Source organism: Roseateles koreensis, from assembly GCF_028595305.1.
GTDB lineage: Bacteria > Pseudomonadota > Gammaproteobacteria > Burkholderiales > Burkholderiaceae_C > Paucibacter_A > Paucibacter_A koreensis.
Genome location: NZ_JAQQXS010000004.1, coordinates 228183 through 285853, shown reverse-complemented (window position 1 = coordinate 285853; position 57671 = coordinate 228183). Strand labels below are relative to the sequence as shown.

Here is a 57671-nt window from a genome sequence, read left to right as displayed (position 1 = left end):
CCGCCCCTTGTCGACACCCGTCAATCGGCGAGGGTCCAGGGTGGCTGGGCGAACCGTTCCACCAAGAAGTCCAGCAAGGCGCGCACCGCCGGGGACAGATGCTTGCGCGATGGGTACAGTGCATAAAGCGTCATGTCGGGCGGGTTCCAGTCCGGCAGCAGCGCTTGCAGGCTGCCATCGCGCAGACGGGGATTCGCCAGATAGGTCGGCTGCAAAGCGATGCCGCCGCCCGCCAAAGCGGCCTGCAACAGCGCCGTCGCTTCATTGGCGCTGAAATGGCTGGCCACGCGCACTTCAGCGGTCTCATCGCCGCGCTGCAGTTTCCACACGCTTTTGCCAAAGTTGGCGTAGCTCAGACAACGGTGGGCCGCCAACTCAGACGGTTGCTGCGGCACGCCGTGTGCGCGCAAGTACTCGGGCGAGGCCACCAGCACCGAGGTGCAGGGCGCCAACCCGCGGCCAATCAACGCGGGATCGGGCTCCGCGCTGATGCGCAAGGCCAGGTCAATGCGCGCCTCCACCAGGTTCAAGGCCCCCTCGCTGGCATTCAGATCAATTTTGAGTTGCGGGTGTAGCTTCAAAAAATCTGCGATGGCCCCGGCCACCTGCGCATAGGCCAATGACATGCTGCAGGTCACGCGCAATTGCCCGCGCAAGGCGCCACCGTGGTGCTGGGTTTCTTCTTCCACGCTCTCCATCAAGGCCAACATTTGCTGGCTACGGCGCAGGCAGCTTTCACCCGCGTCGGTCAACGTGACGCTGCGTGTGGTGCGTTGCAAAAGTCGTGCGCCCAACCACTGCTCCAACTCGCCCACATAGCGCGTCACCATGGCCCGCGACATCTCCAGCTTGTCGGCCGTCGCACTGAAGCTGCCACTTTGGGCCACCGCCACAAACACCTGCATGCCGGTCAATCTATCCATGATTTGATCGATTTATGAAATAGTAATGCCTATTTTAAGGGGTTTATATGTTCATATATTGAAACTAAAGTTCACTCCAACGCTGCCAAACAGGCGTTCCACACCCCCCCAGATTGGAGTTCACCATGATCCGCACCACCGTTATCGCCGCCTCATTGCTCATCGCATTCACCGCTGCCGAGGCCGCACAGCCACTGACCGTGAAGGTGTACAACGCCGGCAGCAATAGCTTCAATGTCAACGCCACCGTGATCTACGGCGCCACGCAAGCCATGGTGATTGACACGGGCTTTAGCCGCGCGGATGCGCTGCGCATCGCCGCCAATGTGCTCGACAGCGGCAAACAACTCACCACCATCTATGTGAGCCAGGCCGACCCTGATTACTACTTTGGCGCCGAAACACTGAAAGAATTCTTCCCCCAAGCCGACGTCGTGACGACCCCCGCCGTGCTGGCCAAATTAACGGCCAAGATGGCAGGCAAGGTCGCCTTCTGGGGCCCCAAGATGGGCGTCAACGCGCCCCACCAACCCGTGGTGCCCCGCGCACTGGAAGGCAACACCCTGACGCTGGACGGCCAGACGATTGAGATCCGCGGCACGCAAGGCGTTTTGGCACACCGCCCCTACGCGTGGATCCCGTCAATCAAAGCCATCGTCGGCAACATCGGGGTGTTCGGCAATATGCATGTGTGGACGGCCGACACCCAAAGCGTCGCCGAGCGTAGCGCCTGGATCACCCAGTTGGACGAAATGGCCGCGCTCAAGCCTGCCTTGGTCGTGCCCGGCCACATGAAGGCCGGCACTGCCGTCGACGCCAGCGCCATCACCTTCACCAAAGACTATTTGCTGACCTTCGAGAAGAATCTGGCTGCGAGCAAGACCAGTGCCGAGCTGATCAACGCCATGAACCAGGCCTACCCACAACTGACCGAGGGTGCAATGTCTTTGGACCTGGGCGCCAAGGTCAACAAGGGCGAAATGAAGTGGTGAGGGGATAACACCAAGGGGACCGGACTCCGCGGCACACACACACATCCAGCCCATTCATCCGCGGTCAAGCAACTTCAACGCCGTTAGCGTAAGCTTTTGCGACTTGGCACGACTCATGCCAAACCCCCTTCGCAAAGGCTGCCATGAAGACCCCCTCTTTGAACCTGATTCCCACCTCGGAAATCACCCCCCAAGCCGTTTTTGAAGCCCGCCGCGACTGGCTGCGCCGGATGGCCAGCGGCGCGGCCGGTGCAGCGCTCGCCAGCTGGGCGGGGCGCGAAGCGCTGGCGCAGGGGCAAACACAAGGGCCGGGCAAGCTGCCCAAGCTGGCAGGCGCCAAAAGTGCGGTGCCCGGCGCCATGACGCTGGACAAGCCCAGCACCTACCAAGACGCCAGCAGCTACAACAACTTCTACGAATTTGGCACCGACAAGGCCGACCCGGCACGTGCTGCGGGCACGCTGCGGCCGCGGCCCTGGAGCGTTGCCGTGGAAGGCGAAGTAGGCAAGCCCGGCACCTTTGACCTCGACAGCCTCCTCAAGCTCAGTCCCATGGAGGAGCGCATCTACCGCCTGCGCTGCGTGGAGGGCTGGTCCATGGTGATTCCGTGGGTGGGTTACTCGCTGGCCGAGTTGATCAAAAAAGTTGAGCCCACGTCCAAGGCCAAATTCATCGAGTTCATTTCTCTGGCCGACAAGGCGCAGATGCCCGGGGTGCGCTCCGGCGTGCTGGATTGGCCCTATGTAGAGGGCTTGCGCATCGACGAAGCCATGCACCCGCTCACCCTGCTAACCTTTGGCATGTACGGCGAGGTGCTGCCCAACCAGAACGGCGCGCCGGTGCGATTGGTCGTCCCCTGGAAGTACGGTTTCAAGTCGGCCAAATCCATCGTCAAGATCCGCTTCGTGGAAAAGCAACCCACCAGCAGCTGGACCAAGGCCGCCCAGCAGGAGTACGGCTTCTATTCCAACGTCAACCCGCATGTCGATCATCCGCGCTGGAGCCAGGCCACCGAACGCCGCATTGGTGAAGACGGCCTGTTCACCAAAAAGCGCCCGACACTGATGTTCAACGGCTACGAAGCACAGGTGGCTTCGCTGTACGCCGGCATGGATCTGAAGCGGAATTTCTGAACCATGAAGCCCCAAAAATCCCTCTGGCTGCACCCCGCCGCCAAGCCCCTGCTGTTCGCCCTGTGCCTGCTGCCGCTGGTCTTGCTGGTCTGGGCGGCCGCCCATGACCAGCTGGGCGCCAATCCTGCGGAAGCCCTGATCCGCCGCCTGGGCGATTGGACATTGCGCGGCCTGTGCCTGACGCTGGCAATCACCCCGCTGCGGGTGCTTGCCGGCCAGCCGACGCTGCTGCGTTTTCGGCGCATGCTTGGCGTATTCACCTTTGCCTACGGCTGCCTGCATTTGTTGGCTTACGCTTGGCTGGATATGGGACTGGAGCCGGCCGACATCGCCCACGACATTGCCAAACGCCCCTTCATCCTGATGGGCTTTGCGGCATGGGCCCTGATGCTGCCGCTGGCCGTCACCAGCTTCAACAAAGCCATCCGTTACTTGGGTGGCAAGCGCTGGCAGGCGCTGCACAAGGCGGTGTATGTGGTGGCGGTGATCGGCATGCTGCATTTCATCTGGATGCGCGCAGGCAAACACAATTTCACCGAACCGGCGATCTATGGCGCCCTCCTCGCCCTGTTGCTGGGTTGGCGAGTACGCAAATTCTGGCGCGAGCAACGCCACCGCCTCGCCATCCGGGCGCCAAGAGTCGTCTTGTAAGAACCTGCCCGCGATCACCAAGAGAGGCCAAACAGGGATAATTGCAGGTTGATCCTGCCCGCCTTGAGCCTCTCACCATGCCCGATTCACTGCCGCACTTGACCGATGTTGCCATTCTGGGCGGCGGCCCTGCGGGTTGCAGCGCAGCGTCATGGCTGTGCCAATTGGGCCTGCGGGTCGCGTTGATTGAGCGGGCGCCGCAACTGTGCGCCAACCTGCAGGGGCTCGATTTCGAGCAAGAGTGGGTGCTGGGGCACCCGGGGCAAAGCTTGGCCGCACTGGGCCGCCAGCTTGCCGCGCATGTGAGTACCTTCAATGCAGCCGATGGCGGCATTCAAACGCTGCTGGGCCAGCAACTTACGCACCTGGACTGGACGCCCGCCAAAGGCTGGCAATTGCAACTGAATGGGGGGCAGCCTCTGGAGGCGCGCGCGCTATTGCTGGCTACCGGCCTGCAGCCGTTGCGGCCCGAAGCTTTTTTCCCGAGCCCACAAGGCCATGCCCGTGTGCTGGATGCACCGGGCCTCACGGCACGGCGCACGCAGTTGCCGCCAAGCCGCATCCTGTTGCTCGGCGGCGGGGACAACGCGGTCGAGAACGCACTGTTTCTCCAGGCCCGTGGCCACCAGGTCACGCTGTGGTCGCGCAGTGATTGGCGTGCCCAGCAAGGCCTGGTCGAACGGGTTCAGGCACTGGGCGAGGCCATGACCACTCGGCCACGCTGCCCTTTGCCGACCCTGTTGCGGCCCGACGCGCAAGGGGTGACTGTGCAATCCCGCAGCCACGGCGAGGAGCGCTTCGACCATGTGGCGGTGCTGCTGGGCTACGAGGCCACGCCCGAAGCTTGGCTGATGGTGGGCGATGCCTTGCAGCGAGCGGGTGTCACAGCGCCTTCGCAACCCTTTCGCGATGAACCTCGCTTCGCCGCGCTGGGCCTGTTTGTGGCGGGCGACGCAAGCGGCCGTCAACACCCCTGCGTGCAAACGGCCCTGGGCGACGGCGTGGTGGCGGCCAAGGCGGCGGAAGGTTTTCTGCGTCCGCTGAAAGAAGGCCAGGCGCCGCTGGCCTTGCGGCGCAACAACCGCCAGATCATCCACATCAGCGGCTTGCGTTTCGGCGCCAATTTGGGCGTGCTGGACTTCGAACGCGAAGGGCCACAACCCATTCAAGTCGATGCCGAAGTCAACCTCGGCGCGCAGACCATCGTCTCTCGCGATGCCGACATCGGCCATGTGCTCGACTACCGCAAAGTGCGCTTGATCATCATCGAAGAATGCACCGCCGAGCACACCGACCTGCTGGAAGCCCTGCTCGGCAAACTCTGCACCCGTTTGATGAAATTGCCGGGCGTGGCAGGCGTGCGCATCAAGGTCACCAAGCTTGAAATTTTCCCGGACTGCCAAGTCGCCATTAGCGCCGAATGCGGCAACTGGTGACCTACCGAACGCCTGCGCAAACTGCCCTGAAGAACACCTTTTGAATTGATGACCCGATGAGTCCCTTGACGATGAACACCCCCCTGCCCGAAGACGACACCCCTCAGGACGCCAAGTTGTCGGTGGACATCAAGAAATTGTCCAAACGCCTGCACCGCCAGGTGGGCCAGGCGATCACCGACTACAACATGATCGAAGAAGGCGACAAGGTCATGGTGTGCCTGTCAGGGGGCAAAGACAGTTACTCCATGCTCGACATCTTGTTGAACCTGCAGCAGCGCGCGCCCATCAACTTCGAGATCATTGCTGTCAACCTCGATCAGAAGCAGCCGGGCTTTCCGGAACACATCCTGCCCGAGTACCTGAAAACACGCGGCGTGCCCTTCCACATCGAGGAGCAAGACACCTACTCCATCGTTAAACGCCTGGTGCCAGAAGGCAAGACCACCTGCAGCCTGTGCTCGCGCCTGCGCCGGGGCAACCTGTACCGCGTCGCTGAAGAGTTAGGCGCCACCAAGATTGCGCTGGGCCACCACCGCGACGACATCGTCGTTACGCTGCTGCTGAACATGTTCTTCGGCGCCCGCATGAAGGGCATGCCGCCCAAGCTGGTGAGCGACACGGGCAAACACGTGGTGATCCGCCCACTTGCCTATGTGGCCGAGCCTGATCTGGTGCGCTGGGCCGCTCACCGCGAGTTCCCCATCATCCCGTGCAACCTGTGCGGCAGCCAAGAGAACCTGCAACGCGTGCAAGTCAAGGCCATGATCAACGAGTGGGAAACGAAGTTCCCGGGTCGGGTGGAGAACATGTTCACCGCGATGGGCAAAGTCGTGCCCTCGCACATGATGGACCGTGAGCTGTTTCCCTTCCGCACCATCCAAGCCACCGGCGTACCGGATGCGGCAGGCGACATTGCCTTCGATGAGGATGAAAGCTGCGCACCACCGTCCACCCAAAGCGTTAGCGCGGTGATCCCCCTGAGGCGCAGCTGAGCGCAGGTAAACGCAAGTGAGCGCGCCCACAAACTGCCGCAGTCAGCGCAGGCGCGCCGTTAACACGACAGATACAGTCGCTCAATCATTCAGGCCGACAATGACGCCATCCAGACACACGAGGAGAGGCGCAACATCATGAACCGTCGTCGACTTTTCACGGCCAGCCTGGTGGGCTGGGCTGCCGTTGCCGTGCTGGGCCTCAGCGCCTGCAACGGCATCTACACCGTCAGCAGCGAAGTTTCCACCTATGGCAATTGGACGCCCGAGCGCAAGCCCGGCAGCTACGCCTTCGACCGCCTGCCCTCGCAGCAAATGCCCGGTGACGCCGCCGAGGTGCAAACCCGCATGGAAGAAGGCGCCCGCGCAGCCATGGCCAAGGCGGGCTTCACCGAGACCCCTGATACCCAAGCCGCCGACTACCTTGTGACGCTGGGCGTGCGAGTGAACGCCAGCGACCGTGCGCCCTGGGACGACCCGCTGTGGTGGCGATGGCACGGCAATTACACGGCTTGGCGCTATGGCTTCGGGTATGGCTACGCGCTGGGCCCGCGCCGTGGCGGGATCCCCTTTCCCGGCGACCCTTTGATGGATCGGCGTTTCGACCGAGCCGTGGCGGTGTTGGTGCGTGATCGCAAAACGGCTGAGCCGCTGTACGAAGCGCGTGCCAGCAATGAAGGGGTGAGCCCCGGTGACCGGGCCTTGATCGGCGCCATGTTCGATGCCGCGATGAGCGACTTCCCACAGGTTGATCCCAAACCCCGCCGGGTGACGGTGCAGGTCAACACGCAAGCACAGGTACAAGCACCAGCACAAGCGCCGGTGCCCGCCCCCGCGTCAGCACCGCACTGAAGCGTCATCCACGCCAGCCATAATCGCGGCTTCAACACTGAAGTCGCGATTTTTTATGGCGCTGAACATTGTCATCATGGCCGCGGGCAAAGGCACCCGCATGAAATCGGCCCTGCCCAAGGTCTTGCACAAGCTGGCCGGGCGTTCGCTGCTTCAGCACGTGCTCAGCATGACCGACGGCCTGCCGGCCCAGCGCCGCATCGTCATCACCGGCCACGGCGCCGAGCAAGTGGAAGCGGCGGTGGCCGCACCCGCTTTGCAATTCGTCCGCCAGATGCCGCAACTGGGCACTGGCCACGCCATTCAACAAGCCGTGCCGGCACTGGAAGGCGAAGGCTGCACCTTGATCTTGAACGGCGACGTCCCGCTGATCAAGCCCGCCACCGCCCAGCGCCTGGTGGCGGCCTGCGGGGGCCAAGCGCTCGTCTTGCTGACCATTCATCTTGAAGATCCCACCGGCTATGGCCGCATCATCCGTGAAGGCGGCGGCAGCGACGGCCCAGTGCAGGCCATCGTCGAGCATAAAGATGCCACCCCGGCACAACGGGCCATCGCCGAAGGCTACACCGGCATGATGGCCGCGCCCACTGGTGCCCTGAAGCGCTGGGTGAGCCAGCTCAGCAACAACAATGTGCAGGGTGAGTACTACCTGACCGACATCGTCGCCATGGCCGTGGCCGAAGGCGTACCCGTGCTGGGCGTTGCCGCCCCGAACGAAACCGAAGTGCTGGGCGTCAACAGCCCCGTGCAACTCGCCGACCTGGAGCGCCGCTTTCAACGCGAACAAGCCCTTGATTTGATGGAAGCCGGCGTGCGCCTGGCCGACCCCGCCCGGCTGGACATTCGCGGCCAGCTGCGCTGTGGCCAGGACGTGGAGATCGACGTCAATTGCGTGTTCGAAGGTCAGGTCAGCCTGGGCGATGGCGTGCGCATCGGTGCCAACTGCGTGATCCGCAACGCAGAAATTGCGGCCGGTGCCCGCATTCATGAGTTCACCCACATCGACGGCGAAAAACTCGGCGTGAAGGTGGGCGAAGGCGCCTTGATCGGGCCGTTTGCCCGCCTGCGGCCCGGTGCCGACCTGGGGGCCGAGGTGCACATCGGCAACTTTGTGGAAGTCAAAAATTCCACCCTGGCGCGCGGCGCCAAGGCCAATCACCTGGCTTACCTGGGAGATGCCACGGTGGGCGAGCGCGTGAACTACGGCGCGGGCTCCATCACCGCCAATTACGACGGCGCCAACAAGCACCGCACCGAAATCGGCGCCGATGTGCATGTGGGCTCCAACTGTGTGCTGATCGCGCCCATCACCATCGGCGCGGGCGCCACCATCGGCGGTGGCTCCACCATCACCAAACCGGTGGCTTCCGGTGAGCTGAGTGTGGCGCGCGGGAAACAGCTGTCGATCAGCGGCTGGACACGGCCGACCAAGAAACGCTGAAAAACGCCGCAAATCGGCCCGACGCGTGATAATTTCACACCGTCAGCCGCTTGCGGCCCCACCTCCCCCGCAAGCACGGGTCGCGGTTTCGGCCTTCAGCGCCTACGATCAAGGTTCAAGCAGTCAGGGCGAATCATGGCAATCAAATTGACACCAACGGCGCAATTCAATCACGCAGACTTCGCGGATTTTGCGGAGTTCGCGGAGTTGGGCGATGCGCCGATTGACGCCTGCCATGTTTTTCCTGAACCACTGAACGTCGACGACATCGCATTGGCCCGGGCTGAGCAAAACGCCCGCAGCGCCGCACTTGAGACCGAAGCCCTGTACCAAGCCCATTGCGACAACGCCGCACAAGCCTGCTGGTATTTGTGCCGAAGCCTGGGCCTGGCCCGCCAGATGGAGGCCGGGGGGGAGCCAACCTTGGAATTGCTGTTCCAGCTACTGGGCGCCCTCACCGATTTGCCCGCCGACATTGCCAGCCAACCCATGCCTGAACAAGTTGGGGCCGACTCCTTGGGTGTGTTTGAACTCTGCCAGCAACTGACAGCGGCCCGCGAGCAAAGCCAGGAAGCCTGGGCAGACGCCGATCTGGCGGCGCCGGCAAACGCGCTCCCGCACTGATCTCTTCCGATGTTGAGTACGGCAAACCCGCCTGCGCTCAACATCACTCCAAAAGAGTCGGCTGCCACAATTTGCAGCAAATCATTGAAACTCGTTTCATATCAATGACTTGTTGATGCAGTAGGCAGCTTACCCACGCATTTATCCACAGCCTGCGGGGACAGATCCCAGCTGCGCCCGCGCTGGGTTCAAGCCCATTGATGCTCGAACGAGGACACCAAGCGGCTGATCCGGGACACCGACACTCCCTGCATCCGCGCCAGGCACGTCATGGACAGTCCACCCTCGGTGTGTGCAAGGTACAGCGCCTGCTCGCGGGAGGCACTGCGGCGCTGACAATCGGCCCACACGGCGGATGCCGCCCGGCCGGGCTGGGCCAGGCGCGCCGATACGCTACGGCGCCCTCCGCTAGCACGCCCCACTTTGCCCAGTTGAGTCAAAGTGCGTTGAACAAAAGCCTCGTCACCAAGGAAAATCTGGCGCCGTAATTGCCCCGGCCACAGCTGCAAATCGGGTGCTGATGCCACCAGCCGCGCATAACGCGCCGCCGCATGGCGCCGATCGGCAGCGCCGGCCAGGGGTCGATCCAGCACATAAGCCCACAAACCATCGGCCTCCAGCCAGGCCGGCACAGGCGCCAGGCCCGCATGCGCGGGATAGCTCGACCACGGCCACGCGCCGGGCTCCTTGGCCAAGCCAAGGCGATATGCATTGAGCTCGACATAACGGCAAGCGTCCAGCAAATGGGCTTCGCGGTCGACCAAGATACCTTTGAAGCGGCCATGGAACAAAGCCCCCTGCCCCCCATGCCGCCGGCGGTAAGCCTGCGTGTAGACCCCGCACAAATGGCGCATCAACCGCGACAAATTGGCGCGCCGGGTGAAGAGCAGCACATGGAAATGATCCGGCAGCAGGTTGTACGCCAACACCTGCACATCAAAGCGCTGCTGGGTTTGCGCCAGAAGACTCAAAAACGTGAGCCGGTCCGCATCATCGACAAACGCATCAGCGCCCGGATCACATCGCGCGGTGATGTGATACGCAGCGCCGGCAATTTCAATGCGAAGTGGACGTGCCATGCCTGAAAGGTAGTTCAGGCCGAGGCAAAAGGCAAGACTTGACCCTGATGGATGCAGTCTAAATAACTCGCTATGTCAACATCATCACAAAGACGTAGAAATTTGCCCTGGCGTCATTGCGTGGCGTGCAGGCCTTCCAGCACCCGCAGCACAGCGTCGTCACCCATATTGCGGGCATCGGCCAATTCGCCGCCATTGGTGGCCTTCAACACGTCCCCATCGCGCCCGAGCACCGCCACAGCAGGAATGCCCTTCTTCAAGCTCACCCCCATCTGCTGCGCCAGATCAACGTTATGGTTGAAGCGGCCCACGTCCACCTTCACCACCACCCAACGCCGGGAGACAGGGGCCGCTAAGTTGCCTTCGTTCATCTTGCGGTCCAAGGCACGGCAGTCACTGCACCAGTTGGCGCCGAAAACGACCAACACGTTTTTCTTCTGCGCATTCGCCGCCGCGAGGGCCTGGTTGAGCTCACTGCGGGCGTCCGCCTGCTCGTTGTACACCGCCTTGGGCGACGCGGCAGCACCGCTCACCTGCGCCTGGGCGGGGTGCACTTGCGCACCCCAGGTTGCCACGGCCAATACCGCCGCGCCCAGCCAGGCTGTGCGGCGTTCACCGCCGAGCGTGCTGCAGCTGCATGCGATTTTCTTCTGCATGAACGTCTTCCAAAAGAGAGAATGAGCGTCAGTTTGCCACGGGCAGGCGCCTTGCGTGCATCGCTGCTCCTGGCATCCTTTGCATCTTTTGCCCCTCTTGCATCTCCTTGCTGAAAGACACTTCATGGCGGCTGCCAGCCTTCTTCTCTTGTTGGACGATATTTCCGCCGTTCTGGACGACGTGGCCACGCTGTCTAAGTTGGCCGCCAAACAAACCACCGGCGTGCTGGGCGACGATCTGGCCCTGAACGCGCAGCAAGTCAGCGGCATCGCCGCCGAGCGTGAATTGCCCGTGGTGTGGGCTGTGGCCAAAGGCTCGTTCAAGAACAAGGCCATCCTGGTTCCCGGGGCCTTGGCCGTCAGCACCTGGGCGCCCTGGGCCGTCACGCCGGCGCTGATGGTGGGCGGGGCCTACCTCTGCTTTGAAGGCTTTGAAAAACTCGTGCACAAGGCGCCGCCGCATGCCGCCGCGCCCGTGATCGCAGACACCGCGGCCGAGACGCCCCTGCCTGATTTGCATGACTTCGAAACTGAGCGGATTCGGGGTGCGGTCCGTACCGACTTCATCCTGTCGGCCGAGATCATTGCCATCACCTTGGGCACAGTGGCCAGCGCACCGTTTCTCACCCAGGTGATGGTGTTGACGGGCATTGCCATTTTGATGACAGTCGGCGTGTACGGCTTGGTGGCCGGGATTGTCAAACTGGATGACCTTGGGCTGCACTTGGCCCAGCGGCCGAGCGCATTCAGCCGCGCGCTGGGCCGCCGCCTGGTGACCGCCGCGCCCGTGCTGATGAAGATTTTGGCCGTGGCCGGCACGGTCGCCATGTTTCTGGTGGGCGGGGGCATCCTCGCCCACGGCTTACCCCTGCTGCATGAAGCGCCCGCGATGCTGGCTAGTTTCATGGGGCCTTTGGCCGTCTTGGCGCCCATGCTGGTCAATGGCTTGCTGGGCGTGGTGGCGGGTGGGTTGCTGCTGGCCGGCATGAAAATGCTGCAGGGTTTTCGTACCATTTTTAGCTGAAGGTAGGATAGAGACATGAAAGTTCACAACATCGAAATCCAAAAATTCAAAGCCGCCAGCAACAACATCCATGGCCAGATGCTGTTCAAGGTGGACGTGCTGATCACCCCGAAAACACCGGTGGAAGGCATCGAGCCCACCAGCGTGATTGCCCTGACCGAAGCCAACGCCCGGGTGTTGATGGCCTTGCTGAAAACACAGCTGGCCGAGTTCGACGGCAAAAAAGCGCGCAGCCGCTTCTGACTTCCATGGCTTGAAGCCGCCAGAGCGGCGACAATCAGGCCATGGAATATCCTCAGTACGACCCCAACTCCGACCACCAGCCGCTCTCCGACGAAGAGTTGTCCACGCTGGATGACATGCTGACCAAGCTGCCCAGCGTTGACGCCATGAACATCGAGGCGCTGGACGGCTATCTGGCCGGCCTCTTGCTGAGCCCCCAAGTGCTGCCCAAGTTGCCGGGCGCAGCCTGGTTGCCCGAAGTCTGGGGTGGCGATGGCGAGGACCTCGCCGCCGAGACCAAACCCGAAAACTACCCCTTCGTCAGCGGCAAGCAACGCAAACGCGTGATGCTGCTGGTGCTGCGCCACCTGCGCTCCATCGCTTGGCAATGGACCGCCAAACCCGAGTTGTGGGAGCCCATCTTCAGCGTCGCCGAGCAAGACGAAGGTGAAGACCTGATCGATGCCGAAGAATGGGCCCTGGGCTTTTTGACCGCCGTGGATCTTGCGCCTGACGCCTGGACCCCGCTGTTCTCCGACCCGGTCACCGGCCCGCTGCTGGCCCCCATCACCCTGCTTGGTGGTGATGAAAGCCAGCAGACCGAAGCGGAACAAGCTCGCATGGCTGACCCACAGCAACGCGACGAACTCAGCCGCGCCGTGCTCGACAACGTGCTGCAACTCTGGGCACTGCGCAAGGCCGACTGATGCAAGACCGGGCCCGATATTCCCGGGCCGCTGCAGCGGTCCTCACCCTGAGCCTGGGGCTGGGCGGCTGCGGCACGGCGGTGGTCAACCCCGTGACCGGGCGCACCGAACTCACCGTGATGGACGAGGCCAGCGAAGTGGCCGAAGGCGCCAAGGCCCATCAGCAGGTGATGCAGGAATATCAGTCCGTGGCCAACCCCAAACTCCAGGCCTATGTGAACGAGTTGGGGCAGCGCCTGGCGCAAGCCTCGCACCGGCCTCAGCTGAGCTGGCACTTCACGGTACTCGACAGCCCTGAGGTCAACGCCTTCGCCTTGCCCGGCGGTTACGTCTACGTGACCCGGGGCATCATGGCCTACCTGGACAATGAAGCCGATCTGGCTGGTGTGATGGGCCATGAAATCGGCCATGTCACGGCACGCCATGGCGCTCAGCGGGCGACACGCCAGCAGACGGCCGGCTTTGGCGTGCTGGCGGCCAGCGTGCTTGGCGCCGTGCTGGAAGCCCAGGGCCTGGGCGGTGCCTCGCAAGCGCTGGGGCAAGCCTCTCAAAGTGCTGCCGCCGGCTACATCGCCTCCTACAGCCGCGATCAAGAGCTTCAGGCCGATGAACTCGGCGCTGAATACCTCTCACGCAGCCACTACCGCCCACAAAACATGGTGGACGTGATTGGCGTGCTCAAACAGCAAGAGCGCTTTGCCGCCGATCAGGCCAAGGCCGAAGGCCGCCCGGCGCCGCAGGGCGCCAATTGGTTGGCCAGCCATCCCAGCAACGACCAGCGCCTGGCCCAGATCAGCGCCATCGCCGCCAGCTATGAGGGCGAGACTGCCCCGTACCGTGACGATGGACGAGAACGTTATCTCAAGGCCATCGACGGCATGACTTTCGGTGAAAGCCCGGCCCAGGGCCTGAGCCGAGGCCGCAATTTCTACCATGAAGGCCTAGGGCTTGCGATTACCGCACCACCGGGCTGGAAAATCCATAACGGCAGCGATGCACTGACCTTGATCAACGCGGCAGAAGACGCCGGCCTGGCGCTCAAACCCGTGCCGGCCCAGGCCGGCAGCAATCACGAAGACATCGTGCGCCGCATGCTCAATCCCGAGCAGGGGCAGTTGGAAAAACTCACCCTCAACGGCCTGCCCGCCAGCCATTTCTCCGGCGTGGTGCGTAACCCCCAAGGCGCACGGCAGAACGTTGAGCTGACGCTGATCAGCGGCCCCAATGCGCACCAGTATGTCTTGCAGTACCTGAGTCGCGATGCCTACGCGCTATCCCGGGCCATGCCCCAGATGAGGGAGGCCGAGGCCAGTTTTCGGCCCCTCACGGCGGCTGACCGCCAAGCCGCCCAGCCTTGGACCCTGCACCTACAGGCCTTTCCGGTCGGCGGTTTTGCCCAGTTGGCCAAAAGCTCACCCCTGGGCAATCGCGCCGAAGCGCAACTGCGCCTGCTCAATGGCGCGCTGGATACCGACCCCAAGCCGGGTCAACGCATCAAGGTCATCGCCAAAGGGTCTTGAGCGCCCTCCACATTGGGAATACCGCCCCTTGGCTGGATGCTTTCAGCAAAGCCCATCACAAAGCTGGATTGCTCTTGCCCTGTCCCAAATGACGCAGCCAGAAGGCCTCGTACTTGCGATGCCAGCCGGCGGCCTTCACCGCGCCGCCCATGGCGTGTTCGCCGTCCGGGTCCAGGTAGAGGTCGACCAAGGCGTCTTTGCCGGATTCCAGCAGGGCGCGATAGACGTTGACCGTGTCCTGATACAGCACGTTCGGGTCCACCATGCCATGCACCAGCAGCAAAGGTTTCTTCAAATTGCGCGCCATGGGCAGGAGCGAGTATTTGCGCAGATTAGGCTGGCTGCGCTCCGCCTTGCCGATGGTGCGCCCGGTGTACCAGCTGTTGTAGTTCTCCCATTCGGTGGGGCCGGCGCCGGCAATGCCTGCAGCGAACAGATCAGGCTTGCTGTACATCGTGTACTGGGTCTGGAAGCCGCCAAAGCTCCAACCGTTCAGGCCCACCCGCGCCGGGTCCACGCCGAGGTGCTCACTGAGGTAGCGGTGGGCGTCTTCCAGGTCTTGCGCCTGCGCCAGCCCAGCCTGCTCCCAGTTGGCGTCGGAAAAACGCCGGCCGTAATTGCTGTGGCCGCGCGTGTCCACTGCCACCATCACATAGCCGTGCTTGGCCGCCATATACATGCCAAACACATAGGCCGTGGGCTGAAAGCTGTCGGTCTCAACGATGTGGCGGTCATTCAACGGGCCGCCGTACACATACATCACGGCCGGGCGGCGGTCCGTGGCCTGCCAGCCCGCGGGCTTGAAGGCGTAGGCCGACAAGGTGTCGCCATGACGGTTTTTGAAAGTGAAGCGCTCAGGGCGCAGCACGTCCATCTGGGACCAGGCCTTGTCGTGGCTGTCGGTGAGCACCTTGGCGCCCTCGGTTGCTGAATCGGCGGTACCCATTCGATCCGCCTTCAGCAGCTTGAGTTCGGGCCGTGCCGTCCATTGGCCGGCATTGGCCGCCGCCCATTGGCCGTCGCGCGACACCACTGCCCCACGGTGGTAATCGCCCGCAGCACCCAGCGCCTGCATGCGGCCGTCGGCGACGTTCACGCGGTAGACGTTCATGGCGCCGAAATCGTCTTTGTTCGCGGCGACAAACAGTGTCTTGCTGTCCGAGGTGAAGCCCAGCACCTCGTGCGCCTCGAACTCCCCCTTCAGCAACGGGCGCAGCGCACGCGAGGCAATGTCCAGGCTGTAGGGCTGGCGATAGCCGGCATCGTCCAGCACCAGCACCAGTTGCTTGCCATCGGGCGTGAATTGGGGTTTTTGCACGCTGACCACCTCGTGGCCCACGTCGCCACGCCGCTCCAGCACCACTTCGGGCGGCGCCGATTCATCTGCACCGCCCAGGTAAACGCGCAGCAGTTCTTTCTCACGTTCCCAGGTTGAGAACACGTAGTGGCTGCCATCACGGGCCCAGGCAACCGGGCTCATTTCAAACCAGCCGTCGCCGCCCGCCTGCGTGAACACAGGCGCAGCCTGCTTGCGCGGGGCTTCACCCACGGCGGGCACCTGGCGGATGTACAGCGCCAAGGGCTTCTCGATGCGCTTGTCGTCTGAAACCTCGCGCTCTTCCTTCTTGGCCTTCGCAAAGCGTTGGCTGTAGTCCATGATTTCCACCTGGCGCCCTGTCGGCGCCGGGCCGGGCTTGCCATCAACGTCAGGACCGCTCAAGGGCGCATTGGCGACCAGCGCCATCCAGCGGCCGTTCTCGCTGATGACTGTTGAATCGATGCGGTACTTTTTCTCGGCATCATCGGGGTGGATCAACTCGCGGTTCAGCACCTGCACGCCGCCCTGGCGCAAGCTGGCGCGAAGCACGCGCTTGTCATCCATGAAGACATAACCCTGATCGTCAGGGGTATAGGCCAGCACGCGCAAATCCCGTTGCGTGCCCTGCAAGGGCTGCAACCGGGCCTCGCCAGCCACCCACCGAAAGAGGCTGCCGCGGTACTGCAGGATCAGTTCATCTTGCTTGTTAGCCCACACAAACTGCGCCACGCCGGGGTAAAGGTCGCTGGGCTTGAGCTTGTTTTTGGCCAAGCTCTTCTTCAGTTCATCGCGCAACTCCCACAGCGTCTTTTCTTTGTCGGCCTTGTCTTTGTCAACGGTGTCTTTGGCAGCTATTTCTGCAGCAGGCGTCGCAGCGTTGGCGGGTGTGCCCGAGCGCTTTGCCGCCAAGGCGCCCATGGCGGCTTTTTCGGCCTCGGCGTCAGCCTTGTCTTTGGCTTTCTGCGCGTCATCCCTGGCCTTTTTTTCGGCCAATTCCTTTTTCACGCGCTCAATGCCGGCAGCCTCCCACTGGCCCAGGTCAACATCCTGCCCTTGCAGATACGCGGCTTGCGCCTCTTCTTTGGCCTGGCGCTCGGCCAACTCGCTGCGCTTTTGCGCCAATTTACGGTCGAAGCGCGCCAAATCTTCAGGGGCGTCAAAGGCCGTCATGAGCGCGCGTGAGCTCAACCGCTGCGTCTTGCCAGTCTGGGTGTCGTACACATACAAGTCCGTGCCAGGCTCGCCAAAGGGATTCCACAAATAAGCCAGATAGCGGCCGCTGCGGCTAAAGCTGAGTTCCTTGGCGTTTTCGCCTCGATAGGATTCGGCGCGAAACAGCCGCTCCAAGCTCAGCGCCTGGCTCGCCACCGGGCCGCCCTGCACACCGAGAGCAGCCGCCGCCTGCGGTGGCGCAGCGGGCGCTGCGAGCCAGTCGGACTGCGCCGGCGCAGCCAGCGCAAATGCGCACAGCAAGGCCGCCGCCAAGCGCGTGGCTGTCAGGCGGCCTCGCCCTTGGGTTGCACGGAATCCCTTGTTGAAAGCTTGATCAGCCAATCTGCCATCTCCTGCGTGTAAGTCGCTCATCACCCCGGGTGCGGGGAGCCGAGATTCTAAAAACCGAAGCCGGGCCCGGCCATTGGTCATGCCCCCTTGGCGGATAAACTGAGGCCCTCATGTCCACCTCCCCACTTTTTGACGTTGGCAGCCTCTTCGCTGTCCTTGGCTTGCTGGTCTGCACGGGCTTGGCGCTGCGCATGGCCGTCGGGCCCAAGCGGCGGCGGCAATGGGACCAAAGTTTTCACAAGGCGGTTGACGCTGCGCGCACACGGGCGCGCAAGCTAGCAAATTGGCAACAAGACCGGCGACACCAAAAGGCTGCTGCAGCCGAAGCGGCCGAAACCATCCGCCGCGCCAAACGGAAAAGCGAGGGGCAATGGGACGGCAATGTGTACCGCCCCAAGCAGTTTCAGGATAAAGAGGACTGACGGGACATTACCCCGGCAAGCGGCAATCGTGACGACTTGTAAGGCGGGTCATCGCACCGAGGTGTTGGCCCGTTATGACCCTATCGCGACGATCAAACCGTCACCTTTCTGGAGCACAAAATGAAGATTTCTCGCAAACTTGCCCTGCTGGGGCTGACGCTGATGCTCAGCGGCACTGCGGCCATGGCGACGGATGTCGGCGTTTCGGTGACCATTGGCCAGCCGGGTTTTTATGGCCGCATCGACCTGGGTAGTCCGCCCCCTGCGGCAATGATTTACGCCCAGCCCGTTGTGATTCAACAGATGCCCGGGCCGGTTTATTCCCCGCTGTACTTGCGCGTGCCTCCCGGCCATGAAAAGCACTGGAACAAGCATTGCCGCGAATACCAGGCCTGCAACCGGCCGGTGTACTTCGTGCGCGATGACTGGTACCAGCGCACCTACGTGGAACGGCGCGACGACCGGGATCACCGCGAATACAGGGAAGACCGCCGGGAAGACCGCCACGATGATCGCCGGGACGATCGCCGCGGGGACCGCCGTGACGACGACCGCCATCACGATGAAGGCCGCGGGAACGGCAATGGCCACGGTCGTGGCCATGACCGCAACCGGGACTGATCCGGCGGGCTGAACCAGTCCGCCGGAATCAGCCGGCTGGTGCAGCCACCCGGCTCAGCACCGGCTTCAAGGCCTGACCCGTGTGGCTGCCCGCAGCCACGATGTCTTCCGGCGTGCCCTGCACCTCGACGGCACCACCGGCCGTACCGCCATCAGGGCCGAGGTCGATCACCCAATCGGCTTCGGCAATCACATCCAGATCGTGCTCGATCACCACCACCGAGTGCCCACCCGCCACCAAGCGATGCAGCACGCGGATCAGGCGCTCGACATCAGCCATGTGCAGGCCCACCGTCGGCTCGTCCAGCACATACAGCGTGTGCGGCGCCTTTTGCCCGCGTCGGCCCACTTCGTCGCGCACCTTCACCAACTCGCTCACCAGCTTGATACGCTGCGCCTCACCGCCCGACAAGGTGGGTGAAGGCTGGCCCAGGGTCAGATAGCCCAGGCCCACATCCTTGAGCAACTGCAGCGGATGGTGGATGGCCGGCATGGCGGCGAAAAACTCCACCGCCTCGTCCACCTCCATGGCCAGCACGTCGCCAATGCTCTTGCCGCGCCAGCTCACACCCAAGGTCTCGGGGTTGAAGCGCTGGCCATGGCATTGGTCGCACAGCACTTTCACGTCTGGCAGAAAGCTCATCGCAATCGTGCGCATGCCCTGGCCTTCACAGCCCGGGCAACGGCCTGCCCCCGTGTTGAAGCTGAAGCGCGCCGGCGCGTAGCCACGGGCCTTGGACTCCAGGGTTTCCGCAAACAGTTTGCGGATCGCATCCCAGAAACCGATGTAGGTGGCCGGGCAGGAGCGTGGGGTCTTGCCGATAGGGGTTTGGTCAACCTCCAGCACCCGGTCCACCTGTTCATGCCCTTCAATCCCCACGCATCCCAACCACTGGGCGGGCGCCTTGCGCAGGGGCACCGCCTGCGCCATATTGGCCAACAGCACGTCGCGCGCCAAGGTGCTCTTGCCGCTGCCCGACACACCAGTGACGGCCACCAGGCGGTACAACGGCACGTCCACCGTAACTTGCCGCAGATTGTGCAAACTGGCTTCCAGCACGCGCAGCCGTGGCGCATCGGCCAACATCTCGCGCCGCCCCTGCAAAGGGTGGATCAGCGGATGAGCCAGGAAACGGCCCGTCACAGAATCTGCCTGCAGGGCCAAGTCAGCGGCCGTACCCTGCGCCACCACACGCCCCCCGCGTTTGCCGGCGCCGGGGCCGATGTCGATGATGTGGTCCGCACGGCGAATGGTATCTTCGTCATGCTCAACAACCACCAAGGTATTGCCCTTGTCGCTCAAGGTCGACAAGGCTTTGAGCAGGATCTGGTTGTCTCGCGGGTGCAGGCCGATGGTGGGCTCGTCCAGGATGTAGCAAACCCCTTGCAAATTACTCCCTAACTGGGCGGCCAAGCGGATGCGCTGCGCCTCGCCGCCTGACAAGGTGGGCGCCGCCCGGTCCAGCGTCAGGTAGCCCAGGCCAACCTCCTCCAAAAATTCCAGCCGGCTGCGGATCTCACTCACCACGTCCCGTGCGATATCGGCGTCACGCCCGGCCAGCACCAGTCCTTGCACCCATTGCCGGGCCTCGCCCACGCTCCAGCCTGCCACGCTGTGGATGGCTTGGCCCTCAAACGTGACGGCGCGAGCCGACGGATTCAGGCGTGCGCCATGGCAATCGGGGCAGGCCTGGTCCACCAAACCCTCGATCTCAACCTCCTCGCCGGCAAAGCTCTGCTCGCGGCCCTTATTGTCTTTGTCGGGCTGCGAGTCATCCAGCGCCTTGCGTTGCTCGCGGGTCAAGGCCAGCCCGGTGCCGACGCAACTCGTGCACCAGCCATGCTTGGAGTTGTAGGAGAACATGCGCGGGTCCAGCTCGCCATAGCTGGTGCCACAGGTGGGGCAGGCGCGCTTGGTTGAAAACACCTTCACTTGGCCCAGGCCCGCCGTGCTCTGCCCGGCGGCCTGCAAAGCCTTCAGCCCATCAAGGGGCGACAGCAGGTGCAGCACGCCCTTGCCCAGGTCCAGCGCCTTGGCCAGCATGTCACGCAGCGCCTGCTCACGCTCAAGGGTAACGACCAGATCACCCACTGGCAGCTCCAGGGTGTGCTCCTTGAAGCGGTCCAGGCGCGGCCATGGGCTGGTCGGAACAAACTCGCCGTCCACCCGCAAATGCGTGTAGCCACGGGTCTTGGCCCATTTGGCCAAGTCGGTGTAGAGACCCTTGCGGTTGATCACCAGAGGCGCCAACAGGCCGATGTGCTGGCCCCTGAAACCGCCCTGCGCCGGCTCGCGCAGCAACTGCGCCGCGATGGACTCGACACTCTGCGGCCGCACCGGCGTGCCGTCATGCATGCAATGCTGGATGCCCAGCTTCACGTAAAGCAGGCGCAAAAAGTGCCACACCTCGGTGGTGGTGGCTACCGTACTCTTGCGCCCGCCCCGGCTGAGCCGCTGCTCGATGGCCACGGTGGGCGGAATGCCCCACACCGCATCCACCTCCGGCCGCCCCGCCGGCTGCACGATGGAGCGCGCATAGGCGTTGAGCGACTCCAGATAACGCCGCTGCCCTTCGTTGAAGAGAATGTCAAAGGCCAGCGTCGATTTGCCCGAACCCGACACCCCGGTGATCACATTGAAGCGGCCGCGCGGGATGTCCACGTCCACGCCCTTCAAATTGTGCTCACGCGCGTTGACAATGCGAATGTTCTCGTCCACCTGGCGCCGTGCGCGCAGGACGGATTGCAAGGGCCGGCCCTCAGCCACCTTCAATGCCGGCCGGTCCATGTGCAAAGAGTACTCACGCAGGGCCTGCGCGGTGTGCGAGCTGGCGTGCTCCTTGACTTGCTCAGGCGTGCCCTGGCAGACCAGTTCACCGCCTTGCTCGCCGCCCTCGGGGCCCAGGTCGATCAACCAGTCTGCAGCCCGGATGACATCCAGGTTGTGTTCAATGACGATCAGCGAATGCCCGACCGACAGCAGTTTGCGCAAGGCCCGCATCAGCTTGGCGATGTCGTCAAAATGCAAACCCGTGGTGGGTTCGTCGAACAAGAACAGCGTGCCCTTTTTGGCCAGCGCCTGGCGCGGCTTGCTGGCTGCCTCCGCTAAAAATCCCGCCAGCTTCAGGCGTTGCGCCTCACCGCCTGAAAGTGTCGGCACCGGCTGGCCCAGCTTCACGTACTCCAGGCCCACATCCACGATGGGCTGGAGCTTGGCGATGACCTCACGGCGGTCGGCAAACACCGCCACCGCCTCGCTGACAGTTAGCTCCAGCACATCGGCCACGCTCAGTTCGCGGCCATGCAGGGCCAGCTTGACGTCCAGCATTTCGGCCCGAAAGCGCCGCCCGTCGCAGTCCGGGCAGCGCAGGTACACGTCGGACAAAAATTGCATCTCCACGTGCTCGAAGCCTGAGCCGCCACAGGTGGGGCAACGCCCATCGCCCGCGTTAAAGCTGAACATGCCGGCGGTGTAGCTGCGCTCGGTAGACAAGGGCGCGGCGGCGAACAGCTTGCGAATTTCGTCAAAAGCGCCGACATAGCTGGCCGGGTTGGAGCGCGCCGTCTTGCCGATGGGAGACTGGTCCACAAACACCGCGTCGGCCAGCCAATCAGCGCCTAACAGGCGATCGTGCAGGCCCGGCGTCTCGCTGGCCTGCCCGAACTGGCGGGCCAGCGCGGGGTACAGAACGTCCTGCATCAGCGTGCTCTTGCCCGAGCCTGAAACCCCCGTCACCACCACCATGCGATGCAGCGGGAACTCGACGGTCACGTTGCGCAGATTGTGTTCACGCACACCCTCCAGAATCAGCTTGGGCGTGCTGGCGTCCACCGGGCGCTTCAGGCCCATGCCCACGTGCTTGCGCGCGCCCAGGTAGGCACCGGTGAGCGTGTCGGCGGCGCGAATGGCTTCGGGGGTGCCGTCAAACACAATCTGGCCGCCGCGCTCGCCGGGGCCCGGGCCCATGTCGATCAAGCGATCAGCCGCCAGCATCACCGCCGGGTCGTGCTCCACCACCACCAGCGTATTGCCGGCATCCCGCAAGCGATGCATGGCCTGCACGATGCGATTCATGTCACGCGGGTGCAGGCCGATGCTGGGCTCGTCCAGCACAAACAAGGTGTTGACCAAGGAGGTACCCAGGGCCGTGGTCAGGTTGATGCGCTGAACCTCGCCACCACTCAAGGTGCGGCTCTGGCGGTCCAAGGTCAAGTAGCCGATGCCCACGTCGCACAGGTATTTCAGGCGTTTGCGGATTTCATCCAGCAGCAGCTTGAGCGCATCGTCCAGCAGGCTGCTGGGCAACTGCAAAGCATCAACAAAGTCGCGCAGGCGGTGCAGTGGCAGTTGCATCAAGTCGTGCAAGGACAAGCCCGGCAGCGCCTGCAATTGCGCACGCGTCCAATCCACGCCCACCGGCATGAAGCGCTGCGCCTCGGGCAAGGTGGCATCAGCCAGGTCTTTGCTGCCAAGGCGCCACAGCAGGGCTTCGGTCTTCAAACGAGCGCCGCCACAATCACCGCATGGGGTGTAACTGCGGTATTTGGACAAGAGCACGCGGATGTGCATCTTGTAGGCCTTGCTTTCGAGATATTCAAAAAAGCGTTTGATGCCGTACCACTGCTTGTTCCAGTTGCCCGTCCAGTTGGGTGAACCATCGATCACCCAATCGCGCTGCGCCTGGGAGAGCTGGTTCCAGGCAGTGTCACGCGGTATACCCGCATCACCGGCATAACGCAGTAAGTCCTCGTAACTGTCTTTCCATGCGGGGGTGCTCAGGGTTTTGACGGCGCCGTTGCGCAGCGTCTTGCGTTCGTCCGGAATCACCAGGCCCAAATCAACGCCAATGACGCGGCCAAAACCCCGGCAGGTTTCACACGCCCCCATGGCAGAGTTGAAGGAGAACAGCGGCGGCTGCGGGTCCTGGTAGCGCAGATCGCTCTCCGGGCAGTGCAGCCCGGTGGAATAGCGCCACAACTCAGGCTCCGGCCCCTCTTCGGCCGGCAGCACGTAGACGTTGAAGCGGCCACCACCGCGTTTCAAACTCAGCTCAATGGCCTCCATGGCACGTTGCTTGTCGGTGCCCTGAATCCGGAAACGGTCAGCCACCACATCCAACAGCTTGTGCGGTCCCGTCGGCGTGGCCACCTCGCGCTGCGCTTGCACCCGGGTGAAGCCGCTGGCCGACAGCCACTGCTCGACCTGCTCCGCCGAGGTGTTGCCCGGCAGCTCCACCGGAAAGGTCAGCACCAGGCGCGGGTCACCCGCCGCCAGGCTGCGCGACATCAGTTCGGCATAAATGCTTTGCGCCGTGTCATGGCGCACCGGCTGCGCGGTCTTGCGGTCGAACAAGGCCGCCGCACGCGCATAAAGCAGCTTGAGATGGTCGTTCAACTCGGTCATCGTGCCCACGGTGGAGCGCGAGGTACGGACCGGGTTGGTCTGATCGATGGCGATGGCTGGCGGCACGCCGTCTACCTTGTCCACGGCAGGCCGGTCCATGCGGTCCAGAAACTGACGCGCGTAAGCCGAAAAAGTTTCGACATAACGCCGCTGCCCTTCTGCATACAAGGTGTCAAACACCAAGCTGGACTTGCCCGAGCCGCTGGGGCCGGTCACCACGGTCAACTCTCCCGTGCGCAGATCCAGGTCGAGGTTCTTGAGATTGTGCTGACGAGCGCCGCGAATGCGGATGAGACCTTCTTCTGACATGGGTGCTGCCTGTGCGCTGAGACCCGGCATTCTAGAAGTTAGAAGGCCGGCTTGACCTGCGGTCAATGAGGGTTAGGGGGGTCATCATCCACGCTTTTTGTTACCTCTTGACGCCGCCCCGGACTTGCGCCACCGCCGCCATCGGAGAAAATCCAGCGGACAAGGCGGCGTCATTTCCGCCCGCTCACAAAAAGGTAATTGTTCACAAAACAGGGTGAGGCGATTGCCGGATAGACTCGCCCGCTCCGGGGTTCTGGTGTGTTCAAAGGCGAAAGCGATCAGGCAGCCCACCGATGTGGGCTGTCCAGATAAGAGCGAAGAGCGGGAGTTTCCGACATGACGATGCAAGAGGCCGTTGCCACCAGATGCCCGGCAACCCTGAACAGCAGCCCGCCAACGCCCGGCCCAGCTCCCCATGCGGGTGCCCAGGACCTGCTCCGCACCTTGCTGCGCGCGACCACTGACACCCGGCAACAAGCCGACTTGATGACTGAAGCCCAAGAAAAGACGCGGACAATTCCTCGCATCCTGCTTGTCGAAGACAACCCGATCAATCAAGTGGTTGCCATGGAGTTTCTATCCCTCATGGGTGTGGAGACTTGCCTGGCCGCCAATGGCGTCGAAGCCCTTGCGGCCTGCGCCGCAGAGGCGCCGGACTTGGTTTTGATGGACATCCAAATGCCCGGGATGGACGGGCTGGAATGCGCACGCCGCCTGCGTGCGCTGCAAGCGGCGGGCACGCTGGGCCAGTTTCCGATCCTGGCCCTCACCGCGCATGCGCTGGACAGCGACATCAAAGCCAGCCTGGAAGCCGGCATGGACGAACACCTGACCAAGCCCCTGGATTTTCAAGCCCTGCGGCAACATCTGGCGCGCTGGGTCAAGCTGCCAAGCTGAGCGCCCTGAGTTCACGCCCGCTGGAGCAAACCGCCAACTCAATCGCCATCGGCATTCAAAAAGTCGGCCACCGCCTGCCATTGCGCTGGCACGTTCAAGGCGGGTGCATGCCCGCAATCCGGGATGGTGACAACCTCCGCGCGCGGGCCGCGTAGCCGCATGGCCTGCGCAGTTTCGGGCAGCAGCAGGTCAGAGCTTTCGCCCCGCAGGCACAACACCGGCAGACGCAAGCTGTCCCAGGCCTCCCACAGGTCGTAGTCCTGCGGATGCACGATGAATTGCCGCACCATCGCGGGGTCGTAATGCGGTGTCACCCGGCCATCCGGCAAGCGGCGCACTGAACTTTCGGTCAACCGCCGCCACTGCGCATCGGTCAAGTACCCATAGGGCTGATACACCCCACGGAAGTAACGCTCCAGTTCACTGACTGTGTCAAATGCCGCCGGGTTGCCGGCATAGCTGCGAATGCGCTCAATCGCAGCGTCCGCCAGCTGCGGGCCGTTGTCATTCAAGACCAGGCGCCGAATGCGCCCCCGCAAGGCGCCCGCCGCCGCCAACGTGCCGATAGCGCCCCCCATGGACGTGCCCACCCAATGAAAGCGCTGCAGGCCCAATTGATCAACCAAGGCCGTGGCCTGGCGCACATAAAACGCCAGGCAGTACTCCTCATCCGGCACGGGGCTCCACTGCGACAGGCCGCGGCCCGGCGTATCCGGGCAGATCACGCGGTAGCGCCCCGCCAGGTGGGCGGCCAGATCGTCCATATCTCGGCAGGTGCGCGCCAGGCCGTGCCAGGCGATCACGCATTCCGAGTGCTCGCTGCCCCACTCGGTGTAATGCACTTCCCGCCCCAAGCAGGTCAGGTAATGGGAGCTGTGGCTCATGGGTCGTTTCGCTCCGTCGGTCGGTCAGTCAATCATGTTATCGCCGCACCTTTCGATACGAAGTGGCGATGCAGCAAAGCGGGCGGTGGTACGCCCGCTTTGCCCGGGCTCAGTCCGGCACGCTCAGTGTGGTTCCGCTCATGGTGATCAGATCACCCGCGGCAGGCGCGGCGGCAATGGCCGGCACGTTCAAGGCACCCAGGGCCGGCGCGGCACCCGCCGTGCCCCCGCGTGGCAGTGTGCGTACCACTTGGCTGGGTGGCAGGGCCTTACCGCTGCGCAGCTTGTCATACACGGCATCCAGCGCCCGGTTCAGATAGATGTGCAGCGGGATGTAGCGCGAGTCATAGCCCGGCAAAAAAGCGTTGTCGATGAAGGTGTCGAAGTGCTGCGCATTGGTGACTTCGATATAGCTCAGATTGCTGGCCGCACCCTCAACCTTTTTGTTCAAGGCGGTATAGGGCCGAGAGGTGTGGTTGACCGGCAGCAAGGCGTCGTTGCGCCCGTGCACGATCACCGCTGGGCGCCCATGCAGATTGCCATTGCGATAGGTCTCAGCAATGCCAGCTTGCACCGCCAGCGAGGTGGTGTCTGTGCCTGTCAGCAATTTGCGCAGGCACTCGGCACCATCGGCATTGATGTCGGTCGTGCCGCTGCTGGGCGAGGTGGAGAACACATTGCGCACCGGTACGCCGACGCTGTTTTCATTGATCACGTTCACCCCGGCGGAAGGCGGCACCCCATTGCCCTTGGCAAACATATCGGCCAGCGCTGCCGGTGCGATGGCGGCGGGCAGGCCAACCGCCGTGGTGGCCGCAAAGCCATAGCCGCAGAGCTTGTCCTTGACGCTGGCCCGGGCGTAGGCGTTAGCGTAGGTGACTGAAACAGCCTCCGGCACCTCGTAGTCACCCAGGGAGGCGTGCAATACGTCCGACTCAGCCTCCCAGCCGCTGTCGTGCAGCTTTTGCAGTGCGGCATTGGCTTGGTCGAGCGTGGTCGCGCCGCTGATGATGCCCTTGTTGGCCAGGCTCTGGCAGCGCTTGGCCTTGTAGCTGGCATAAAAGGCCACCGCACCCGGTGAACCCGCCGCCGCCGTGGCGAGCGAGGCACAGTTTTGCAGCAGATTGGCCTGTGTGATGTAGTCGTACAAAGGCTTGCCAAAGCTCAGCGGCGTGCTGCCGCCGCGCTGCACGGTAACGCCCAAATTCGGCGGCAAGGCGACCGCAGGTTCAGAGACCGCCACGCCGTCGATCAGGCCCGCCGTGTCCAACTCAGCCGCAGCGACGGCAGCCCCGCCGCCGTTCGAGAGGCTGGAGGCAATCACCACCGTGTTGGCTGGCGTGATCGTCATCCATTTGCGGCCGTCACCCATATCTTGCCCATAGCGTTCGTTGAGCACATAAAAGGCCAACTGCACGGCTTGCAGGGTGAACAGGCCCCAATCTTTTTCAGGGTTACGTTGCGAATGCGCATGCTTGAAGGCCAGCCGGTTCGGCGTGGTCGCGTTGAAGCTGGAAAGCTCCGCTGCGCTCAGCTTGGCCCGGAAGGATGCCGCCGTGCCCGCCGCCGCGGCAGTGCTGCGCGTGCCGTCCAGCACCGCAACCGTGTCGGTCGCCAGATCGTGGCCGGCGGAGTGCGTGCCCTTGTCGGTGTAGGCCACCGCACAGCCCTTCTTCAAGCCCCACTCACCTGTTGAAATGGCCCCGTAGATACTGCGCGAGCCGGAGGACGCCGCCGTGATGATGCAGGGCAGGCTCGGGTTGAACGTGCTGGGCACCTGCACCATCAGTGTGACGTTGCGCTGCCCCGTCCCGTCGTCGCTGTAGGCCACGGTCTCGGTGCCGGCCACCATGCCTTCACCGCTGCCGACCGTGCCGTCGGAAGTCACATTGGGGCCGAACAAACTGCCATAGCCGCCGTTGGGCGCTACATCCACGATGGCCCGGTAGTTGGTGTAGATGGCCGCGCGGCGCAACTCCGCCGCCGTGGGATTGAGCGGGTCAGCATAGGCCGCCAGCGAGGCGCTGGCCAAGCCACTCTTGCCCAGGCCGGCCGTCAGCAAGTCGTCGCTGACACCGTCGTAGCTGCTGGTCTTGAGCCCCACGACAAAGTCTGGCTTGGTGTTGACCACCAGCGGATCTTTCACCCCATCGCCGCCGCAAGCGCACAGCCCCGCAACCGCCGTCACCGTCATCCATCGCATCGTATTCATCAGAGAAATCTCCTAGTCATGCTTCGAGGAAGATATGGCAACGCCAGCGCGCAAACGCCCGACGATGCCACTGGGAAAGTGATAGACCGCCAAGACAAACAGCACACCCAGCCACAGCAACCAGCGTTCGGGCGCCACCAGTTGCGACAGCAGCGGCACGCCCTCCAAGGCGCTGGCGCCGAGCTTCATCAGGTCTTGCAAATAGTTTTGGGCCAGCACAAACAGCACGCTGCCCAGCACCGCGCCGTAGATCGTGCCCATGCCGCCGATCACCAAGATGAGCAGCACGTCCAGCATGATCTCGAAGGAGAGCGAAGTGTCTGGCCCGTTGTAGCGCAGCCAGAGCGCCAGCAAGGCACCCGCCAACGTGGCGAACAAAGCCGCCAGCACATTCGACAGGCTGCGGTAGACCACGCTGCGATAGCCGATGGCTTCGGCCCGAAAGTCGTTTTCGCGAATCGCCTGCAGCACCCGGCCAAAGGGCGAATTGACGATGCGCAGCATCAACAGCACCAAGCCCAGCGCGGCAAAAAACAGCAGGTAATAGCAGACAAAGCGGCCGTCGATGGTGGCGCCCAACAGCGGCTCTTCGAGGTACTCGGTGGCCGGCTGCAAGGCCTCGGGCAGTTTGAAGCTCAGCCCGTCCTCCCCACCCGTGAAGGCCGACAACTGCGAGGCCAAAGTTAAAAAGGCCGAGGCCACCGCCAGCGTGATCATGGCAAAAAAGATCGCCTTGACCCGCAGGCTGAACAAGCCAATCAACAGCGACAAGACCAATGAAGCCGCCAGCGCCGCCCCCAGGCCGACCAGCACCGCCGCCCAGCCCGGCTCCATCAGGGTGCTGGCAATGGCAATGCCGTAGGCGCCGATGCCGAAGAACATGGTGTGCGCAAAACTGACGATGCCGGTGTAGCCCAGCACCAGGTCGTAGCTGGCCACCAGCACAATGAAGACCAGAATCTTGGCCGCCACATTCAAGGCCCGAGTGGAGGGGAAGATGAAGGGCGTGAGCGCCAGGCCCAGCACGCACAGCATCAATAACGCCGCAAGCCAACGGCTGCGCGGCAGGTCATGGGAGAGCAGTGACTTGATCATGGTGAAGGCGGCGTCCTCAGCGGTTCGTCACGGGGTACAAGCCCTGAGGGCGCCACAGCAGCACCGCCACCATCAGCCCGATATTGGAGAACAGCGCCAGCTTGGGCATCAAAAAGCCGGTGTAATTCGCCATCAGGCCCACCGCCAGGGCGCCCACAAAGCAGCCCAAGGTGGAGCCCAGGCCGCCGATGATGATGACGATGAAGATCAGCGTATTCACCTGCGCGCCGATCTGCGGCGTGACGCTCTGCTGGTACATGCCCCACATCACGCCGCCCAAGCCGGCCAGCGCAGAGCCGCCGACGAACACCCCGATGAACAGGCTGCGGATGCGGTAACCGAGGCTTTCCACCATTTCGCGGTCTTGCACACCGGCGCGAATCAACAAGCCAAGCTTGGTGCGATTCAACAGCAGCAAGAGCAGCAGAAACACCAGCAAGCCGGTCAGCACCGCCAGAACACGAAACTTCTCCACAGCCACCTCGCCCTGGGCGCCGAACAGCAAGGCCCCGCGCAATGCCTCGGGCATGGGCAGCGGAATCATCTGGGCGCCCCACACCAGCTTGATCAACTCCTCACCAATGATCATGCCGCCCATGGTGATGAGAATCTGCTTGAGGTGCATGCCGTAGACCGGGCGCACCAGCACGCGCTCAAACGCCAGGCCCACCGCGCCCGCCACGCCCATGCCCACGACGCAGGCCACCCCCACGGCAAACAGATTGCTCAGCAAGTTGGGGCTCAAGGTGTAGCCACTCATCGCGCCCAGCACCGTGGTGGCCATGTACGCCCCCAGTGCAATGAACACGCCATGCCCGAAATTCAACACATCCATCAGCCCGAACACCAGGGTCAGGCCAGAGGCGATGACGAAGACGATCAGCCCCATGGCCAGGCCGGCCACAGTGAGCGTCGCCCAGGTGCCGGCGCTGCCGATCAAGGGCCAAGCCAGCAGCGCCAGCGCCGCCAGCCCCAGCAAGGGAATGGCGTCGAAGCGGGTTTTGGGGATGGCCGAGGACGCCGGTTCAAGCGAGGCGCTGCTCACGGGGGTGGAAGTGTTCATGGCTTCAGTCGCTGCCTTGTTCATTGATGGGCCGCCAAAGACAAACCCAGCAGGCGTTGCTGCAGCGCCTCGTCGGCCACCAGTTCGGCCATGGCACCGGCATGCACCACGCGGCCATCGTCCATCACGGCCACGTGGTCGCCCAGCGCCTTGGCCACCATGAAGTTCTGCTCAACCAGCAACACAGTGGTGCGAGTGGCTTTGAGCGCTTGCAAGGCGGTGATCATGCTGCGGATCATGGCCGGCGCGAGGCCCTTGCTTGGCTCGTCGATCAGCAGCAAGCGGCGCGGCTCGATCATGGCGCGGGCGATGGCCAGCATCTGCTTTTGCCCGCCGCTGAGCTTGCCTGCTGGGTAAAGCCAGAATTTTTTCAAGGCGGGAAATAGACCGAACAGCCATTCCAGGCGCTGCGCGTCCAGCGCCTTCAAATGGCGTGCGCGGCGGGCCGCAAGCAGCAGGTTTTCAGCCACCGTGAGGTCGGCGAAGATGCCCATGTTCTCGGGCACATAGGCAATGTCGCGCTGCGCGATTTCAGGCGTGCTGACCTTCTCAATCGACTGACCGTTAAACAGCAGCTGGCCCTGGCTGGCTCGCCACAAACCCATGATGGTGCGCAAGGTCGTGGTCTTGCCCGCGCCGTTGCGGCCCAGCAGCATGGTCACCTGCCCTTCAGGTACTTGCAGGTCCACGCCATGCAAGATGTGATACGCCCCAATGTGGGTGTGCACGCCGCGCAGGCTGAGCAAAGGCGTCGGAAGTTGGGAGGGTGCGCTCATGCGGCCACCTGCACGTCTTGTTCGACCGCGAGACCCAGATACGCTTGCTGCACCACGGGCGAGGCGATCACGGCGGCGGGCTCGCCGTCGGCGACCAACTGGCCGTTGTGCAGCACGATGATGCGGTCAGCAAGCTCGCGCACCACGTCCATTTTGTGCTCGACCAACAAGATGGTGTGCTGCCCCTCGGCCTTCAAGGCGCGAATCAAATCCAGAATCACCGGCACCTCGTCCACGCTCATGCCAGCGGTTGGCTCGTCAAATAAATAGACCAGAGGTTTCAGGGCCATCAACATCGCCACTTCAAGCTTGCGCTGATCGCCGTGCGGCAAACTGGCTGCGGGCGCAGCCGCCTTGTCGCCCAGGTGGACGCGCTCGACGATGGCCATTGCCTCGTCCAGCAGATCGCGGTGATGCAGCCAAACCGACAACATGCGCAGACCCCGCCCGGCGCGCGCCTGCACGGCCAGCCGCACGTTCTCAAGCACGCTGAGATTCGGGAATAGCTGGGTCAGCTGAAACGCCCTGCCCAAACCCGCCCGGGTGCGCAGCGGCGCTGGCAGGCGGCTCAAGTCGCGCCCATCCAGCAAGACCTGACCCTCGGTGGCGCGCAGCTGGCCGGAGATGAGGTTGAAATAGGTGGTCTTGCCGGCACCATTGGGGCCAACGATGGCCGTCAACGTGCCGGGCTTAAAGGAGCAAGACACATGGTCCACCGCGACGTGTCCGCCGAATTTGATCGTCAGGTTTCTGGTTTCAAGCATGCGTGCACACCCGCGACTGGCCTGCGGTCGCGACAAAGTGATTCTTCGAGGTTTTGCGGTGTATCGCGTTCGCGCTTGCGCCGTTTAGCGCTTGCGCGATTCGGGCGCCTGACCCGCGCCCGTGCGAGCCCTAACGCTTGTTGCGGATGGGCACATTCATCTCTTCGGGCTTGATCTCGCGCACCAACTCAGGCACGCCCCAGGCGAAGGCCGGGTCCACCTTGATCTTGAAGTGGTACATCGACTGCATCGCCTGATGGTCTTCAGGGCGGAAGGTCATCTTGCCCTTGGGCGTTTCAAACGACAGGCCTTCCATCGTCTTGATGAGCTTGTTGGTATGGGTGTCGCCGCCGGTCTTCTTCAAGGCCTCGACCACCGCGATGGCCGCGCTCATGCCGCCAGCGGTGAAAAAGTCAGGCGGGGTCTTGAACTGCTTGTAGTGGTTGGCCACCAGCCATTCATTGACCGGATTCTTAGGCATGCCGAAGTAGTAGTAACTTGCACCCTCCATGCCCGGGAACTGCTTGTAGGCGGCCATGGCGGGAAGGATGTTGCCGCCGGTCGCGATCTCGATGCCATAACGCTTCAAGTCCATGTCAGCGATCTTGAAGGGATTGCCGGCGCCGGCCCAGATCACGAAGATGATCTTGCGGCCCGGCTGGTCCTTGAGTTTGTCGATCAGGCGCTGGGCGCCCGCCGTGAAATCGGTGGTGGTCGTGGGCAGATACTCTTCATGCACGATCCTGGCCTTCTTGATCGCATCCCTGAAGGCCTTGACCCCGTCGCGGCCAAAGGCGTAGTCCTGCGCCAGGGTGGCAATGCTCACGCCGGCCTTGTCCAGTGCCACCGCATTGGCGATGGCGTCTTGCGACGAATTACGGCCGGTGCGAAAGATGTATTTGTTCCACTTGTCGCCAGTGATGGAGTCAGCCACGGCGGGCTCCACCAGCAAGATCTTCTTGTACTCCTCGGCCACCGGCAGCAGCGCCAGCGCCACGCCTGAGGAAGACGGCCCTACCGCCAGGTCCACCTTATCGTCGCCATAGGCCGTGGCCAGCAGGCTCTTGCCCACATCGGGCTTGCCCTGGTCGTCTTTCTCGATCACCACGAGCTTCTTGCCTGCCACGGTCATGGTGCCACCGGTGGCGTAGTCCAGCCCCATCATGAAACCGGTCTGCGTCTGCCTGCCATAGGCCTCCAGCGGCCCGGTCTTGCTGTACACATGGGCGATGCGGATTTCACCCCCATTTTGGGCCTGCACAGAAACAGCGGTCGAACCCAGGGCCAGGCCCATAACGGCGCAAAGCAGCGTGACACGTCGACGAGCAAGAGTCATTCGGAGTCTCCTTTTTTGTGGCGGGGCGCACGCCCTCTGCGCGTATTCTCAGCAAACGGTGTGCCAAAAAGGTGCACCTCGGTACAAACACCGAGAGTCCGCGGCAGATCAAGGGCATTTGCCTCACCATGAAGGCGCGGCGAGGGACTTCAAGAAAGCGCAGCGCACCAGCACTGTCTACATTTTTGACATCAAGCCGCAACTTATGTCTGAAGTTCAGACATCGCCTGAAATTCAGACACTCAAATCCGGCCAACGCGCCAATCGCTCGTACAGAGACGCCCGAGAAATCTGCAGCAGGCGCGCTGCCGCCATGCGATTGCCTTCGGTCGCCTTCAGCGCGTGGGCGATGGCCTCGCGTTCGACGCGTTCAATGGTCTCTGGCAGGGGCCGCGGCTGTTTGCTTTCGGCGGCGCTGTCTTCACGGGGCGGCATCGGCGCCCAACTGGACTCACTCGCCCGCATGCCAGCAAAGCTGCGCGCGGTCAGCACCGCCTCTTCACTCATCAAACTGGCTTGCTCCAACACATTGCGCAATTCGCGGATATTGCCCGACCACAGCTGGGCGGCCAGCCACTCCAGGCCGTCGGTGCTCAGCGGTTTGTGCGGCAGATTGGAGCGGCGGGCGATGTCTTCTTGAAGCGATTCGACCAAGGCCTCCATGTCTAGCACGCGCTCACGCAGCGGGGGCACCCGAATGGGCAAGACGTTCAAGCGGTAGTAGAGGTCAGCGCGAAATTCACCCTGGCTCACCATCGCCGCCAGGTCGCGGCTGGTGGCGGCCACCACCCGCACGTCCACCGCCAACACTTGGTTGCTACCCAGCGGCTCGAACTCCTGCTCCTGCAGCACTCGCAGCAGCTTGGACTGCAGGGCCAGGGGCATGTCACCGATCTCGTCCAGAAACAAAGTGCCTCCATCGGCAATCTTGAACTTGCCGTCGCGGCCCTTGCGATCCGCCCCGGTGTAGGCGCCGGGCGCCACGCCAAAGAATTCAGCCTCCAGCAAGGTCTCGGGCACGGCAGCGATATTGATGCTGACAAGCGGTTTGTCGGCGCGCTGAGAGGCGGCGTGGATGGCATGCGCCAGCAGTTCCTTGCCCGTACCCGTCTCACCCAGCAACAGCACCGTGGACTGGGTCTGCGCCGCACGCCGCGCCTGGCGCTTGACCTCCAAAGCCGCCGGGCTGGACCCGATGAAGCTGGCAATCGTGTGCTTGGAGCGGCGGCTGCGTGCCTGTGCCGCCGCCAGTTGCCGCCGTGCTTCAGTCAGCTCCTGCTGCAGCGCCGAGAGCTTCTGCATCAAGGGCTGCAAGGTGGTTTCCGGGTGATCCAATAAGACCATGCCCAGGGCCCCAATCACTTCACCCGTCTCATTGCGCAAGGGCAGGCGGCTGACCAGAAAACTGCCCGCCTTGTTGGTAAGCAAGTCGATCAGCACGGGCTGCCCAGTGTCGATCACCTGCGCCATCAAGGTATTGGGCACCACGTCTTCGACAAGGCGCCCCACGAACTCCCGCTCATCCCCAAATCCCAAAGCGGGCAAAAACCGCTTGTAGCCCTCGCTGATCCAGACAATGCGGTGCTCCCGGTCCAGCACCATCAAGCCGGCGGCACTGGACTCCAGCGCTTGAAACATGGCATGCGCAGCCAAGCGCAGCAAAGACTGCGGATCATGCGGCAATGGCTGTTGAAGCAGTTGAGACACTGGCACGCGTGATGGCTCCGGCGAGGGCTGAATGGGTCGGGGTGAGTCTGGCAATGTAGCAGCGCCATGCTGCGGATAAGTACCCGGGCTAACGCCCAGTGACATGTGTTGCCGCTTCGTTGCCCAACCCATCCTGGCTTTGGCGACAATGCAGCCATGAGCAATGCCAATCTCTTCACCACGCTGCGTGCCGCTTTCCCCACCGATCTGGACGCCATCGCCATTGAGTGTGCTGATCAGCACGGACCCGACGGGCTTGCGCTCAGCTACAGCTGGCGTGACCTAGAGCGGGGCACGGCCATGCTGGCCAATCTGTTCGTGTCGCTGGAGCTGCCTGCAGGCAGCCGCATCGCCGCCCATACCGACAAGAGTGTGGAAGCGCTGATGCTCTACCTCGCTGTACTGCGGGCCGGCTATGTTTACCTGCCGCTCAACAATGCCTACCAGGCAGCAGAGCTGGATTACTTCATCAAGAATGCGGAACCGGCCTTGTTGGTGTGTGCGGGCAAGAACTTCGGCTGGGTGTCCAAACTGGCATTTCAAGCGGGCACGGCCTATGTCTTCACGCTCAACGACGACCGCAGCGGCACCCTGCTCGACCGTGCCGCCACCCTGAGCGACCAGCACGAGCCGGCCCACAAGGAGCCGAACGAGTTGGCCGCCATCCTCTACACCAGCGGCACCACGGGGCGCAGCAAGGGCGCCATGCTCAGCCATGGCAATTTGCGCAGCAACGCGCTCACCCTGAAGGATTTGTGGGACTGGAAGCCGGGTGACGTGCTCATTCACGCGCTGCCCATCTTCCATGTGCACGGCCTGTTCGTGGCCTCGCACGGCGCCTTGCTGAACGGCTCGAAGATGATCTGGTTCGCCCGCTTCGACCCACACGCCGTGATTGCCCGCTTTGCCGTAGCCAGCGTCTTCATGGGCGTGCCCACCTTGTATGTGCGCATGCTGGCCGAGGCCACACTGACGCCACAAGCCTGCGCCAATATGCGCTTGTTCATCAGCGGCTCGGCACCGCTGCTGCTGGATACCTTTGAAGACTGGCAAACGCGCAGCGGCCACACCATTCTGGAACGCTATGGCATGAGCGAAACCCTGATGCTCACCTCCAACCCCTGCCGCGGCCTGGACGGCGAGCGCATCGGCGGCACGGTGGGCCCTGCCCTGCCCGGCGTTGATGTGCGCGTGAGCAGGGACGATGGGGCGTCCTGCGCGACCGGCGAGATCGGCAACATTGAGGTGCGCGGCCCCAATGTCTTCAGCGGCTACTGGCGCATGCCTGAAAAAACACAGGAAGAATTCACCGCCGATGCCTGGTTCAAAACCGGCGATGTCGGACGCAAGGACGAAAACGGCTACTTCACCATCGTGGGCCGCGCCAAAGACCTGATCATCACCGGCGGCTACAACGTTTACCCCGCTGAAATTGAGGCTTACCTGAACGAAATGGACGGCGTTCTGGAGTCCGCCGTGGTGGGTGTGCCACACCCGGATTTTGGTGAAGCCGTGATTGCCAGCGTGGTGGCACGCCCCGGCGCCACGCTGGACGGCGACGCACTGATCGCCACGCTGAAGCGCCAGATCGCGGGCTTCAAGGTTCCCAAGCAGGTGTTCGTCGTGGCCGATCTGCCGCGCAATGCCATGGGCAAGGTGCAGAAGAACCTGCTCCGCCAACAGCACCAACAAGGCTTCAAATCATGACAAATGCCATCACGCCCCCGAAGCTGGATGACGTTTGCCCGCGCTGCGGCGGCGGCTTTCATTGCGGCGCGCGAGATGCACGCTGCGCCTGCTGCGACATGAAGCTCAGTGAAGCGCTGCTCAAGCAACTGAGCCAGCAATACGAGCGCTGCCTGTGCCTGCGCTGCCTGACCGAACTGCAGGCGGTTGAACAACGCTCAGAACGATCAAGCCAGCCCGCGAAACGGCCCTGAGCTCAGCCAGCGCTCCATCTGCGCCTGCCGGTCGTTGCCCCAGAAGGCTTCGCCGTCAATGATGAAGAAGGGCGCGCCGAAAACCCCAGCCGCCAGCGCGGCGTCATTGGCCGCTTTCAAGCGCGCCTTCCATTGCGGGTCTTGCCACGCGGCTTGCGCGGCCTCGCCGTCAATGCCGCATTGTTCAGCCAGCGCTTTCAGCTGCGCCGCGTCGTCCAGCGCCACGCCCCGCGCAAAGTAGGCGCGCAGGCCGGCACGCGCCCAAGCCGCAGCACGGGCCGGGTCTTGCGCCTGCAGCCAATAAAACACCCGCGCCGCGTTCTGCGTGGCAATGGGAAAGGCCTCGGGCTGCACATAGGGCAAGCCGGCGAAAAATGCGGAGCGCGCAAAGTCGCGCAACACGTAGTCGCGCTTGATGGGGTAGGCCACCGGCGGTTTGAGTTCCGCCGCTTGAAAGGTCACCCCCAGCAAGATGGCATGCCACTGCACCGTGCGCCCATGGCGCGCGGCCAAGGCCTCCACCCACTCGGAGGCGATGTAGGAATAGGGGGACGAGAAGTCGAAGTAAAACTGCAGCGGGCTGCGCGGTGCCGCTTGGCTGCTGCGTTCAGGGAAGGGAGGCTCGATCATGGTGATCGAACCATAGTTCAAAACGCGGCGCATCGCCCCCCGGGATTTCGTGGGCTTGGCAGACGGAGAAAGCCCGCTTCGTCCAATACGATGGCCCGCCGCAAACCCCTCAAGCCAGGGCGCGCCCGATCAGGATCTTCTGCACCTCCGAGGTGCCTTCGTAGATCTGGCAGACCCGCACATCGCGGTAGATGCGCTCCACCGGGAAATCGTTCAGATAGCCGTAGCCACCATGAACCTGAATCGCGTCGGAGCAAACACGCTCCGCCATTTCAGTGGCGAAGAGCTTGGCCATGGCCGCTTCTTTCAGGCAAGGTTTGCCCGCGTCTTTCAAGGATGCAGTGTGCCAAATCAATTGGCGCGCCGCTTCGATCTGCGTGGCCATGTCCGCCAGCTTGAACTGCACTGCCTGGTGGTTGAAGATGGGCTGGCCAAAGGTGACCCGGTCTTTGCTGTATTTCAGCGCGGCATCAAAGGCCGCACGCGCCATGCCCACCGCCTGCGAGGCGATGCCAATGCGGCCGCCCTCCAGGCCCGACAAGGCAATCTTCAGCCCCTGCCCTTCCTCACCCAGACGGTTGGCAGCTGGGATGCGGCAGTTTTCGAACAGGATTTGCGCGGTGTCACTGGCATGCTGACCCATTTTTTCTTCCACCCGGGCCACCACATAACCTGGCGTTGCCGTGGGTACGATGAAAGCGCTGATGCCTTTTTTGCCGGCGGCCTTGTCAGTGACGGCCATCACGATGGCCACATCGCCGTTTTTGCCGCTGGTGATGAATTGCTTGACGCCGTTCAAGACATAACTGTCCCCCTCACGAACCGCTGATGTCTTCAAACCACCGGCCTCAGAGCCCACATGCGGTTCGGTCAGGCAAAAGGCGCCCAGCATCTCGCCGCGCGCCAATGGCTTCAGAAACTGCTGCTTTTGCGCCTCGTTGGCGAAGGCCATCAAGATCGAGCACACCGGGCAGTTATTGACGCTCACCACCGTGGAGGTGGCACCGTCGCCCGCGCCGATTTCTTCCAGGATGATGGACAAGGCCAGATAGTCCAGCCCCGCACCGTCGTACTCGGCCGGCACCGCCACGCCGTAACAGCCCAGCTCGGCCAAACCCTTCAGTTCAGCGGCAGGAAAATGGTGGGTTTTGTCCCACTCGGCCGCCTTGGGGGCAATTTGTTCCTGCACAAACGCGCGCACCGCGTCTTGCACGGCACGGTGGTCTTCACTGAGCAGCATGGTGTTGAATCTCCGAAAAACTTCTTGAATGGCAGGGGCCGTCGAGTTCCGAGCCCAGCCTTTGGCACAGGACCATCAGGCATGGGCCGTCAACAGCTCACCAGGCCAAAGGCTGGCCGTCGTAATTGAAGAAGCCACCGCTGTCAGCGGGCTTCAGTCCAGCCAGCACTTGACGCATGCCGCTGACGCTGGTCGTCACGTCGATGTCAGCACCCGCCCCGCCCATCTCGGTCTGCACCCAACCGGGGTGGAGGCTGATGCAGCTGGCGCGATCTTGCAACACAAAGGAGGCATCTTTCATCACCGAGTTCACCGCCGCCTTGGAGGCCCGGTACAACCAGCCCGCCGGGCTCTCGCGCAAGCCGATGGAGCCCATGCGGGAGGACAGGATGCCGATCTTTGCGCCGGGCGCCAACGCGTCGCCGAGTTGCGGCAAGACCCGCATGGGGCCCAGCACGTTGGCATGCATGACGGCGTCGAAATCCGCCGCACTGGGCGTTTGGAACGCGCTGCTGCGCGGGCCATAGACGCCGGCGACGATCAGCACCACGTCAAAGGCATAACCATCAATCTGCCAGGCCAGGCCGGCAGCACTGGCAGTGTCCGTGACGTCCAGCTTCAGCGCATTGGCCCCCTCGGCCCGCAAGCGGGCCAGGCCCTCTTCACTGCGGGCCGTGGCCACCACCTGGGCGCCGGCGGCGCGGTACTGGCGCACGAACTCAAAGCCGATGCCGCGCGAAGCGCCGATGACCAGGACTTGCGTCATCAGATCAGTTCCACGCCCATCGCTGTGGCTTCGCCACCGCCGATGCACAAGGACGCCACACCGCGCTTGAGGCCACGGTGCTTGAGGGCGCCCAGCAACGTGACAATGATGCGCGCGCCCGAGGCGCCGATCGGGTGACCCAGCGCCACGGCACCGCCGTTGACGTTGACAATGTCGTGCGGCAGCTTGAACTCGGCCATGGCTGCCATGGTGACGGCGGCAAAGGCTTCGTTGACTTCCCACAGGTCCACGCTCTTGGCGTCCCAGCCATTCTTGGCCAACAGCTTTTGGATAGCACCGACCGGGGCGGTGGTGAACCACTCCGGCGCGTTGGCGTGCACGGCGGTACCCACGATGCGGGCCACGGGCGTCAAGCCCATCTTGGCAGCGGTGCTTTCGCGCATCAGCACCAACGCAGCGGCGCCGTCGGAGATGGAAGACGAGGTAGCGGCAGTGATGGTGCCGTCTTTCACGAAGGCGGGCTTGAGGCCGGCGATCTTGTCAAGCTTGGCCTTGAAGGGCTGCTCGTCTTTGGCGAACACGGTGTCACCGGCGCGGCCGGCGATGGTCACCGGCGCCATTTCCCAGGCGAAGCTGCCGTCTTCATTGGCACGCTTGGCACGCTCGGTGGAGGCGATGGCGAAGGCGTCTTGCGCTTCACGGGTGAAGGCGTACTTGCTCACGCATTGCTCGGCAAACACACCCATGGCCTTGCCGCGCTGGTAGGCGTCTTCCAGGCCGTCCAGGGCCATGTGATCGTACATCTGCGCGGCGCCGTACTTGATGCCTTTGCGAGCGAACATCAGGTGCGGGGCGTTGGTCATGCTTTCCATGCCGCCGGAGATCAGGATGTCGGCGCTGCCGGCCTTCAGGGTGTCATGGGCGAACATGGTGGCGCGCATGCCGGCCCCGCACATCTTGGACAAGGTGACGGCGCCCACCGATTGCGGCAGCCCCGCCTTCAGCACGGCTTGGCGCGCAGGCGCCTGTCCCTGGCCGGCCATCAGGCAGTTGCCGATGAAGGCTTCATCAATGGCATCGGCCGGAACGCCTGAGCGCTCGACTGCGGCCTTGATCGCCACAGCGGCCAGCTCCCAAGCTTGCAAAGAGGAGAAATCGCCCAGCAAGCCCCCGATGGGGGTACGGGCGGCAGAGACGATGACAATGGAATCAGACATTTGAAATCTCCTTCAGAAACTGGAACACACAACAGGGATGAATGAACTCATTGCACCGGCAGATCGTGGTGACTGTCGGCAATCAGCGCGGCGCCGTCCACCACGGGGCTCGGGACTTTGCCCAGGCCGTAAAAGCGCTTGTGCGGTTCATAGGGGAAAACGTCGTGCACATGGCCAGCCTTGATGCGTGCCTTGTGCTGCTGCCAGAAGGCGGCGTCCAGCAAATCGGCGTGATGGCGCATGAACAGGTTGCGCACGCCGGGGTGCCCTAGCAAGAACGGGCCAAAGGTCTCCGGAAAGACATCGCGCGGGCCGACCGAATACCAGATTTCGCCAGACATTTCTTCTTCCTCATTGCGCGGCGCGGGCACATAACGGAAGTTGCAATCGGTGAGATATTCGATCTCGTCGTAGTCGTAGAACACCACCTTGCCATGGCGCGTCACGCCGAAGTTCTTCCACAGCATGTCGCCGGGGAAGATATTGGCCGCCACCAGGTCCTTGATGGCGTTGCCGTACTCGATGACGGCATGCTCCATCTGCTGGGGCGTGGCCTCTTGCAGGTAGATGTTCAGCGGGATCATGCGGCGCTCGATGTACACATGGCTGAGCACCACGTCGTCACCGCTTTCGTCCAGCAGGCTGGGGCAAAAATGGCGCAGCTCCTGCAGCAGTTCTTCCTCAAAACGATGGCGTGGAAACGCAACGTTAGAGAACTCCAGCGTGTCCGCCATGCGCCCCACCCGGTCGTGCTGCTTCACCAGCAGGTATTTGCTCTGGATCAGCTCGCGGGTGGTTTCTTTCTGCGCCGGGAAAAAGTCTTTGATCAGCTTGAAGACAAAGGGGTAGGACGGCAGGTCGAACACCAGCATCACCATGCCCTTGATGCCAGGGGCGATGCGGAACTTGTCGCTGGAATGGCGCAGGTGGTAGAGAAAATCACGGTAGAACAGGTTCTTGCCGTGCTTTTGCAGGCCGATGGCACTGTAGATTTCGGCGCGCGGCTTGCGCGGCATCATGGAGCGCAAGAACTGCACATAGGCGCTGGGCACCTCCATGTCAACCATGAAGTAGGCGCGTGCAAAGCTGAACAGCAGCAGCAAATCGTCTTCACCAAACAAGCAGGCGTCGATGTAGAGCATGCCCGTCTCGCCATGCAGGATGGGCAGGGCAAACGGAATCTCATTGAAGCCGTTGATGATCTTGCCGACCAGATAAGCGCCCTTGTTGCGGTAGAACAGCGAGGCCAGCACCTGGATCTGGAAGTTGGTGCGCCAGCGCTCGCCCCCGGTGCGGCCTTGCATGGCGGCCATCACATGGCCGATGTCACGCCCCAAGTCCTCGAACTCGGTGTCAAGTTGAAAGTTGGTGACGATGCGGCGCAGGGTGTCACGCAGGGTCTGCGGCGTGGGGTAGTAAGCCCGAAAGGTCGGCTTGGCCGCAGGCTCGTCGTTCTCGATGTACTCGGTGGATACCGCCGGGCGCACGAAGATGAAATCGTTGTGGAAGTAACCGTGGTGCAGGATGCGGGTACAGACCGAGTTGAAAAATGTTTCGGCCAACTCGGGCTGGTGGTGATCGACCAGCAGGCCGATGTAATGCAGCTTCACTTGCTGCCACACCTCCATGGGCAGGGTGCTGGCTTGGTAGCGCGACTCCAGGCTGGCGATGGCCTCGTCCACCCGGGTGTCGTAGAACTCGATACGCTCGCGCTGGGCTTGCTGCTGGCCATGCCAGTCAGCCTGCTCAAAGCGCCGCTTGGCTTCGGCACTGGTGCCGCGAAACAGGCGGTAGTGGCGATTGAAGCCCCCCAGCATGGCTTGGGCGATTTCAAAGGCACGGGGGTCATTCAGCTTCTGCGGGAACATCGGCACTCCAGATTGACTTGAGGGCTCACTCGGCCCCACCCCTGCACACCTGTGCGGGCCGGGCACTCGCGAGGCCTATGAAGCTTCTGAGCTTAGTTGAGAAAATCGCGCCTGCTCGTAACGTCTTTTGACGGCACGCAAAGCGGTCTGGAATGCCGGCGCCACTTCGTCCGCCGCCGCCGCAGTGATGGCCAAGTCTTCCAGCAAGCCGTTGTGCAGGCCATAAACCCAGCCATGCACCACCACCTCTTGCCCACGGGCCCACGCGTCTTGCACCACCGTGGTCTGGCAGGCATTGCGAGCCTGCTCCAGCACATTGAGCTCGCACAAAGCGTTGACACGTTGCTCGGGCTGCAATTGATCCAGCCACTCATGGTGATGATTGCGCACGTCTTGCACATGACGCAGCCAGTTATCCACCAGCCCGACACGCGCATCCAGCAAAGCAGCTTTCACGCCACCGCAGTTGGAGTGGCCCACCACGATGATGTGCTTGACCTTGAGCGCGTCCACCGCAAACTGCATCACCGACAGGCAGTTGAGATCGGAGTGCACCACCACATTGGCCACATTGCGATGCACAAACAACTCGCCGGGCAGCAAATTGACCAAGTCATTGGCCGGCACCCGGCTGTCGGCGCAGCCGATCCACAGGTATTGCGGCGTCTGCTGCTCCAGCAGTCGGCTGAAAAAGCCCGGTTCGCGCGCCTCGGTGTTGGCGGCCCATTGCTTGTTGCTGTCCAGCAACTCTTGAAGATTGGTACTCATGCGTCCTATTGTCGGCCCTCAGGCTTATATCAACTTGACGTCCAGTTGACGGCGCGATGACAGCCCGGCGGCGGCGCTGGGTTCGTCCTTAAAGCGCGCTTACATCGTCTCTGCAAACAGCTCACGCCCAATCAACATGCGGCGGATTTCGCTGGTGCCCGCCCCAATCTCATACAGCTTGGCGTCGCGCCAGAGGCGGCCCAGCGGGTAGTCGTTGATGTAGCCATTGCCGCCGAAGATCTGCACACCCTCACCGGCCATCCAGGTGGCTTTTTCGGCGCACCAGAGGATGACGGAAGCACAGTCCTTGCGCACCTGGCGCACATGCTCGGTGCCCAGCATGTCCAGGTTCTTGGCCACGGTGTAGGCAAACGAGCGCCCGGCCTGCAGCACGGTGTACATATCGGCCACCTTGCCTTGGATCAGCTGAAATTCACCAATGCTCTGGCCGAACTGCTTGCGGTCATGGATATAGGGCACCACGTTGTCCATCACCGATTGCATGATGCCCAGAGGGCCGCCCGTCAGCACCGCGCGCTCGTAGTCCAGGCCAGACATCAGCACCTTGGCACCGCCATTCAAAGTGCCCAGCACGTTCTCGGCCGGCACCTCCACGTTGTTGAACACCAGCTCGCCCGTGTGGCTGCCGCGCATACCCAGCTTGTCCAGCTTCTGTGCAACGGAGAAGCCCGGCATGCCTTTTTCAATCAAAAAGGCCGTGACCCCGCGTGCGCCCAACTCGGGCTCGGTCTTGGCGTAGACCACCAGCGTGTCGGCGTCCGGGCCGTTGGTGATCCACATCTTGCTGCCGTTGAGCACGTAACAGCCGCCCTTTTCGTCGGCGCGCAGCTTCATGCTGATCACGTCGGAGCCAGCACCGGGCTCGCTCATGGCCAGGGCCCCCACATGCTCGCCGCTGATCAGCTTGGGCAGGTACTTGGCCTTTTGCGCGGCATTGCCGTTGCGATTGATCTGATTCACACACAAATTGCTGTGCGCGCCGTAGCTCAGGCCCACCGAGGCCGAGGCACGGCTGATTTCCTCCATGGCGATCATGTGGGCCAGGTACCCCATGTTCGCGCCACCGTATTCCTCGCTCACGGTGATGCCCAGCACGCCCAACTCACCCATCTTGCGCCACAGGTCCATGGGGAATTGGTCGTTGCGATCGATCTCGGCCGCCCGAGGTGCAATCTCCGCCTGCGCAAAATCCCGCACCGCGTCCCGCAAGGCGTCAATGTCTTCACCGAGTTGAAAATTCAGGCCGGGTAAATTCGTCGCGCTCATGCAAGTCTCCAGAATCTTTTAATGGGGTCAGTTAATGGGGTCAGAGTCGATTTAATGAAGGGCTCAAGCATCACATCACCGGATGATCCTAAATCCACCGTCGGCTTTGCGGCAAAAACCTTTAATTGACGTTTACGTAAACGTCAATTGACAGGCATTTTAATCACAGCACAGGCATCGCAGGTTAAAAGCATGCGGCGGCGCCCAAGCGACGCCGAGGGCAATCAGAGGAAGCGTTCCAGAATCTTCTTCGACCCCTTGTCCAGCGCAAAGCGGTCCGGCAGCATCAGCTGCAGACCGTGGCTGCTGGCGATCAGCAGACGGCCTTCGCCAAGGCGGCGGATGTCTTCTTCGGTGCGCAGGATGAATTGCGTCTCGCCCCGGTCGGTCTGCACCGTCCATTGGCTGGGCGTGGAGTAGGTAGACACAGCCTTGATGCTCAGGATGGTGGGCATGAAGTCGCGGCTGGCCAGCTCGGCCTCCAGCAAGGCCCGGTCGGGCGCAGGCAAGGCGGAGAGCCGGTCGATCCAGGCCAGCTCGTGGCCGTCTTGCCCGACCAGGGAGAGCCCTTCGTCCGGCGCCGAAATGGGGTGGGCGCGCACGGGCACCACGGCCTCGTGCAGCGTGCCTGCGGCGTCGGTCAGCACCAGGCGGCCCAGGGCATTGCGTTCCAGCTTTTGATAGGTGGGGGTTGTCATGGCAGGCTCGCTCAAGCGTTCTGGGTATGGGCGGACAGGTTGGGCGGCAGCAACGGCACAGCGTCTTCAGCGTCAACACGGCGGGCCTGCGCCTCGTAGAGGCGCCAGTAGTGGCCACGCTTTTCCATCAGCGCGTCGTGCGGGCCCACTTCAACCACCTGGCCGCGGTCCATCACCACCAGGCGGTCGGCCTTGCGCAGGGTGGACAAGCGGTGGGCGATGGCGATGGTGGTACGGCCCTGCACCAGGTTGTCCAGCGCTTTTTGGATTTCTTTTTCGGTCTCGGTGTCTACCGACGAAGTGGCTTCGTCAAGGATCAGGATGCGCGGGTCGATCAGCAGCGCCCGGGCGATGGAGATGCGTTGGCGCTCGCCGCCCGACAGGCCCTGGCCGCGCTCACCCACCAGCGAGTCATAGCCCTGCGGCAGGCGCAGGATGAACTCATGCGCGTGCGCGGCACGGGCGGCGGCCACGATCTCTTCGCGGCTGGCGTCAGGCTTGCCGTAGGCGATGTTCTCGGCAATGGTGCCGAAGAACAAAAACGGCTCCTGCAGCACCAGGCCGATGTGGCGGCGATAGTCGGCCACGCGAATGCGGCGCAGGTCCACGCCGTCGACCCGGATGCCGCCTTCTGTAACGTCATAGAAGCGGCAGATCAGGTTCACCAGCGTGCTCTTGCCAGAACCACTGTGACCCACCAGGCCGATCATTTCACCGGGCTTGATCTCCAGCGTCAGGCCACGGATCACCGCACGGTTGCCGTAGCGGAAGCCAATGTCTTCGATCTGCAGCCCGCCCTGCACCTTGTTCATCTCCACCGGGTTTGCAGGCTCCGGCACGTTGGATTGATGGTCCAGGATGTCGAAGATGCGCTTGGCGCCAGCCGCCGCTTTTTGCGTCACCGAAACGATGCGGCTCATCGAGTCCATGCGCCCATAGAAACGGCCGATATAGGCCAGGAACGAGGTCAGAACCCCGACCGTGATGCTCTGGTGCGAGATCAGGTAGATGCCGTAGGCCCACACCACCAGCAAGCCCATCTCGGTCAACAAGGACACCGTGGGCGTGAACAGGCTCCAGGTTTTGTTGAGCTTGTCGTTCACCTTGAGGTTGTTGTCGTTGGCGTCTTTGAAGCGGCGGGCTTCGCGCTGCTCCTGTGCAAAGGCCTTGACCACACGGATGCCGGGAATGGTGTCGGCCAGCACGGAAGTCACCTCGCCCCAGACGCGGTCGATTTTCTCGAAACCGGTGCGCAGGCGATCCCGCACCAAATGGATCATCCAGGCGATGAAGGGCAGCGGCACCAGGGTGGCCAAGGCCAGCCAATGGTTGATGGAGAAGAGGATCGCTGCCGTCATGGTCAGCATCAGCACGTCGGTGATGAAGTCCAGCGCATGCAGGGACAAGAAGACGCTGATGCGGTCGGTCTCTGAGCCGATGCGCGACATCAGATCACCGGTGCGCTTGTTGCCAAAGTACTCCAGCGACAGCGACAGCAAATGCTCGAAGGTGTGCGTGCGCAGATCCGCCGCGATGCGCTCGGACACCAGCGCGAGAATGTAAGTCTTGGCCCAGCCCAGCAACCAGGACACCAGACCGGCACCCAGCAGGCCGCTCAAATAGAGCGCAACCAGCCAGGGATCAATCGTATGGCCCGCCTGAAAGGGGATCAGCACCTCGTCCATCAGCGGTCGGTACAAATAAGGGCCCACCAAGGTGGCGGCCGTGGCCCCCAGCATCAGCAAAAAGCCCAGCAGCAACTGACCCTGGTAGGGGCGGGCAAAACGCCACAGCCGCAGCAGCACCCAGGTGGAGGGCGGCGTGTGCAGCTCGCGGGCGCAGGTGGGGCACTCTTCACTGCCCTCCTCGCTGCGAGGGGGCAGCGGGGCCTTGCAACTGGGGCAGAACTCCAGCTCCTCAGTGCTTTCGCTGGGCGGCTCCAAGCGGCGCTCGAAGGCCTCTTGCCAGCGCTGCGCCTGCAGGTTGATCTGCAGGGTGAAGCGCCACTGGGCCAAGCGCTGCGCGCCTTCGACCAGTTCCAGGCTGCCGATGCCGGCGTGGTCGCTGATGCGCATCTCCAGGCTGGGACGCAAGGGCCATTCCTGCCATTCACCGCTCGCCGGGTCCCAGGCCAACAGACGCTGCGTGGTCAGCGCCAACAGGCCACTGGCGAACCGCATGCGCGAGTCGAGGTCAACCTCCAGATGGGCTTGAACGTTCTCATGGGCAAGCAGACGCGCTTGCAAGGCGGTCCATTGGGGATGCTGCGGTGACGTTTCGACAGGATGATGATGCTGCATTGTGATTTTGAGCCCAGGTTCGCGAGGGACGCCCAGCGTTGTCTGAGCGCGGATTTTCACTCATACGCGCAAGCGCTCGGGCAAACCGCGAAATTCGTCGGCTCGGCAGCGGCCCGACACCCCGCGTAAGCGCCAAATCGACCCCAAACTGAGCGCACAATGTCGTCCTGCTGCGAATCCCTGCAAAATTCAGATCATTTCCCCTGCCCCACAGTCCACCCTGACAGCCCATCCATGAGCAAGAAAGAAGACATCAAGCTGCTGCGCATCAACTATTTGCGCGGTCCCAATATGTGGACCTATCGGCCGGTGCTGGAAGTCTGGCTGGACCTTGGCGAGTTGGAAGACTTCCCCAGCCACCTGCTGCCTGGGTTCAACGAGCGCCTGACCCAAGCGCTGCCCGCCTTGATCGAACACCACTGCGGCGTGGGCGAGCGCGGCGGCTTTTTGCAGCGCCTGCTGGAGGGCACCTGGTGCGGGCACGTGCTGGAGCATGTGGTGATCGAGTTGCTCAATCTGGCCGGCATGCCCACCGGCTTTGGCCAAACCCGCAGCACCAGCCAGCGCGGCGTCTACCGCATGGTCTTCCGTGCCCGTGACGAGCAAGTGGCACGCAGCGCCCTGGCCGAAGGCCACGCCCTTTTGATGGCCGCGATCAACGACACGCCGATCGACGTGCCCGCCGCCGTGGCCCGGGTGCGCGACAAGCTGGACGACTGCTACCTCGGCCCCTCAACAGCCGCCATCGTGGCCGCAGCGACCGACCGCCGCATCCCCCACATCCGCCTGAACGACGGCAATCTCGTCCAACTGGGCCACGGTGCGCGCCAACGCCGCATCTGGACGGCTGAGACCGACATGACCAGCGCCATTGCCGAAGGTATTGCCGGCGACAAAGACCTTACCAAGACGCTGCTGAAGTCCTGCGGCATCCCGGTGCCCGCTGGCGTGGCCGTGAAAACCGCCGAAGCCGCCTGGGACGCCGCTGAAGACCTGGGCCTGCCCGTGGTCATCAAGCCTTCCGACGGCAACCACGGCCGGGGGGTCACGCTCGACCTGAAAAAGCGCGAAGACGTGATGGCTGCCTTCAAATTGGCCGAAGAGCACGGCAGTGAAGTCTTGGTGGAAAGCTACATCCCGGGCAACGAGCATCGCCTGCTGGTGGTGGGCGGCAAGGTGGTGGCCGCTGCGCGCGGTGATATTGCAACCGTCACCGGGGACGGTCGGCAAAGCGTGGCCGAGTTGATTGACACACAAATCAACAACGACCCACGCCGCGGCCTGACCGAAGAATTCCCACTCAACCGCATCAATGCCCAAGAAGACTCGGTGATCCTGCTCGACCTGGAGCGCCAGGGCCTGACAATCGACGCCATCCCTGAAACCGGCCGCGAGGTGCTGATCCAGCGCAACGGCAATGTCGCGATCGACTGCACGGACCAGGTTCACCCCGAGGTGGCCCACATCGTCTCGCTGGCCGCCCGGGTGATTGGCCTGGACATCGCTGGCATCGACCTGGTGGCGCAAGACATCTCCCGCCCGCTCCACGAGCAGGGTGGCGCCATCGTCGAAGTCAACGCCGGCCCCGGCCTGCTGATGCATCTGAAGCCCGCTGAGGGCATGCCCCAGCCCGTCGGCCAGGCCATCATCGACCACCTGTTTGCCGATGATGAAACCGGTCGCATCCCCGTGGTGGGCATTGCCGGCTCACGCGGCACGCACACCATTTCACGCCTGGTGGCCTGGTTGCTGCACCTGAACGGCCGCCATGTTGGCTTGGCCTGCACCGAAGGCTTGTTCCTGGGCACCCGCCGTGTCGAGCGCAAGAACAGCGCCCGCTGGGACGCCTCGCACCGCCTGCTGATGAACCGCGGCGTGGACGCTGTCGTGATCGAAAACAGCGCCGAAAGCGTGCTGCGCGACGGCCTGGCCTATGACCGCTGTCACGTGGGCGTGGTCACCGACATGGGCGGCATCGCCGGCCTGGCGCACTATGACGTGCTGACCGAAGACCAGCTCTTCAAGGTGCTACGCACCCAGATCGACGTGGTGCTGAGCGAAGGCACCGCCGTGCTCAACGCCGCCGAGCCGCGACTGCTCGACATGGTGGAGCTGTGCGACGGCGAGGTCATCCTCTACGCAATGGATGGCGCCTCCCCTGCCCTGGCCGAGCATCGCGCCAAGGGTGGCCGTGCCGTGTTCCTACAGGGCGGCGCTGCGGTGCTGGCCCAGGGCCTGTCTGAAACCTCGGGCGCCAATGTAGACGCTCTGCTGCGCCGCTTTGCCGCCAGCCCCGCCGCCGTAACGGCCGAAATCGACGCAGCCACGGTGTTGGCCGCAGTAGCCACGGCCTGGGCGATGAACATCCCCTCTGAGCTCATTTCAGCCGGCCTCGACACCTTCGTGCCGGAGTTGCAGGCCTGACCGGCCCAGCCCCAAGCCCCAAGCCCCAAGCCCCAAGCCCGACGTCCGACGCCCCCGCGCCCCTTTTTTCGCCTGACCCAGAATCGAAAGACAGCAAACCATGGAAGTCTCTCGCACCCGTGCACTGCGTGGCCCCAATATGTGGAGCCGCCATACGGCCATCGAGGCTGTCGTGCATTGCAATGCCGAGGAACAATCGATCGCCGCCCTGCCCCAGTTCGAGGCCCGGCTGCGCGCCCTCTTCCCCAGCATTGGTGCCCTGCGGCCCTCCAGCGCCAGCCGCGCGCCGATCTCCCTGGCGCACGTGCTTGAGCAGGCCACGCTGGCCCTGCAGGCCCAGGCAGGCTGCCCCGTCACCTTCAGCCATACCCACATCACCTCCGAGCCCGGCAGCTACCAGGTGGTGGTTGAATACAGCGAAGAAGATGTGGGCCGCCTGGCCTTCGAACACGCTTGCAAGCTGGTTGAAGCCGCCCGCGATGGCGGCAGCTTCGACGCCGACGCCACCCTGGCGCAACTGCGCGAGTTGGACGAAGACGTGCGCATGGGCCCTTCGACCGGCTCCATCGTCAACGCCGCAGTGGCCCGGGGCGTGCCCTACCGCCGCCTCACCCAAGGTAGCCTGGTGCAATTCGGCTGGGGTGCGAAGCAGCGCCGCATCTGGGCGGCTGAAGTCGACGCCACCAGCGCTGTTTCTGAATCCATCGCGCAAGACAAAGACCTGAGCAAGCGCCTGCTGCAGTCGGCCGGCGTGCCGGTGCCCATCGGTAGCCCCGTGCACTCGGTCGACGAAGCCTGGGCCGTGGCACTGGAAGTAGGCCTGCCCGTGGTGGTGAAGCCGCAAGACGGCAACCAGGGCAAGGGCGTCACCGTCAACGTGGCCAGCCGCGAGCACATGGAAATCGCCTACAAGGCGGCCGACGAGATCGGCACCGTGATGGTCGAAAAATTCTTGCCCGGCAGCGACTACCGCCTGCTGGTGATCGGCGACAAACTGGTCGCCGCCGCCCGCCGCGACCCGCCGCACGTGATCGGCGACGGCGTGCTGACCGTCAAGCAACTGGTCGACAAGGTCAACGCCGACCCCAAGCGCGGCGACGGCCATGCCACCTCGCTGACCAAGATCCGCTTTGACGACATCGCCGTGGCGCGCCTGACCCAGCAGGATTTGACGCCTGAGTCGATTCCCGAAAAAGGCCGCCGCGTCATCCTGCGCAACAACGCCAACCTCTCCACCGGCGGCACCGCCACCGACGTGACGGACGACGTGCACCCCGAAGTCGCCGCCCGCGCCATTGCCGCCGCCCAAGTGGTGGGCCTGCATGTGTGCGGTGTGGACGTGGTGGCCGAAGGCGTGCTGCGCCCGCTCGAAGAACAAAGCGGCGGCATCGTCGAGGTCAACGCCGCGCCGGGTCTGCGCATGCACCTGAGCCCCAGCTACGGCAAGGGCCGCAATGTCGGTGAAGCCATCATCGCCCACCTCTACGGCCACGGCCACAAGAGCGAAGATGGCCGCATCCCCGTGGTGGCCGTGACAGGCACCAACGGCAAAACCACCACCAGCCGTCTGATCGCCCACCTCTTCGCCACCTGCGGCCTGAAGGTCGGCATGACCAACACTGACGGCGTCTATGTGGACGGCCGCCAAATCGACAGCGGCGACTGCTCCGGCCCCAAGAGCGCCCGCAATGTGCTGATGCACCCCGATGTGGAAGCCGCCGTGTTCGAAACCGCCCGGGGCGGCGTGCTGCGCGAGGGCCTGGGCTTTGACCGCTGCCAGGTGGCCGTGGTGACCAATATCGGCGCCGGCGACCACCTGGGCATGAACTTTCTCAACACCGTGGAAGAACTCGCCCTGGTCAAACGCGTCATCGTGCAGAACGTTGCGCCTAACGGTTATGCCGTGCTGAATGCAGCCGACCCCATCGTGGCCAATATGGCAGCCACCTGCCCCGGCCAGATCATCTACTTCGCCACCGACCGCCACCACCCGCTGATGGCCACGCACCGCGCCCAAGGCAAACGCTGCGTCTACATCGACGGCGACCTGCTGGTGGCCGCGCAAGGCTCATGGCGCGAGAGCATTCCGCTGCGCGAAATCCCGATCACCCGCAACGGCGCCATCGGCTTCCAGGTTGAAAACGCCATGGCCTCCGTGGCCGCGGCCTGGGGCGTGGGCCTGGACTGGGACACCGTGCGCCGCGGCGTGGCGAGCTTCGCCAACGACGCCGACAACGCGCCTGGCCGCTTCAATGTGATGGAGTACCGTGGCGCCACCGTGATTGCCGACTACGGCCATAACGCCGACGCCATGCGGGCCCTGGTCTCAGCCGTGGCCGCCCTGCCGGGCAAGCGCCGCTCGGTGGTGATCAGCGGTGCGGGTGACCGCCGCGATGAAGACATCCGCGAGCAGACGGTCATCCTCGGCGAAGCCTTCGACGACGTGTTCCTGTTCCAGGACGCCTGCCAACGCGGCCGTGAAGACGGCGAAGTCCTCGCGCTCTTGCGCCAGGGCCTGGTTGGCGCGGCACGCACCACCTATGTGGACGAAATTCGCGGCGAATTCATCGCCATCGACGCCGCCCTGTCACGCCTGCAACCGGGCGACCTCTGCCTGGTGCTGGTCGACCAGGTGGAAGAAGCACTCGGGCATTTGGCCAAACGCATCGCTGAGGGTTGAACGTCATCGGCATTTCTTGCCCATAAAAAAAGGCAGCCAAACGGCTGCCTTTTTTCTTGCTGAGTCATGCGGGAGCGTCTTCAGCAAACACTCGTCACAACAGGGTCGTACCCCGCGCCGCAGCCTTCACTTGCCGCCCGGCAACTTACCATCAACACCCTTCAGGTAGAAGTTGATGCCAGAGAGGAATTTGTCATCAGCGGCTTCGCCTTTTTTCAGCACCTCATGGCCGTCTTGCGCCAGCAGGGGGCCCTTCCAGATCACGAAGCTGCCGTCTTTCAAGCCGGCCTTGACCTTCTCAAGCTCCGCTTTGGCCTCGGCCGGCACCGTGTCGGCGACGGACACCAGGTCGATAGCGCCTTCCTTCACGCCCCACCACGAATGCTTGCCGGGGCCCGCCTGCCATTTGCCGTCCAGCACCTCGCGCACCGCCGAGATGTAGTACGGCGCCCAGTTGATGACGGCCGAGCCCAAATGTGCCTTGGGGCCATAGGCGGTCATGTCGGAGTCCCAGCCAAAGGCGAACTTGCCGTTCTTCTCGGCGGTTTGCAGCACGGCGCTGGAGTCGGTGTTCTGCATCAGCACATCAGCGCCGCCGTTGATCAGCGTTTGAGCGGCTTCTGACTCTTGCGGTGGGTCGAACCACTTGTTGACCCACACCACCTTGACCTTGATCTTGGGGTTGCCGGCCTGCGCGCCGAGCGTGAAGCTGTTGATGTTGCGGATCACCTCGGGGATGGGGATGGAGCCCACCACACCCAGCACGCCGGTCTTGCTCACCCGACCCGCGATCACGCCGGCCATGTAGGCACCCTCGTAGGTGCGTGAGTCGTAGGTGCGCAAATTGGCAGCCTGCTTGTAGCCGGTGGCATGCTCGAACTTGACGTCCGGCGTGTCTTGCGCCACCTTGAGCATCGACTCCATATAACCAAAAGTGGTGCCGAAGATCAGCTTGTTGCCCTGGCCGGCCATGTCACGGAACACCCGCTCGGCATCGGCCGCCTCGGGCACTTTCTCGACGAAGGTGGTGGCCACGCGGTCGCCGAACTCCTTCTCCACCGCCTTGCGGGCATTGTCATGTGCATAAGTCCAGCCGCCATCGCCCACCGGGCCGACGTAGGCGAATGCAATCTTCAAGGGCTCGGGCTTGGCGGCGGCAGCTGAGGCGGGCGCGGACGCCGGCAGGGCGGCGGGCGCCGCAGCCTCCTCCTTCTTGCCACAGGCCACCAGGGCCGCGGCCAGACCGACGCCGCCGGCCCATTGAAGCAATTGTCGTGAGCTTGGACGATTCATGGCATCTCCAAAAAAAGTTCAGTTGATGAAAGAAAGAGAATGGAAAAGAACAAAAGCGAGGCCTGACTTCAGCCTATCCTGGAAAAAACGGCTTGCCCAGTGAAGCCGGCATATTGGCGCGAATGAAGGCCGCGTTGCTAGAGATCAGCACCAACACCCCGATGGTGGCCAGATAGGGCAACATGCTGAGGAACTGGCTGGCCAACTGCACCCCCTGCCCCTGCAAATGGAACTGCAGCATGGTGACAAAGCCAAACAGCCCGGCCCCCGCCAGCACCCGCAAGGGGCGCCAGGTGGCAAAAGTGGTCAACGCTAAGGCGATCCAGCCCTTGCCGGCGATCATGCCCTCCACCCACAGTGGCGTATAGACCACCGACACATAAGCCCCCGCCAGACCACACAAAGCGCCGCCCGCCATGACCGCAGCAAGCCGGATGCGCCGCACCGGGTAACCCAGAGCATGCGCTGACTCGGGCGACTCACCCACCGCCCGCAAAATCAGGCCCGGCCGCGAACGGTACAAAAACCAGGCGAGTGCCACGGCCAAGGCCACCGTGAGATACACCACCGGATGCTGCCGAAACAAGGCGGGGCCGATAACGGGGATGTCGCTCAAGCCGGGCACCGAGAAATTCATTCGCGGGCCCAATTTTTCTTGCGTATAGCGCAGGCCGACAAAGGCAGAGAAGCCGCTGCCGAACAAGCTCAACGCCAGCCCCGCCGCATATTGGTTGGTGTTGAGCCAGATCACCAACAGGCCAAACAAGCCCGCCAGCAAAGCGCCAACCAGCATGCCCGCCGCAAAGGCCAGCGAGTCACTGCCGGTGTGAAAAGCGGTGGCAAAACCCGCCACCGCAGCCACCAGCATCAGCCCCTCGGCGCCGAGATTGACCACGCCAGCTCGTTCATTGATCAGCAATCCCAGCGCAGCCAGGGCCAGCAGGGTCCCGGCATTCAAGGAGGCCGCAATCAGCAGCACCATGGATTCCATTGCAGCGTCTAAGCTTTCCACAGGTTTTGATTGCGCGCAGGCGAGACCCAGCGCAATCGGTATTGAATCAAGGTATCGCTCGCCAACAAGGTGAACAGGAGCAGGCCCTGAAACACCCCCGTGATGGATTTGGGCAGCCCGAGCCGCGACTGCGCCAGCTCGCCGCCGATGTAGAACATGCTCATCAACACGCCCGAAAACACAATGCCCACCGGGTGCAAGCGCCCGACAAAGGCCACGATGATGGCGGCAAAGCCGTAGCCGGCCGGGACATAAGGCGTCAACTGTCCCAATGGCCCCGCCACCTCCAGCGCACCAGCCAAACCCGCCAAGCCCCCTGACAACAAGAGTGCCGTCCACAACGCGCGCTGCGATGAAAAGCCAGCATAACGCGCCGCCGCAGGGGCCAGCCCGCCGACCTGCAGCGCAAACCCGGCATAGCTGCGAAACATGAACACCCACAGCCCCAGCACCGCCGTACCGGCAACCAACACGCCCACATGCAGGCGTGAGCCGGCCATCAGCTTGGGTATCTGGGTGATTGGCAAAAAGGTGATGGACTGCGGAAAGTTGTAGCCATTGGGGTCCTTCCAGGGCCCGTAAACCAGATACGCCAGCATGAGATCGGCCACATAGACCAGCATCAGGCTCACCAAAATTTCATTGGCATTGAAGCGCGCCCGCAGGCCGGCGGTGATGGCCGCCCAACCCATGCCACCCAGCACCCCGGCCAGCACGATGCACACCACGATCATGCGGCTGCTGCCCGCGTCCGCCTGCATCGCCACCCAGCCACCGGCCAACGCGCCCATGATGAATTGCCCCTCGGCGCCGATGTTCCAGACATTGGCACGAAAGCAAACGGCCAAACCGAGCGCAATCAAGACCAGTGGCGTGGCCTTCAGGCCCAGCTCACCCCAGGCATAGGCCGAGCGGATGGGCTCCCAGAAAAACATCTGCAGCCCGCGCAGCGGGTCTTTGCCGAGCAGCATGAACAGCGCCACGCCCAAGAACACCGTGAGCGCCAGCGCGATCAGCGGTGAAGCCAGGGACATCGCCTTGGACGGCTGCTGCCGCAACTCCAGCTTAAATCCCATGGGGAGCCCCCTCCTGCTGACTGGGGCGGGTCTGCCACAGGCCACTCATCCACTCGCCCACCAACTCGGGGCAAGCCTCGGCAATGGGCAGCGAGGGCGACACGCGGCCTTGCGACATCACCACCAGCCGGTCGCTGATTTCAAACAATTCGTCCAACTCCTCGCTCACCACCAGAATGGCGCAACCCGCATCGCGCAAGCGCAACAACTCCGCGCGGATCTGCGCCGCGGCGCCCACGTCCACGCCCCAGGTGGGCTGGGCAATCACCAGCACCCGGGGCGCGGCAGAAATCTCCCGCCCGACGATGAATTTTTGTAAATTGCCCCCCGACAAGCTGCGCGCGGCAGCCCCGGGCCCCGCAGCGCGCACATTGAATCGAGCGATCAGGCTTTCAGCCAAACGCCGCACGCCCGCCGCACGAATCCAGCCGCCGGGGCCCACGTTCTCGGTGCGCGTCAGCAGCGTGTTTTGGGCCAGCGACAAATCGGGGACCGCCCCACGCCCCAAGCGTTCTTCCGGCACGAAATGCAGGCCCTGGCGGCGGCGCTTGCGCGTGCTCGCGCGGGCGATGTCTTGCCCGAACAATTGCACACTGCCCGGCTGCCCACGCGGGTCTTCACCAGAAATCGCGGCCAACAACTCCTGCTGACCATTGCCCGACACGCCGGCCACACCCAAAATTTCACCAGCACGCAGGTTAAATTCCACATCCACCAAGGTGGTGCCAAACGCCTGTGCCTTGGCCATGCTCAGGCGCCGCAGGGCCAAGGCGGGCGCCTCTGGCGGCGCGTGGCGGGCATGCGAATCGTGGCGTTCGTGAGGTGGATGGGCAACCGGGTGTGCGGGCCGCAGCGGCGGGGGCTCGCTGCCAATCATCAGTCGAGATAACTCGGCATTGCTCTGGGTCCGTGGGTCCACCTCGCCAGTGACCTTGCCGGCACGCATCACTGTGCAGTGCTCGCACAGGGCCCGAATCTCATCCAGCTTGTGGCTGATGTACAAAATGGAGCAGCCCTGCGCCGCCAGCTGCCGCAGGGTGGAGAACAAACGTTCCACCGCCTGCGGTGTCAACACGGAAGTGGGCTCGTCCAGAATCAGCAACTGCGGGCGGCCCAGCAAGGCGCGCACGATCTCCACCCGCTGCCGTTCACCGACCGACAGGGTGTGCACCGGCCGCAGCGGGTCCACCTCCAGCCCGTAGCTGGCCGACACCTCGCGGATGCGCGCCGTCACTTCAGCCAGGGCGGCACGCTTGTCGAGCCCCAGCCAGACGTTTTCTGCCGCAGTCAGCGTGTCAAACAGCGAGAAGTGCTGGTAGACCATACTGATGCCCAAAGCACGCGCCTCCGCCGGGCTTTTCACGCGCAGCGGCTGGCCGTTCCATCGCATCTGACCGGCATCCGCCTGCACGGCGCCGTAGATGATTTTCATCAAGGTGGATTTGCCCGCGCCGTTTTCGCCCAGCACCGCATGGATCTGCCCAGCCTGCAACTGCAGGGTGACACCGTCATTCGCCTTGACGCCAGGGTATTGCTTGCTGATGCCGATGAGTTCCAGTCTTGGGGTCATGGTGGGTTCAGCTCCCGCGGGCAAGGTTGCGTGAAATATCGCGTGTAAAGGCCTGCCGGCCCGCCACGTAGCTGCAGGCGAGATTGCGCTCGTCCGACAGGCTCATCCATGCAAACACGCGTTCATGCAGGCTTTCCACAAGCGCATCCCGGGCTTGCGCGACCGGCCCCATGGCCCAGTCCCAAACGCAAACATCCGCCAGTGTACCGACGCCGAAGTGCCCGATTTCTGAGGCCAAACCCAAAGCCTCAGCGGCACCCCGAGTGGCGGCATGCAAGGCCGTCCAGGCGCTCAGGCGGTGCCCCGCCAGGGCTT

General features: G+C 63.3%; 46 protein-coding genes and 1 pseudogene (1 of these 47 only partly in view). 20 read left to right on the top strand and 27 right to left on the bottom strand.

All coding sequences use genetic code 11. The features are described from left to right. Positions 1 to 20: 20 nt before the first annotated feature. Positions 21 to 923, bottom strand: a complete 903-nt coding sequence (locus PRZ01_RS06240) for a LysR family transcriptional regulator (RefSeq protein ID WP_273595901.1) — start codon at positions 921 to 923, stop codon at positions 21 to 23. Positions 924 to 1048: 125 nt separating this feature from the next. On the opposite strand from PRZ01_RS06240, the gene PRZ01_RS06235 reads away from it, so the two are divergent. From PRZ01_RS06235 to PRZ01_RS06195, 9 genes and pseudogenes are all read left to right on the top strand, one after another. Further along, the gene (locus PRZ01_RS06235; RefSeq protein WP_273595900.1) at positions 1049 to 1915 is read left to right on the top strand and encodes an MBL fold metallo-hydrolase; all 867 of its coding nucleotides are present in this window, start codon (positions 1049 to 1051) and stop codon (positions 1913 to 1915) included. Positions 1916 to 2058: 143 nt separating this feature from the next. Beyond that, positions 2059 to 3048, top strand: coding sequence for a protein-methionine-sulfoxide reductase catalytic subunit MsrP (gene msrP, locus PRZ01_RS06230; protein WP_273595899.1), 990 nt, complete (start codon positions 2059 to 2061; stop codon positions 3046 to 3048). 3 nt (positions 3049 to 3051) lie between these two features. Next, positions 3052 to 3699 (top strand): protein-methionine-sulfoxide reductase heme-binding subunit MsrQ, encoded by a 648-nt coding sequence (locus PRZ01_RS06225; protein WP_273595898.1) that lies wholly within the window; start codon positions 3052 to 3054, stop codon positions 3697 to 3699. Between the two features lie 77 nt (positions 3700 to 3776). After that, positions 3777 to 4667 (top strand): annotated as a pseudogene (locus PRZ01_RS06220) (FAD-dependent oxidoreductase); the annotation flags it as partial. A 99-nt stretch (positions 4668 to 4766) separates the two neighbouring features. Further along, positions 4767 to 5135 carry a dihydroneopterin aldolase gene (locus tag PRZ01_RS06215; RefSeq protein WP_273595921.1) on the top strand — a complete coding sequence of 123 codons (369 nt, stop codon included), beginning with the start codon at positions 4767 to 4769 and terminating at the stop codon, positions 5133 to 5135. A 71-nt stretch (positions 5136 to 5206) separates the two neighbouring features. Beyond that, on the top strand, positions 5207 to 6130 hold the full coding sequence (gene ttcA, locus PRZ01_RS06210) for a tRNA 2-thiocytidine(32) synthetase TtcA (RefSeq protein ID WP_273595897.1): 924 nt from the start codon (positions 5207 to 5209) through the stop codon (positions 6128 to 6130). 138 nt (positions 6131 to 6268) lie between these two features. Beyond that, positions 6269 to 6982 carry a DUF4136 domain-containing protein gene (locus PRZ01_RS06205; protein ID WP_273595896.1) on the top strand — a complete coding sequence of 238 codons (714 nt, stop codon included), beginning with the start codon at positions 6269 to 6271 and terminating at the stop codon, positions 6980 to 6982. Between the two features lie 55 nt (positions 6983 to 7037). After that, positions 7038 to 8423 (top strand): bifunctional UDP-N-acetylglucosamine diphosphorylase/glucosamine-1-phosphate N-acetyltransferase GlmU, encoded by a 1386-nt coding sequence (glmU, locus tag PRZ01_RS06200; RefSeq protein WP_273595895.1) that lies wholly within the window; start codon positions 7038 to 7040, stop codon positions 8421 to 8423. 135 nt (positions 8424 to 8558) lie between these two features. After that, positions 8559 to 9047 (top strand): hypothetical protein, encoded by a 489-nt coding sequence (locus PRZ01_RS06195; protein ID WP_273595894.1) that lies wholly within the window; start codon positions 8559 to 8561, stop codon positions 9045 to 9047. Between the two features lie 188 nt (positions 9048 to 9235). On the opposite strand, the gene PRZ01_RS06190 is transcribed toward PRZ01_RS06195, so the two are convergent. Both PRZ01_RS06190 and PRZ01_RS06185 read right to left on the bottom strand, forming a co-directional pair. Then, a complete protein-coding gene (locus PRZ01_RS06190; protein ID WP_273595893.1) occupies positions 9236 to 10126 on the bottom strand; it encodes a transposase in 891 nt (296 codons plus the stop codon). A 113-nt stretch (positions 10127 to 10239) separates the two neighbouring features. Then, on the bottom strand, positions 10240 to 10782 hold the full coding sequence (locus tag PRZ01_RS06185; protein ID WP_273595892.1) for a thioredoxin family protein: 543 nt from the start codon (positions 10780 to 10782) through the stop codon (positions 10240 to 10242). 124 nt (positions 10783 to 10906) lie between these two features. On the opposite strand from PRZ01_RS06185, the gene PRZ01_RS06180 reads away from it, so the two are divergent. From PRZ01_RS06180 to PRZ01_RS06165, 4 genes are read left to right on the top strand one after another with little or no spacing between them, the layout of a single operon-like run. Continuing rightward, positions 10907 to 11806, top strand: a complete 900-nt coding sequence (locus tag PRZ01_RS06180) for a DUF808 domain-containing protein (RefSeq protein WP_273595891.1) — start codon at positions 10907 to 10909, stop codon at positions 11804 to 11806. Positions 11807 to 11821: 15 nt separating this feature from the next. After that, a complete protein-coding gene (locus PRZ01_RS06175) occupies positions 11822 to 12049 on the top strand; it encodes a hypothetical protein (protein WP_273595890.1) in 228 nt (75 codons plus the stop codon). Positions 12050 to 12090: 41 nt separating this feature from the next. Next, a complete protein-coding gene (locus PRZ01_RS06170; RefSeq protein WP_273595889.1) occupies positions 12091 to 12735 on the top strand; it encodes a UPF0149 family protein in 645 nt (214 codons plus the stop codon). Beyond that, positions 12735 to 14255 carry a M48 family metalloprotease gene (locus PRZ01_RS06165; protein ID WP_273595888.1) on the top strand — a complete coding sequence of 507 codons (1521 nt, stop codon included), beginning with the start codon at positions 12735 to 12737 and terminating at the stop codon, positions 14253 to 14255. The genes PRZ01_RS06170 and PRZ01_RS06165 overlap by 1 nt, the downstream gene beginning before the upstream one ends. A gap of 55 nt (positions 14256 to 14310) precedes the next feature. On the opposite strand, the gene PRZ01_RS06160 is transcribed toward PRZ01_RS06165, so the two are convergent. Then, on the bottom strand, positions 14311 to 17127 hold the full coding sequence (locus PRZ01_RS06160; RefSeq protein ID WP_273595887.1) for a S9 family peptidase: 2817 nt from the start codon (positions 17125 to 17127) through the stop codon (positions 14311 to 14313). A gap of 119 nt (positions 17128 to 17246) precedes the next feature. On the opposite strand from PRZ01_RS06160, the gene PRZ01_RS06155 reads away from it, so the two are divergent. After that, a complete protein-coding gene (locus PRZ01_RS06155; protein WP_273595886.1) occupies positions 17247 to 17558 on the top strand; it encodes a hypothetical protein in 312 nt (103 codons plus the stop codon). Positions 17559 to 17678: 120 nt separating this feature from the next. Beyond that, entirely contained in the window at positions 17679 to 18179 is a 501-nt protein-coding gene (locus PRZ01_RS06150) for a hypothetical protein (protein ID WP_273595885.1), read from the top strand. Positions 18180 to 18207: 28 nt separating this feature from the next. On the opposite strand, the gene uvrA is transcribed toward PRZ01_RS06150, so the two are convergent. Continuing rightward, complete coding sequence (gene uvrA, locus PRZ01_RS06145; protein WP_273595884.1) at positions 18208 to 23892, bottom strand: excinuclease ABC subunit UvrA; 5685 nt, start codon at positions 23890 to 23892, stop codon at positions 18208 to 18210. Between the two features lie 336 nt (positions 23893 to 24228). On the opposite strand from uvrA, the gene PRZ01_RS06140 reads away from it, so the two are divergent. Next, complete coding sequence (locus tag PRZ01_RS06140) at positions 24229 to 24789, top strand: response regulator (RefSeq protein ID WP_273595883.1); 561 nt, start codon at positions 24229 to 24231, stop codon at positions 24787 to 24789. Between the two features lie 38 nt (positions 24790 to 24827). On the opposite strand, the gene PRZ01_RS06135 is transcribed toward PRZ01_RS06140, so the two are convergent. The 8 genes from PRZ01_RS06135 to PRZ01_RS06100 form a co-directional block, all read right to left on the bottom strand. Further along, on the bottom strand, positions 24828 to 25673 hold the full coding sequence (locus PRZ01_RS06135) for an alpha/beta fold hydrolase (RefSeq protein WP_273595882.1): 846 nt from the start codon (positions 25671 to 25673) through the stop codon (positions 24828 to 24830). A gap of 109 nt (positions 25674 to 25782) precedes the next feature. Then, a complete protein-coding gene (locus tag PRZ01_RS06130; RefSeq protein ID WP_273595881.1) occupies positions 25783 to 27885 on the bottom strand; it encodes a 3-hydroxybutyrate oligomer hydrolase family protein in 2103 nt (700 codons plus the stop codon). Between the two features lie 12 nt (positions 27886 to 27897). After that, complete coding sequence (locus PRZ01_RS06125) at positions 27898 to 28980, bottom strand: branched-chain amino acid ABC transporter permease (protein ID WP_273595880.1); 1083 nt, start codon at positions 28978 to 28980, stop codon at positions 27898 to 27900. 16 nt (positions 28981 to 28996) lie between these two features. Next, on the bottom strand, positions 28997 to 30043 hold the full coding sequence (locus PRZ01_RS06120; RefSeq protein WP_273595879.1) for a branched-chain amino acid ABC transporter permease: 1047 nt from the start codon (positions 30041 to 30043) through the stop codon (positions 28997 to 28999). Positions 30044 to 30063: 20 nt separating this feature from the next. Further along, positions 30064 to 30819, bottom strand: coding sequence for an ABC transporter ATP-binding protein (locus tag PRZ01_RS06115; RefSeq protein ID WP_273595878.1), 756 nt, complete (start codon positions 30817 to 30819; stop codon positions 30064 to 30066). Further along, positions 30816 to 31583 carry an ABC transporter ATP-binding protein gene (locus tag PRZ01_RS06110; protein WP_273595877.1) on the bottom strand — a complete coding sequence of 256 codons (768 nt, stop codon included), beginning with the start codon at positions 31581 to 31583 and terminating at the stop codon, positions 30816 to 30818. Before PRZ01_RS06110 ends, PRZ01_RS06115 begins: the two co-directional genes overlap by 4 nt. Positions 31584 to 31713: 130 nt before the next feature. Further along, positions 31714 to 32877 (bottom strand): substrate-binding domain-containing protein, encoded by a 1164-nt coding sequence (locus PRZ01_RS06105; RefSeq protein WP_273595920.1) that lies wholly within the window; start codon positions 32875 to 32877, stop codon positions 31714 to 31716. A gap of 276 nt (positions 32878 to 33153) precedes the next feature. Then, complete coding sequence (locus tag PRZ01_RS06100; protein WP_273595876.1) at positions 33154 to 34632, bottom strand: sigma-54 interaction domain-containing protein; 1479 nt, start codon at positions 34630 to 34632, stop codon at positions 33154 to 33156. Between the two features lie 150 nt (positions 34633 to 34782). Here PRZ01_RS06100 and PRZ01_RS06095 point away from each other — a divergent pair, with 150 nt between their 5' ends. Both PRZ01_RS06095 and PRZ01_RS06090 read left to right on the top strand, forming a co-directional pair. Continuing rightward, a complete protein-coding gene (locus PRZ01_RS06095) occupies positions 34783 to 36333 on the top strand; it encodes a malonate--CoA ligase (RefSeq protein WP_273595875.1) in 1551 nt (516 codons plus the stop codon). After that, on the top strand, positions 36330 to 36566 hold the full coding sequence (locus PRZ01_RS06090) for a cysteine-rich CWC family protein (protein WP_273595874.1): 237 nt from the start codon (positions 36330 to 36332) through the stop codon (positions 36564 to 36566). The genes PRZ01_RS06095 and PRZ01_RS06090 overlap by 4 nt, the downstream gene beginning before the upstream one ends. Here the strand turns inward: PRZ01_RS06090 and PRZ01_RS06085 are convergent. The 9 genes from PRZ01_RS06085 to PRZ01_RS06045 all read right to left on the bottom strand — a co-directional run bounded on the left by PRZ01_RS06085 (position 36540) and on the right by PRZ01_RS06045 (position 47301). Then, positions 36540 to 37196 carry a 2-hydroxychromene-2-carboxylate isomerase gene (locus PRZ01_RS06085; RefSeq protein ID WP_273595873.1) on the bottom strand — a complete coding sequence of 219 codons (657 nt, stop codon included), beginning with the start codon at positions 37194 to 37196 and terminating at the stop codon, positions 36540 to 36542. The two genes, PRZ01_RS06090 and PRZ01_RS06085, sit on opposite strands and share 27 nt — an antisense overlap. Before the next feature lie 109 nt (positions 37197 to 37305). Beyond that, positions 37306 to 38436 carry an acyl-CoA dehydrogenase family protein gene (locus PRZ01_RS06080; protein ID WP_273595872.1) on the bottom strand — a complete coding sequence of 377 codons (1131 nt, stop codon included), beginning with the start codon at positions 38434 to 38436 and terminating at the stop codon, positions 37306 to 37308. Between the two features lie 97 nt (positions 38437 to 38533). Then, positions 38534 to 39202, bottom strand: a complete 669-nt coding sequence (locus PRZ01_RS06075) for an SDR family oxidoreductase (RefSeq protein ID WP_273595871.1) — start codon at positions 39200 to 39202, stop codon at positions 38534 to 38536. After that, positions 39202 to 40380, bottom strand: coding sequence for an acetyl-CoA C-acyltransferase (locus PRZ01_RS06070; protein WP_273595870.1), 1179 nt, complete (start codon positions 40378 to 40380; stop codon positions 39202 to 39204). The genes PRZ01_RS06075 and PRZ01_RS06070 overlap by 1 nt, the downstream gene beginning before the upstream one ends. Positions 40381 to 40427: 47 nt before the next feature. Next, entirely contained in the window at positions 40428 to 42248 is a 1821-nt protein-coding gene (gene aceK, locus PRZ01_RS06065; protein WP_273595869.1) for a bifunctional isocitrate dehydrogenase kinase/phosphatase, read from the bottom strand. A 75-nt stretch (positions 42249 to 42323) separates the two neighbouring features. Next, positions 42324 to 43016 (bottom strand): carbonate dehydratase, encoded by a 693-nt coding sequence (gene can / locus PRZ01_RS06060; protein WP_273595868.1) that lies wholly within the window; start codon positions 43014 to 43016, stop codon positions 42324 to 42326. Positions 43017 to 43115: 99 nt separating this feature from the next. Then, the gene (locus PRZ01_RS06055) at positions 43116 to 44303 is read right to left on the bottom strand and encodes an isovaleryl-CoA dehydrogenase (protein ID WP_273595867.1); all 1188 of its coding nucleotides are present in this window, start codon (positions 44301 to 44303) and stop codon (positions 43116 to 43118) included. Between the two features lie 224 nt (positions 44304 to 44527). After that, positions 44528 to 45001: a cyanophycin metabolism-associated DUF1854 family protein gene (locus tag PRZ01_RS06050; protein ID WP_273595866.1), complete on the bottom strand. Its 474-nt coding sequence runs from the start codon at positions 44999 to 45001 to the stop codon at positions 44528 to 44530. Positions 45002 to 45012: 11 nt separating this feature from the next. Further along, complete coding sequence (locus tag PRZ01_RS06045) at positions 45013 to 47301, bottom strand: cyanophycin metabolism-associated ABC transporter (RefSeq protein WP_273595865.1); 2289 nt, start codon at positions 47299 to 47301, stop codon at positions 45013 to 45015. Positions 47302 to 47535: 234 nt separating this feature from the next. On the opposite strand from PRZ01_RS06045, the gene PRZ01_RS06040 reads away from it, so the two are divergent. Together PRZ01_RS06040 and cphA are read left to right on the top strand one after the other, a co-directional pair. Continuing rightward, a complete protein-coding gene (locus PRZ01_RS06040; RefSeq protein ID WP_273595864.1) occupies positions 47536 to 49725 on the top strand; it encodes a cyanophycin synthetase in 2190 nt (729 codons plus the stop codon). 100 nt (positions 49726 to 49825) lie between these two features. After that, positions 49826 to 52405: a cyanophycin synthetase gene (gene cphA / locus PRZ01_RS06035; protein ID WP_273595863.1), complete on the top strand. Its 2580-nt coding sequence runs from the start codon at positions 49826 to 49828 to the stop codon at positions 52403 to 52405. A 126-nt stretch (positions 52406 to 52531) separates the two neighbouring features. Here the strand turns inward: cphA and PRZ01_RS06030 are convergent, their stop codons facing one another. The 5 genes from PRZ01_RS06030 to guaD form a co-directional block, all read right to left on the bottom strand. Further along, complete coding sequence (locus PRZ01_RS06030; protein ID WP_273595862.1) at positions 52532 to 53698, bottom strand: BMP family ABC transporter substrate-binding protein; 1167 nt, start codon at positions 53696 to 53698, stop codon at positions 52532 to 52534. Positions 53699 to 53771: 73 nt separating this feature from the next. After that, entirely contained in the window at positions 53772 to 54689 is a 918-nt protein-coding gene (locus PRZ01_RS06025) for an ABC transporter permease (protein ID WP_273595861.1), read from the bottom strand. A gap of 8 nt (positions 54690 to 54697) precedes the next feature. Continuing rightward, positions 54698 to 55786 carry an ABC transporter permease gene (locus PRZ01_RS06020; RefSeq protein WP_273595860.1) on the bottom strand — a complete coding sequence of 363 codons (1089 nt, stop codon included), beginning with the start codon at positions 55784 to 55786 and terminating at the stop codon, positions 54698 to 54700. Further along, positions 55776 to 57356 (bottom strand): ABC transporter ATP-binding protein, encoded by a 1581-nt coding sequence (locus tag PRZ01_RS06015; RefSeq protein WP_273595859.1) that lies wholly within the window; start codon positions 57354 to 57356, stop codon positions 55776 to 55778. The genes PRZ01_RS06020 and PRZ01_RS06015 overlap by 11 nt, the downstream gene beginning before the upstream one ends. A 7-nt stretch (positions 57357 to 57363) precedes the next feature. Beyond that, on the bottom strand, positions 57364 to 57671 hold the end of the coding sequence (gene guaD, locus PRZ01_RS06010; RefSeq protein WP_273595858.1) for a guanine deaminase. It continues 1039 nt past the right edge of the window; the window shows 308 of its 1347 coding nt (coding positions 1040-1347); its start codon lies beyond the right edge, outside the window; it ends in the stop codon at positions 57364 to 57366.

What these genes read in the sequence shown, in the direction of transcription:
- PRZ01_RS06240 (WP_273595901.1), bottom strand. Translation starts at nt 923, where the DNA reads ATGGATAGATTGACCGGCATGCAGGTGTTTGTGGCGGTGGCCCAAAGT.
- PRZ01_RS06235 (WP_273595900.1), top strand. Translation starts at nt 1,049, where the DNA reads ATGATCCGCACCACCGTTATCGCCGCCTCATTGCTCATCGCATTCACC.
- msrP (WP_273595899.1), top strand. Translation starts at nt 2,059, where the DNA reads ATGAAGACCCCCTCTTTGAACCTGATTCCCACCTCGGAAATCACCCCC.
- PRZ01_RS06225 (WP_273595898.1), top strand. Translation starts at nt 3,052, where the DNA reads ATGAAGCCCCAAAAATCCCTCTGGCTGCACCCCGCCGCCAAGCCCCTG.
- ttcA (WP_273595897.1), top strand. Translation starts at nt 5,207, where the DNA reads ATGAACACCCCCCTGCCCGAAGACGACACCCCTCAGGACGCCAAGTTG.
- PRZ01_RS06205 (WP_273595896.1), top strand. Translation starts at nt 6,269, where the DNA reads ATGAACCGTCGTCGACTTTTCACGGCCAGCCTGGTGGGCTGGGCTGCC.
- glmU (WP_273595895.1), top strand. Translation starts at nt 7,038, where the DNA reads ATGGCGCTGAACATTGTCATCATGGCCGCGGGCAAAGGCACCCGCATG.
- PRZ01_RS06195 (WP_273595894.1), top strand. Translation starts at nt 8,559, where the DNA reads ATGGCAATCAAATTGACACCAACGGCGCAATTCAATCACGCAGACTTC.
- PRZ01_RS06190 (WP_273595893.1), bottom strand. Translation starts at nt 10,126, where the DNA reads ATGGCACGTCCACTTCGCATTGAAATTGCCGGCGCTGCGTATCACATC.
- PRZ01_RS06185 (WP_273595892.1), bottom strand. Translation starts at nt 10,782, where the DNA reads ATGCAGAAGAAAATCGCATGCAGCTGCAGCACGCTCGGCGGTGAACGC.
- PRZ01_RS06180 (WP_273595891.1), top strand. Translation starts at nt 10,907, where the DNA reads ATGGCGGCTGCCAGCCTTCTTCTCTTGTTGGACGATATTTCCGCCGTT.
- PRZ01_RS06175 (WP_273595890.1), top strand. Translation starts at nt 11,822, where the DNA reads ATGAAAGTTCACAACATCGAAATCCAAAAATTCAAAGCCGCCAGCAAC.
- PRZ01_RS06170 (WP_273595889.1), top strand. Translation starts at nt 12,091, where the DNA reads ATGGAATATCCTCAGTACGACCCCAACTCCGACCACCAGCCGCTCTCC.
- PRZ01_RS06165 (WP_273595888.1), top strand. Translation starts at nt 12,735, where the DNA reads ATGCAAGACCGGGCCCGATATTCCCGGGCCGCTGCAGCGGTCCTCACC.
- PRZ01_RS06155 (WP_273595886.1), top strand. Translation starts at nt 17,247, where the DNA reads ATGTCCACCTCCCCACTTTTTGACGTTGGCAGCCTCTTCGCTGTCCTT.
- PRZ01_RS06150 (WP_273595885.1), top strand. Translation starts at nt 17,679, where the DNA reads ATGAAGATTTCTCGCAAACTTGCCCTGCTGGGGCTGACGCTGATGCTC.
- uvrA (WP_273595884.1), bottom strand. Translation starts at nt 23,892, where the DNA reads ATGTCAGAAGAAGGTCTCATCCGCATTCGCGGCGCTCGTCAGCACAAT.
- PRZ01_RS06140 (WP_273595883.1), top strand. Translation starts at nt 24,229, where the DNA reads ATGACGATGCAAGAGGCCGTTGCCACCAGATGCCCGGCAACCCTGAAC.
- PRZ01_RS06135 (WP_273595882.1), bottom strand. Translation starts at nt 25,673, where the DNA reads ATGAGCCACAGCTCCCATTACCTGACCTGCTTGGGGCGGGAAGTGCAT.
- PRZ01_RS06130 (WP_273595881.1), bottom strand. Translation starts at nt 27,885, where the DNA reads ATGAATACGATGCGATGGATGACGGTGACGGCGGTTGCGGGGCTGTGC.
- PRZ01_RS06125 (WP_273595880.1), bottom strand. Translation starts at nt 28,980, where the DNA reads ATGATCAAGTCACTGCTCTCCCATGACCTGCCGCGCAGCCGTTGGCTT.
- PRZ01_RS06120 (WP_273595879.1), bottom strand. Translation starts at nt 30,043, where the DNA reads ATGAACACTTCCACCCCCGTGAGCAGCGCCTCGCTTGAACCGGCGTCC.
- PRZ01_RS06115 (WP_273595878.1), bottom strand. Translation starts at nt 30,819, where the DNA reads ATGAGCGCACCCTCCCAACTTCCGACGCCTTTGCTCAGCCTGCGCGGC.
- PRZ01_RS06110 (WP_273595877.1), bottom strand. Translation starts at nt 31,583, where the DNA reads ATGCTTGAAACCAGAAACCTGACGATCAAATTCGGCGGACACGTCGCG.
- PRZ01_RS06105 (WP_273595920.1), bottom strand. Translation starts at nt 32,877, where the DNA reads ATGGGCCTGGCCCTGGGTTCGACCGCTGTTTCTGTGCAGGCCCAAAAT.
- PRZ01_RS06095 (WP_273595875.1), top strand. Translation starts at nt 34,783, where the DNA reads ATGAGCAATGCCAATCTCTTCACCACGCTGCGTGCCGCTTTCCCCACC.
- PRZ01_RS06090 (WP_273595874.1), top strand. Translation starts at nt 36,330, where the DNA reads ATGACAAATGCCATCACGCCCCCGAAGCTGGATGACGTTTGCCCGCGC.
- PRZ01_RS06085 (WP_273595873.1), bottom strand. Translation starts at nt 37,196, where the DNA reads ATGATCGAGCCTCCCTTCCCTGAACGCAGCAGCCAAGCGGCACCGCGC.
- PRZ01_RS06080 (WP_273595872.1), bottom strand. Translation starts at nt 38,436, where the DNA reads ATGCTGCTCAGTGAAGACCACCGTGCCGTGCAAGACGCGGTGCGCGCG.
- PRZ01_RS06075 (WP_273595871.1), bottom strand. Translation starts at nt 39,202, where the DNA reads ATGACGCAAGTCCTGGTCATCGGCGCTTCGCGCGGCATCGGCTTTGAG.
- PRZ01_RS06070 (WP_273595870.1), bottom strand. Translation starts at nt 40,380, where the DNA reads ATGTCTGATTCCATTGTCATCGTCTCTGCCGCCCGTACCCCCATCGGG.
- aceK (WP_273595869.1), bottom strand. Translation starts at nt 42,248, where the DNA reads ATGTTCCCGCAGAAGCTGAATGACCCCCGTGCCTTTGAAATCGCCCAA.
- can (WP_273595868.1), bottom strand. Translation starts at nt 43,016, where the DNA reads ATGAGTACCAATCTTCAAGAGTTGCTGGACAGCAACAAGCAATGGGCC.
- PRZ01_RS06055 (WP_273595867.1), bottom strand. Translation starts at nt 44,303, where the DNA reads ATGAGCGCGACGAATTTACCCGGCCTGAATTTTCAACTCGGTGAAGAC.
- PRZ01_RS06050 (WP_273595866.1), bottom strand. Translation starts at nt 45,001, where the DNA reads ATGACAACCCCCACCTATCAAAAGCTGGAACGCAATGCCCTGGGCCGC.
- PRZ01_RS06045 (WP_273595865.1), bottom strand. Translation starts at nt 47,301, where the DNA reads ATGCAGCATCATCATCCTGTCGAAACGTCACCGCAGCATCCCCAATGG.
- PRZ01_RS06040 (WP_273595864.1), top strand. Translation starts at nt 47,536, where the DNA reads ATGAGCAAGAAAGAAGACATCAAGCTGCTGCGCATCAACTATTTGCGC.
- cphA (WP_273595863.1), top strand. Translation starts at nt 49,826, where the DNA reads ATGGAAGTCTCTCGCACCCGTGCACTGCGTGGCCCCAATATGTGGAGC.
- PRZ01_RS06030 (WP_273595862.1), bottom strand. Translation starts at nt 53,698, where the DNA reads ATGAATCGTCCAAGCTCACGACAATTGCTTCAATGGGCCGGCGGCGTC.
- PRZ01_RS06025 (WP_273595861.1), bottom strand. Translation starts at nt 54,689, where the DNA reads ATGGAATCCATGGTGCTGCTGATTGCGGCCTCCTTGAATGCCGGGACC.
- PRZ01_RS06020 (WP_273595860.1), bottom strand. Translation starts at nt 55,786, where the DNA reads ATGGGATTTAAGCTGGAGTTGCGGCAGCAGCCGTCCAAGGCGATGTCC.
- PRZ01_RS06015 (WP_273595859.1), bottom strand. Translation starts at nt 57,356, where the DNA reads ATGACCCCAAGACTGGAACTCATCGGCATCAGCAAGCAATACCCTGGC.